Annotated in this window: 48 protein-coding genes (1 of these 48 running past the window's edge); 25 read left to right on the plus strand and 23 right to left on the minus strand. The window is 61.9% G+C overall.

Translation table 11 applies throughout. From position 1 onward, the window contains the following. Together ACED88_RS02120 and ACED88_RS02125 are read right to left on the minus strand one after the other, a co-directional pair. Positions 1-485 (minus strand): hypothetical protein (locus ACED88_RS02120; RefSeq protein ID WP_449108566.1); only part of this gene is annotated, 485 nt, incomplete at its 3' end. 329 nt (positions 486-814) lie between these two features. After that, positions 815-1,231 (minus strand): DUF805 domain-containing protein, encoded by a 417-nt coding sequence (locus ACED88_RS02125; RefSeq protein WP_449108567.1) that lies wholly within the window; start codon positions 1,229-1,231, stop codon positions 815-817. 35 nt (positions 1,232-1,266) lie between these two features. Between ACED88_RS02125 and ACED88_RS02130 the strand changes: the two genes are divergently transcribed. Next, positions 1,267-1,944 carry a pyroglutamyl-peptidase I family protein gene (locus ACED88_RS02130; RefSeq protein WP_449108568.1) on the plus strand — a complete coding sequence of 226 codons (678 nt, stop codon included), beginning with the start codon at positions 1,267-1,269 and terminating at the stop codon, positions 1,942-1,944. Between the two features lie 176 nt (positions 1,945-2,120). Here the strand turns inward: ACED88_RS02130 and pgi are convergent, their stop codons facing one another. Then, on the minus strand, positions 2,121-3,800 hold the full coding sequence (gene pgi / locus ACED88_RS02135) for a glucose-6-phosphate isomerase (protein WP_449108569.1): 1,680 nt from the start codon (positions 3,798-3,800) through the stop codon (positions 2,121-2,123). A gap of 300 nt (positions 3,801-4,100) precedes the next feature. Here pgi and ACED88_RS02140 point away from each other — a divergent pair, with 300 nt between their 5' ends. Next, positions 4,101-6,047, plus strand: a complete 1,947-nt coding sequence (locus tag ACED88_RS02140; protein ID WP_449108570.1) for a BCCT family transporter — start codon at positions 4,101-4,103, stop codon at positions 6,045-6,047. A gap of 306 nt (positions 6,048-6,353) precedes the next feature. Next, positions 6,354-8,267: a translational GTPase TypA gene (gene typA, locus ACED88_RS02145; RefSeq protein WP_449108571.1), complete on the plus strand. Its 1,914-nt coding sequence runs from the start codon at positions 6,354-6,356 to the stop codon at positions 8,265-8,267. A 131-nt stretch (positions 8,268-8,398) separates the two neighbouring features. Here the strand turns inward: typA and ACED88_RS02150 are convergent, their stop codons facing one another. Beyond that, entirely contained in the window at positions 8,399-9,976 is a 1,578-nt protein-coding gene (locus ACED88_RS02150; protein ID WP_449108572.1) for a GH25 family lysozyme, read from the minus strand. Between the two features lie 168 nt (positions 9,977-10,144). Between ACED88_RS02150 and ACED88_RS02155 the strand changes: the two genes are divergently transcribed. The 4 genes from ACED88_RS02155 to ACED88_RS02170 all read left to right on the plus strand — a co-directional run bounded on the left by ACED88_RS02155 (position 10,145) and on the right by ACED88_RS02170 (position 14,774). Beyond that, positions 10,145-11,443, plus strand: a complete 1,299-nt coding sequence (locus tag ACED88_RS02155; RefSeq protein WP_449108573.1) for a PIG-L family deacetylase — start codon at positions 10,145-10,147, stop codon at positions 11,441-11,443. A gap of 121 nt (positions 11,444-11,564) precedes the next feature. Next, complete coding sequence (fdxA, locus tag ACED88_RS02160) at positions 11,565-11,888, plus strand: ferredoxin (protein WP_135013646.1); 324 nt, start codon at positions 11,565-11,567, stop codon at positions 11,886-11,888. Positions 11,889-12,136: 248 nt separating this feature from the next. Beyond that, positions 12,137-13,267, plus strand: coding sequence for a succinyldiaminopimelate transaminase (gene dapC, locus ACED88_RS02165; RefSeq protein WP_449108574.1), 1,131 nt, complete (start codon positions 12,137-12,139; stop codon positions 13,265-13,267). Between the two features lie 226 nt (positions 13,268-13,493). Further along, positions 13,494-14,774: a citrate synthase gene (locus ACED88_RS02170; protein WP_237223411.1), complete on the plus strand. Its 1,281-nt coding sequence runs from the start codon at positions 13,494-13,496 to the stop codon at positions 14,772-14,774. 85 nt (positions 14,775-14,859) lie between these two features. Here ACED88_RS02170 and galE read toward each other — a convergent pair whose 3' ends face one another. The 3 genes from galE to dapD all read right to left on the minus strand — a co-directional run bounded on the left by galE (position 14,860) and on the right by dapD (position 19,222). After that, positions 14,860-15,873: a UDP-glucose 4-epimerase GalE gene (gene galE, locus ACED88_RS02175; protein WP_237223413.1), complete on the minus strand. Its 1,014-nt coding sequence runs from the start codon at positions 15,871-15,873 to the stop codon at positions 14,860-14,862. Positions 15,874-15,995: 122 nt separating this feature from the next. Continuing rightward, positions 15,996-18,107, minus strand: a complete 2,112-nt coding sequence (locus tag ACED88_RS02180) for a 5'-nucleotidase C-terminal domain-containing protein (protein WP_449108575.1) — start codon at positions 18,105-18,107, stop codon at positions 15,996-15,998. A 149-nt stretch (positions 18,108-18,256) separates the two neighbouring features. Continuing rightward, positions 18,257-19,222, minus strand: coding sequence for a 2,3,4,5-tetrahydropyridine-2,6-dicarboxylate N-succinyltransferase (gene dapD / locus ACED88_RS02185; RefSeq protein WP_449108645.1), 966 nt, complete (start codon positions 19,220-19,222; stop codon positions 18,257-18,259). A 50-nt stretch (positions 19,223-19,272) separates the two neighbouring features. Here dapD and dapE point away from each other — a divergent pair, with 50 nt between their 5' ends. Next, the gene (dapE, locus tag ACED88_RS02190; RefSeq protein ID WP_449108576.1) at positions 19,273-20,421 is read left to right on the plus strand and encodes a succinyl-diaminopimelate desuccinylase; all 1,149 of its coding nucleotides are present in this window, start codon (positions 19,273-19,275) and stop codon (positions 20,419-20,421) included. A gap of 152 nt (positions 20,422-20,573) precedes the next feature. On the opposite strand, the gene ACED88_RS02195 is transcribed toward dapE, so the two are convergent. The 4 genes from ACED88_RS02195 to ACED88_RS02210 are packed head-to-tail and all read right to left on the minus strand — an operon-like array spanning position 20,574 to position 23,838. After that, complete coding sequence (locus ACED88_RS02195) at positions 20,574-21,494, minus strand: amino acid ABC transporter permease (protein ID WP_449108577.1); 921 nt, start codon at positions 21,492-21,494, stop codon at positions 20,574-20,576. Next, positions 21,491-22,174, minus strand: coding sequence for an amino acid ABC transporter permease (locus ACED88_RS02200; RefSeq protein ID WP_135013730.1), 684 nt, complete (start codon positions 22,172-22,174; stop codon positions 21,491-21,493). Before ACED88_RS02200 ends, ACED88_RS02195 begins: the two co-directional genes overlap by 4 nt. A 59-nt stretch (positions 22,175-22,233) precedes the next feature. Further along, positions 22,234-23,082 carry a glutamate ABC transporter substrate-binding protein gene (locus ACED88_RS02205; protein WP_449108578.1) on the minus strand — a complete coding sequence of 283 codons (849 nt, stop codon included), beginning with the start codon at positions 23,080-23,082 and terminating at the stop codon, positions 22,234-22,236. A 12-nt stretch (positions 23,083-23,094) separates the two neighbouring features. Then, on the minus strand, positions 23,095-23,838 hold the full coding sequence (locus tag ACED88_RS02210; protein ID WP_449108579.1) for an amino acid ABC transporter ATP-binding protein: 744 nt from the start codon (positions 23,836-23,838) through the stop codon (positions 23,095-23,097). 205 nt (positions 23,839-24,043) lie between these two features. On the opposite strand from ACED88_RS02210, the gene ACED88_RS02215 reads away from it, so the two are divergent. The 3 genes from ACED88_RS02215 to ACED88_RS02225 all read left to right on the plus strand — a co-directional run bounded on the left by ACED88_RS02215 (position 24,044) and on the right by ACED88_RS02225 (position 26,007). Then, positions 24,044-24,400 (plus strand): DivIVA domain-containing protein, encoded by a 357-nt coding sequence (locus tag ACED88_RS02215; RefSeq protein WP_431463442.1) that lies wholly within the window; start codon positions 24,044-24,046, stop codon positions 24,398-24,400. Positions 24,401-24,404: 4 nt separating this feature from the next. After that, positions 24,405-25,724 (plus strand): hypothetical protein, encoded by a 1,320-nt coding sequence (locus tag ACED88_RS02220; RefSeq protein ID WP_449108580.1) that lies wholly within the window; start codon positions 24,405-24,407, stop codon positions 25,722-25,724. 121 nt (positions 25,725-25,845) lie between these two features. Further along, entirely contained in the window at positions 25,846-26,007 is a 162-nt protein-coding gene (locus tag ACED88_RS02225) for a DUF3117 domain-containing protein (protein WP_135013726.1), read from the plus strand. A gap of 56 nt (positions 26,008-26,063) precedes the next feature. On the opposite strand, the gene ACED88_RS02230 is transcribed toward ACED88_RS02225, so the two are convergent. Beyond that, positions 26,064-26,705, minus strand: a complete 642-nt coding sequence (locus ACED88_RS02230; RefSeq protein ID WP_449108581.1) for an O-methyltransferase — start codon at positions 26,703-26,705, stop codon at positions 26,064-26,066. A gap of 110 nt (positions 26,706-26,815) precedes the next feature. On the opposite strand from ACED88_RS02230, the gene ACED88_RS02235 reads away from it, so the two are divergent. Further along, entirely contained in the window at positions 26,816-27,181 is a 366-nt protein-coding gene (locus tag ACED88_RS02235; protein ID WP_135013724.1) for a Sec-independent protein translocase TatB, read from the plus strand. A 91-nt stretch (positions 27,182-27,272) separates the two neighbouring features. Here the strand turns inward: ACED88_RS02235 and ACED88_RS02240 are convergent, their stop codons facing one another. Genes ACED88_RS02240 through ACED88_RS02250 form a run of 3 tightly spaced genes read right to left on the minus strand, consistent with a single transcriptional unit; the run spans position 27,273 to position 30,417 of the window. Next, positions 27,273-28,406 carry a P-loop NTPase gene (locus tag ACED88_RS02240; RefSeq protein ID WP_237204597.1) on the minus strand — a complete coding sequence of 378 codons (1,134 nt, stop codon included), beginning with the start codon at positions 28,404-28,406 and terminating at the stop codon, positions 27,273-27,275. Between the two features lie 12 nt (positions 28,407-28,418). Next, positions 28,419-29,117, minus strand: a complete 699-nt coding sequence (locus tag ACED88_RS02245; RefSeq protein ID WP_449108582.1) for a DUF1003 domain-containing protein — start codon at positions 29,115-29,117, stop codon at positions 28,419-28,421. After that, positions 29,110-30,417 carry a magnesium transporter MgtE N-terminal domain-containing protein gene (locus ACED88_RS02250; protein ID WP_237194479.1) on the minus strand — a complete coding sequence of 436 codons (1,308 nt, stop codon included), beginning with the start codon at positions 30,415-30,417 and terminating at the stop codon, positions 29,110-29,112. The genes ACED88_RS02245 and ACED88_RS02250 overlap by 8 nt, the downstream gene beginning before the upstream one ends. 138 nt (positions 30,418-30,555) lie before the next feature. On the opposite strand from ACED88_RS02250, the gene ACED88_RS02255 reads away from it, so the two are divergent. Next, positions 30,556-31,641, plus strand: a complete 1,086-nt coding sequence (locus ACED88_RS02255) for a general stress protein (RefSeq protein WP_449108583.1) — start codon at positions 30,556-30,558, stop codon at positions 31,639-31,641. Next, the gene (locus tag ACED88_RS02260) at positions 31,638-32,003 is read left to right on the plus strand and encodes a hypothetical protein (protein WP_449108584.1); all 366 of its coding nucleotides are present in this window, start codon (positions 31,638-31,640) and stop codon (positions 32,001-32,003) included. The genes ACED88_RS02255 and ACED88_RS02260 overlap by 4 nt, the downstream gene beginning before the upstream one ends. Before the next feature lie 80 nt (positions 32,004-32,083). Here ACED88_RS02260 and ACED88_RS02265 read toward each other — a convergent pair whose 3' ends face one another. Continuing rightward, on the minus strand, positions 32,084-33,634 hold the full coding sequence (locus ACED88_RS02265; protein ID WP_449108585.1) for an aminopeptidase P family protein: 1,551 nt from the start codon (positions 33,632-33,634) through the stop codon (positions 32,084-32,086). A gap of 120 nt (positions 33,635-33,754) precedes the next feature. On the opposite strand from ACED88_RS02265, the gene ACED88_RS02270 reads away from it, so the two are divergent. Further along, the gene (locus tag ACED88_RS02270; RefSeq protein WP_449108586.1) at positions 33,755-34,576 is read left to right on the plus strand and encodes a PHP domain-containing protein; all 822 of its coding nucleotides are present in this window, start codon (positions 33,755-33,757) and stop codon (positions 34,574-34,576) included. Positions 34,577-34,710: 134 nt separating this feature from the next. On the opposite strand, the gene ACED88_RS02275 is transcribed toward ACED88_RS02270, so the two are convergent. After that, complete coding sequence (locus ACED88_RS02275) at positions 34,711-36,396, minus strand: glycoside hydrolase family 13 protein (protein WP_449108587.1); 1,686 nt, start codon at positions 36,394-36,396, stop codon at positions 34,711-34,713. Between the two features lie 280 nt (positions 36,397-36,676). Here ACED88_RS02275 and ACED88_RS02280 point away from each other — a divergent pair, with 280 nt between their 5' ends. After that, positions 36,677-38,110 (plus strand): GuaB1 family IMP dehydrogenase-related protein, encoded by a 1,434-nt coding sequence (locus ACED88_RS02280; protein WP_449108588.1) that lies wholly within the window; start codon positions 36,677-36,679, stop codon positions 38,108-38,110. A 224-nt stretch (positions 38,111-38,334) separates the two neighbouring features. Here the strand turns inward: ACED88_RS02280 and ACED88_RS02285 are convergent, their stop codons facing one another. The 4 genes from ACED88_RS02285 to ACED88_RS02300 form a co-directional block, all read right to left on the minus strand. Further along, positions 38,335-39,954, minus strand: a complete 1,620-nt coding sequence (locus ACED88_RS02285; protein ID WP_449108589.1) for a DEAD/DEAH box helicase — start codon at positions 39,952-39,954, stop codon at positions 38,335-38,337. A gap of 270 nt (positions 39,955-40,224) precedes the next feature. Further along, positions 40,225-40,452, minus strand: coding sequence for a DUF3107 domain-containing protein (locus ACED88_RS02290; protein ID WP_237185793.1), 228 nt, complete (start codon positions 40,450-40,452; stop codon positions 40,225-40,227). 138 nt (positions 40,453-40,590) lie between these two features. After that, positions 40,591-41,247, minus strand: a complete 657-nt coding sequence (locus ACED88_RS02295) for a TetR/AcrR family transcriptional regulator (RefSeq protein ID WP_449108590.1) — start codon at positions 41,245-41,247, stop codon at positions 40,591-40,593. A gap of 63 nt (positions 41,248-41,310) precedes the next feature. Then, on the minus strand, positions 41,311-42,603 hold the full coding sequence (locus ACED88_RS02300; protein WP_449108591.1) for a glutamyl-tRNA reductase: 1,293 nt from the start codon (positions 42,601-42,603) through the stop codon (positions 41,311-41,313). A gap of 88 nt (positions 42,604-42,691) precedes the next feature. Between ACED88_RS02300 and hemE the strand changes: the two genes are divergently transcribed. The 8 genes from hemE to hemL all read left to right on the plus strand — a co-directional run bounded on the left by hemE (position 42,692) and on the right by hemL (position 52,137). Next, on the plus strand, positions 42,692-43,819 hold the full coding sequence (gene hemE, locus ACED88_RS02305; RefSeq protein ID WP_449108592.1) for a uroporphyrinogen decarboxylase: 1,128 nt from the start codon (positions 42,692-42,694) through the stop codon (positions 43,817-43,819). Between the two features lie 13 nt (positions 43,820-43,832). After that, entirely contained in the window at positions 43,833-45,296 is a 1,464-nt protein-coding gene (gene hemG, locus ACED88_RS02310; protein ID WP_449108593.1) for a protoporphyrinogen oxidase, read from the plus strand. Positions 45,297-45,341: 45 nt separating this feature from the next. Further along, positions 45,342-46,187 (plus strand): hydrogen peroxide-dependent heme synthase, encoded by an 846-nt coding sequence (gene hemQ / locus ACED88_RS02315; RefSeq protein WP_449108594.1) that lies wholly within the window; start codon positions 45,342-45,344, stop codon positions 46,185-46,187. Next, positions 46,187-47,488, plus strand: coding sequence for a ferrochelatase (locus ACED88_RS02320; RefSeq protein ID WP_449108595.1), 1,302 nt, complete (start codon positions 46,187-46,189; stop codon positions 47,486-47,488). Before hemQ ends, ACED88_RS02320 begins: the two co-directional genes overlap by 1 nt. A gap of 444 nt (positions 47,489-47,932) precedes the next feature. Then, on the plus strand, positions 47,933-48,940 hold the full coding sequence (hemC, locus tag ACED88_RS02325; RefSeq protein WP_449108596.1) for a hydroxymethylbilane synthase: 1,008 nt from the start codon (positions 47,933-47,935) through the stop codon (positions 48,938-48,940). Between the two features lie 4 nt (positions 48,941-48,944). Continuing rightward, positions 48,945-49,766, plus strand: a complete 822-nt coding sequence (locus ACED88_RS02330) for a uroporphyrinogen-III synthase (RefSeq protein WP_449108597.1) — start codon at positions 48,945-48,947, stop codon at positions 49,764-49,766. Positions 49,767-49,798: 32 nt separating this feature from the next. Further along, positions 49,799-50,806: a porphobilinogen synthase gene (gene hemB, locus ACED88_RS02335; protein WP_449108598.1), complete on the plus strand. Its 1,008-nt coding sequence runs from the start codon at positions 49,799-49,801 to the stop codon at positions 50,804-50,806. 5 nt (positions 50,807-50,811) lie between these two features. Beyond that, entirely contained in the window at positions 50,812-52,137 is a 1,326-nt protein-coding gene (hemL, locus tag ACED88_RS02340; RefSeq protein ID WP_449108599.1) for a glutamate-1-semialdehyde 2,1-aminomutase, read from the plus strand. Positions 52,138-52,392: 255 nt separating this feature from the next. On the opposite strand, the gene ACED88_RS02345 is transcribed toward hemL, so the two are convergent. Together ACED88_RS02345 and ACED88_RS02350 are read right to left on the minus strand one after the other, a co-directional pair. Beyond that, complete coding sequence (locus ACED88_RS02345; protein ID WP_449108600.1) at positions 52,393-53,730, minus strand: threonine/serine ThrE exporter family protein; 1,338 nt, start codon at positions 53,728-53,730, stop codon at positions 52,393-52,395. Positions 53,731-53,873: 143 nt separating this feature from the next. Beyond that, positions 53,874-54,560, minus strand: a complete 687-nt coding sequence (locus tag ACED88_RS02350; RefSeq protein WP_185174396.1) for a 3'-5' exonuclease — start codon at positions 54,558-54,560, stop codon at positions 53,874-53,876. 140 nt (positions 54,561-54,700) lie between these two features. On the opposite strand from ACED88_RS02350, the gene ACED88_RS02355 reads away from it, so the two are divergent. Beyond that, a protein-coding gene (locus ACED88_RS02355) for a PD-(D/E)XK nuclease family protein (protein WP_449108601.1) crosses the window boundary here: on the plus strand, positions 54,701-57,671 show its 5' portion. The gene runs 506 nt beyond the window's last position; 2,971 of the gene's 3,477 nt are visible here — the first part of the coding sequence; its start codon is at positions 54,701-54,703; its stop codon lies beyond the right edge, outside the window.

The raw sequence follows: 57,671 nt of genomic DNA on the forward strand, positions 1-57,671 counted from the left end.
TCGTGGGTGGTGCCGGGACCGTTGATGCCGATCTCGCCTTCAGGCAGTTCGTGGGTGGTGCCGGGGCCGTTGATGCCGATGTGGCCTTCAGGCAGTTCGTGGGTGGTGCCGGGGCCCTTGTCGGTGACCAGGGGAGCTTCTTCAGTGACAACGGGGTTGAGGTTTTCGTTGACCCATTCTGAGCCGTTGTCGATGGTGCCGTCTTCGTTAACCCAAGCGGAACCGCTCTCTTCACCTGCGAAGTCAACCCACTCAGAAGTGGTGGAGGCCTCACCGGAGTTCACGGTGTCAGTGGTGAATGCTGAACCGTCAACATTGCCATTCTCTGATACCCAGGCAGAACCTTCATTGGTCACGGTAGGAAGATCAACCCACTCGGAGGTCTCGGCAGCAAAAGCAGGTGATCCCAGGAAAGAAGCCATACCGAGTGAAAGTACGGCGGCAGTACCGGTGGCCTTCTTTGAGGGCTTGTGGAAGGAAGTCATTTGTTAAACCTCTCTAGGTGCTCTAGATGTGTGGTTGCCCGGTGCTACGGGCAGGTATTACGAGGAAGCGTCAGGGGAATCCTCTTGGGGTTGACCGGCGGATTGCTGATAAACCCCTGTAATGTGACTAACCTTAGCTTAATGGAGAGGTGTGACTCCACTGATATGGGGACAAAATCTTCTGACTAGGGACTATGACTAAAGATTTCATAAAAATTTCATTTTTGAAGCTAAATTTAAGCAAATGTGGTTTTGTCTTTGACAAAATGGGTTAGTTGTTGTGGTGAGGTGTAGTAGGCGCACAAGGAGCTGAATCGATTTTGAACCGGTTAAAGTGCGTGGTGCCTGCGTTTTATGAGGGATAAAGTTGGGCCGATATTGACAACAACCCATAGCGGGTTTGTTATAACAAGCAACATAAATAAAGTGCGCAAAAGAGATGAGGCATTTTCGCTCAGGGTGAGGTAATTAAGCCAAATGGTAACCCCAAAATAGATAACAGTGCCCACCAATAGATAGGCCAATGCCCACCAGAATTCACTGGCTGATGCCTGGCCTTTGCTGTTCCAGTAGTGACGGTAAAAAAGGCGTACTGCCCCTGTAAATCCCACCTGTTGGGCAACGGCAGGGGCGCGATGCTCGTCCGGGTGCTCTTCATCGTCGAAACCGTCTAGGTTGAGGGCCTCGGGGGTATCTTCTAGGGGTTCTTCGCGATGGATATAGCGGGTAGGCTTGTGCTCAGACATACTCTCAAGAATACCTATAATCGCAGGAGTCGACGATGACTACCCTTCTGCTGACCTATTTCGGCCCCTTTGAGGGGGTTCCCGTTAACCCCAGTCAGGCCGTGGCCATGGGCACCCAAGAAGCCCTAGCTGTTTCGGCCCCGGACCTCACCGTAGAGGTAGAAGAGTTGCCGGTGGAGTTTGCTGCATCTAGTCGTGTACTGGGCGAGCTGCTTGAGCGCTTCACACCTCAGCTGGCTATCAGCCTGGGTGTTGCTGCTGGCCGCGATAAGGTCAGCCTGGAACGAGTTGCCATCAATCTCGACTCTGCTCGTATTCCAGATAATGCGGGGGACCAGCTGATAGACCAGCCCATTCGCAGTGATGGCCCCGATGCCTATTTTTCTACCCTGCCCATCCGAGCAATTTTTGAGCAGTTAACCGCCCAGCAGCTGCCCGTAGAGCTGTCATACACCGCTGGCACCTTTGTCTGTAACCATGTTTTTTACGAGCTCATGCACGCCACAGCGGGAGCAATACCGGCTGGCTTTATTCATATTCCCCTCACCCGCGCAGAAGCTGGGGAGGGCGCGGACGCCGCGGCCGGGCGTCCGCAGGTCACAGCCAGTGCGGACGCCGGGGGAGTGGAAGGCGGAAACCTACCTACCCTGCCTGAGGCCCAGGTCATCGAAATGATCGAGCAGGCCGTACTCACCACGCTCGCCCAGCTTTAACGCAGGACCCCGGTAACTCACGAAGTTACCGGGGTCCTGTGCTACTTGGCATGTTTACCTGGGCGAAGGCTGGACGCACCTGCAGCCGACTGGCTGGGGCTGGCATGAATTGGGCGAGCCCTCCAGGGCGAGACCAAGAAGGTTAGTCGGCCAAGGTGCGTCCAGCTGAAGCGATACTAGTTACGATTTTCCAGGTAGTAGCCAATCAAGCCCTGGGTGGAGGAATCCTGCTGGGCAAGAACCTCGCGGTCACCGCCTACAGCGGGAGCCAGCTGCAGGGCCAGCTGCTTGCCGAGTTCAACACCCCACTGGTCAAAGGAATCGATGCCCCAGACAATGCCCTGAACAAAGGTGATGTGTTCGTAGAGGGCAATGAGCTGGCCCAGGACGGAGGGGGTCAGCTGGGAGGCCATGATGGAGGTGGTGGGGCGGTTGCCTGAGAAGACGCGGGCAGGAACGATTTCTTCGGCGGTGCCTTCAGCGCGAACCTCGTCGGCGGTCTTGCCGAAGGCCAGGGCCTTGGTCTGGGCGAAGAAATTGGCCAGGAAGAGCTCGTGGACGTCCTGCTCGCCGTCGCGGGTTGCGTGAACCGGGTTGGCGAAGGCGATGAAGTCGGCGGGAATCAGGCGGGTGCCCTGGTGGATCAGCTGGTAGAAGGCGTGCTGGCCGTTGGTGCCGGGCTCACCCCAGAAGACTTCACCGGTGGCGGTGGTGACGGGCTTGCCGTCCGCGCGTACGGACTTGCCGTTGGATTCCATGGTCAGCTGCTGCAGGTAGGCGGGGAAACGGTGCAGGTACTGGTCGTAGGGGAGGACGGCGTGGGTCTCGGCGCCAAGGAAGTTGACGTTCCAGATATTCAGCAGACCCATAAGGGCGGGTACGTTGTGGGCCAGGGGAGCGGTGCGGAAGTGCTCGTCCATGGCGTGGAAGCCTGCCAGGAACTGCTCAAAGACGTCGGGGCCGAGCACAATGGCCAGGGGGGTGCCGATGGCAGAATCGACGGAGTAGCGTCCGCCTACCCAATTCCAGAAGCCAAAAGCGTTCTCGGGGTCGATGCCGAATGCTTCGACCTTATCCAGGGCAGTGGAGACAGCGACGAAGTGGGCGGCGACGGCGTCCTTTTCCTCCTTGCCGTCCAGGGCACCGGCCTCGCGCAAAGAAGTCAGCAGCCAGTCGCGGCAGACCCGGGCGTTGGTGAGGGTTTCTAGGGTGCCAAAGGTCTTGGAGGCGACGATGAAAAGGGTGGTCTCGGGATCCAGGTCCTTGACAGTCTCGGCAGCGTCGGTGGGGTCAATGTTGGAGATGAAGCGGGCAGTCAAGCCGGGCTGGGCGTAGGGCTTCAGAGCTTCATAGACCATGACGGGGCCCAGGTCGGAGCCGCCAATGCCGATGTTAACAACGGTTTCGATACGCTTGCCGGTGATCCCTACCCACTCGCCGGAGCGGACGCGGTCGGCAAAGTCGTAGATCTTAGCGAGGACCTCGTGGACGTCGGCGTCCACGTCCTGGCCATCCACCACGAGCTTGGGTTCTAGGCCTGCGGGGCGGCGCAGGGCGGTATGCAGGACAGCGCGGTCTTCGGTGACGTTAATACGTTCGCCGGCGAACATAGCGTCGCGGCGCTCTTCGAGGTTAACCTCTTCGGCCAGCTGGGTCAGCAGGGCCAGGGTCTCTTCGGTAATGAGGTTCTTAGAGAGGTCAACGTAGAGGTCAGCTGCGGTGAAGCTGAGCTTGTCAGCGCGGGCGGGGTCGGCATCGAACCAGGCGCGTAGGTCGGCGGTGGTTTTCTGCTGGTGGTCGGTGAGGGCTGCCCAGGCTTTGGTCTGGACGGGGTCGGTGATGGCGGGGAGAGACATGCGAGCTCTGCTTTCCTATCGTTAGGGGTGTTCTTGCCTCTATTTTATGTTGGTTTGGTAGTTTTTGACCCCGCTGTAGGGTGTGGCTTTTTGTGGTTTTATAGGCAATTAAGCAGACCAAGAGGATGCCTACTTATTATCAGTGGTGTTATTATTGAAGTGGAACAGGCATCTCTGGCCCCTTCCTGAACCACGCTGTGCGAGCTCCTGGCTCTTTTAGGTGTGGGTGCGGACGCGGCATACGGGGTGCTTTTGTATGTCAACTAGGTCGAAACGTAAGAAGATATAAAGGACACTCACATGGCTACCACCCAGCAAACTCCGCCCGGCTCGGGCCCCGATCTGCGGAAGGGGGACATTGACGCGGCCGCCAAGGAAAACATGCGGGAAGGTTCCCTGGCCCCCAAGGTCTTTATCCCCGCAGCCGTCATCATGGCCGCCTTCATCGGCATCACCCTGGCCTTCCCCCAGCGCACCAAAGAAATCTTCGACGCCCTCCAGGCAGATGTCATCAACTACTTTGGTTGGTACTACGTCGCTATCGTTGCTTTCTTCGTTATCTTTGCCCTCTACCTGGGCTTCTCCCGTATGGGCGACGTTAAGCTGGGCAATGACGACGACGAACCAGCCTACCCTTTCACTACCTGGTTCGCCTTCCTCTTTGCTGCCGGTATGGGCATCGGCCTGGTCTTCTACGGGGCAACCGAACCCCTCATGCACTACGTTGACCCCCGCCCCGGCGTGGGTGACGGCACCAAGGAAGAAATTGCTCAGGCTGCGATGAGCCAGTCCTTCCTACACTGGGGCCTGCACCCCTGGGCTATCTACGTCATCGTGGGCCTAGCGATTGCCTACGCAACCCACCGCCTCAAGCTTCCCCTCTCCATCCGCTACTCCCTCAAGCCCCTGCTGGGTGACCGCGTAAAAGGTGGCGCAGGTGACGTCATCGACGTTGTCGCACTGGTTGGCACCCTCTTCGGTGTAGCGACCTCTCTTGGTCTCGGCGTTATGCAGATTGCTGCGGGCCTGGGCTACATGAACATCCCGGCCGAGGGTAACGGCTGGCTGGTGGGCATCATCGTGGTGCTCATGGGTATCACCCTCTTCTCCGTGGTCACCGGCCTGGAAAAGGGTATGAAGTGGCTCTCCAACGGCAACCTCATGCTGGCTGCTATCGTCTGCCTCTTCGTGCTGGTGGTTGGCCCCACCCTCTTCCTTTTCCGTAACTTCATCGGGTCCATCGGTAACTACCTGCAAAACGTGGTTGCCATGACCTTCGAGACCCTGGCACTCTACGGCGTTGACGGTGAACAGTTCCAGGCTGCCTGGACCACCTTCTACTGGGGCTGGTGGATTTCCTGGTCGCCCTTCGTTGGTATGTTCATCGCCCGCGTTTCCAAGGGCCGTTCCGTGCGCGAATTCGTCATCGGCGTTCTGCTGGTACCTGCGCTGACCTCCTTCTTCTGGTTCTCCGTACTCGGTGGCACCGCCCTGCATCAGGAACTCTTCGGAACCGGCACTAGCTTGGTCGGTGAAGACGGTAGCGTCTCTGCAGAAAATGCTCTCTTCCAGATGTTCCACAATCTGCCCGGCGGCGTCATTCTGACTGCCGGTGCGGTACTGCTGATTACCGTCTTCTTCGTGACCTCGGCAGACTCCGGCGCTCTGGTACTGGGCATGCTCTCCACTAACGGGTCACCTGAACCCAAAACCTGGATCCGCGTTTTCTGGGTACTGGTTGCAGGTGCAACCGCGATTTCCCTGGTTGTCATCGGCGGTAGTGAATCACTGTCGGCAATCCAAACCGTCGCAATTCTGACTGCCCTGCCTTTCTCAATAGTGATCGTGCTGATGTGTATCTCCCTCTACAAGGCCCTGAGCGTTGAGCACCGTCTCTTCGTCCGCGCCCAGCGTCGTAACGCTCGCCATGAGATTGAAGCCTCACTGGCTGAGCAGATTGACGACCGCGTCAACGAGCTGGTTGCCGAAGGCGTCGAAGAGCGCGTCACCGCAGCTGTGGGGGAGCACCTCGACGAACACCTGGACGGCCAGCTCGAAGCTGCCCTGGAAGAAGCCGTGGACAAGGCGGTTGAAGCTAAGGTCGAAGAGGCCGTAGAAAAGGCTGTTGACGAAGTAGCTCTCCAGGTCGACGCAAATACCGCCGCAATCGAACAGATTCGTGCGGTGACCGGATCTATTCCGGTAGTCAAACCCCAGGATGTAAAGCAGACACCCTGGAATAAATAGGAGATAGATAGGGGCTTATTCAAAAGAGCGGTGTAGCAGGCTCGCAGCGAAGCTGCTGGCTCGGCGGCTGGCGTGAATCGCATCGTGAGCGAAGCGAACCATGCGAGAGGGTCGGCAGCGAGCGCGAGCCTGCGGAACCGTTCTGAATAAGCCCCTTATTTTCTAATGTGTTCCAGAAGATAGCGGCTAGTTTAGGTGCCGCCGGTATAATCAAAGCGAAAGCCCTCTGCGCTGGTGCCGAATATTCGGCAGATAAGCCGCGCACCGGCGTCCTTATCCCCAACATGTAAGCGAGATACTTTCCGCATGTCTGAAACTCAGAACACCGCTTCACGGAGCGACCTTCGCAACGTGGCAATCGTGGCTCACGTTGACCACGGCAAGACCACCATCGTTGATGCGATGCTCAAGCAGACCAACGCCTTCTCCTCCCACGCCGACGTGGAAGACCGCGTCATGGACTCCGGTGACCTTGAAAAGGAAAAGGGCATCACCATTCTGGCTAAGAACACCACCGTGTTCTACTCTGGCCCCGCAGCCAAGGGCGAAGAAATCACCATCAACGTCATCGACACCCCCGGCCACGCCGACTTCGGTGGCGAGGTTGAGCGCGGCCTGTCCATGGTTGATGGTGTTGTGCTGCTGGTGGACGCTTCAGAGGGCCCTCTGCCCCAGACCCGTTTTGTGCTGCGTAAGGCCCTAGCTGCTAAGCTGCCCGTTATTCTGGTTGTTAATAAGGTTGACCGCCCCGACGCCCGTATCGACGAAGTTGTCGGCGAATCCATGGACCTGCTCCTGGGTCTGGCCAGCGACCTGGCCGATGAGGTTCCCGACCTCGATATTGATGCTCTGCTGAACGTCCCCGTCGTGTACGCATCAGGTAAGGCAGGCGCTGCTTCACTGAACCAGCCTGCCGACGGCGCTCTACCCGATAACGATGACCTTGAACCCCTCTTCGAGACCATCCTGGAACACGTTCCTGCCCCCACCTACGACCCCAACGAGGTACTGCAGGCTCACGTGACCAACCTCGACTCCTCACCCTTCCTGGGCCGCCTGGCTCTGCTGCGTATCTTCAACGGCACCCTCAAGAAGGGCCAGACCGTTGCCTGGGTACGTCAAGATGGCGAAACCAAGAACGTCCGTATCTCCGAACTGCTGGCCACCAAGGCCCTGGAACGCGTTCCCGCTGAGTCTGCTGGCCCCGGCGAAATCGTCGCGGTTGCAGGTATCGAAGACATCACCATCGGTGAAACCCTCACCGACCCCGAAAACCCCAAGCCCCTGCCCCTGATTAAGGTCGACGACCCCGCAATCTCCGTTACCATCGGTATCAACACCTCACCGCTGGCCGGTAAGGTCAAGGGCGCCAAGGTCACCGCCCGCCAGGTTAAGGACCGCCTCGATAAGGAACTGATCGGTAACGTCTCCCTCAAGGTTCTGCCCACCGAGCGTCCGGACGCCTGGGAGGTCCAGGGCCGTGGCGAACTTGCTCTGGCGATTCTCGTTGAGCAGATGCGCCGTGAAGGCTTTGAGCTGACCGTGGGCAAGCCCCAGGTTGTTACTAAGACCATCGACGGCAAGGTTCACGAGCCCATGGAGCACATGATTATCGACGTGCCCGAAGAATTCCTGGGTGCCGTCACCCAGCTCATGGCAGCTCGTAAGGGCCGCATGGAAAACATGGCCAACAATGGCACCGGCTGGGTCCGCATGGAATTCGCCGTACCCGCCCGCGGTCTGATTGGCTTCCGCACCAAGTTCCTCACCGAGACCCGCGGTGCCGGTATTTCATCGTCCTACTCCACCGGCTACGAGCCCTGGGCAGGCGAGATCGACTACCGCTCCAACGGCTCTATGATTTCTGACCGCGCCGGCGTCGTTACCCCCTACGCCATCATCGGTCTGCAGGAACGTGGCACCATCTTCGTCGAACCCACCTCAGAGGTCTACGAGGGCATGATTATCGGCGAGAACTCCCGCGCCGACGACATGGAAGTTAACATCACCCGCGAAAAGAAGCTGACCAACATGCGCTCAGCCTCTGCAGATAACTTCGAAAACATGACTCCCCCCAAGAAGCTCACCCTCGAAGAGTCCCTGGAATGGGCCCGCGAGGACGAGTGCGTGGAAGTCACCCCCGAAGCGATTCGTATTCGCAAGGTTATCCTTGACTCCAATGAGCGTGTGCGCGAAGCACGCCGTCGCGCCCGCGCCTAAGGTTACAAAGGGATAGACGCTCTCAGGGCCGTGGTCCGTTCTCCTGAACAGGGGAGCGGGCCACGGCCCTTTAGCATAGGTGCTACCAGGCAGCGCGCGGACGCGGGAGCCCGTCTGGGTGCATGGGGCGGTTAGCGGAGGCGGCGGGTGCCTTCGCGCTCGCTCCATGTGAAGTGAGCGCCGGAGCTCAGACGCAGGTGCATGCGCCCATCGGCCTCCCGCCGTTCGTCGTGGGTGGGGAACCCAAGTGCCTGGTGGTAACCGGCTGCCTTCCAGGCATCATGCAGGGCACCGTACCGGACCACCTGCTGGGTGCCAAATTCAGGGGTCCAGTAGAGGCTCATATTCTTTTCGAAATGGACTACAGCTCCCCGACCCAGACCTGTTTCGTCGGAGACAGGGAAACCATAAACCTGGGTATTCTGGCCCCAGCGCCAGTGAATGGCCCCGCGTCCGTTGATGGCGTACGTGCCGGTTCTGGGGGACCAATATACAGCGGTGGTGTAGCCGCTGGGAGTGCGGAACCACTGATGGGCACCGTAGCTAAACCTGGCTTCTTCGCTGCTGGGGAAGCCCCACCCGCGTTCAAAACCTGTGGCGGCAAACCTGGAACCGATGGCTCCGGCCCAGTAGATACTGTGAGCCCCAGTGCTGGGATGCCAGTAGACGTGCCGGTGGTTCTCAAAGCCCTGGGCTACCCCGCCGAGGAGTACCGGGTATTCATTGGTGCGTGGGGCCCACAGGCTGCGGTAGTTGCTCTGGTAGTAGCCGCCAATTGCCCCGTAGAGCTGGTAGAGACCTGCCGGGCGTGAAGTGCCCTGGGGTAGGTAGCGGGGGCTGAGGGCTAGGAAGCTGAGCTGGCTTTCCGTGCCGTTAAAGAGGTTTGAATCCCCGTCAAAGGGGCCCTTATCGCTGTACTGCCAGATATCATAGCCGCTATAGCCGGTGGGCATGGGGCCGACCGTGGCGGTATAGCGGGCGAGGTGCAGGGGCATGTAGGAGAGTTCAGAGATATTGCCCAGGCACTGGTTGACCCAGGAGGTCGCCGTGTACAAGATCGGGTAACGACCGGTCAGCTGCCGGTAGGTGGTCGCAAAATCGTGGGCCCAGGCTCGTAGCTGGGCCGGGGTCATGTCGTAGCAGGTGTTGCCAAATTGCGGGTAGGGGTTGAACTCAAGGTCAAGAATGCCAGGCAGGGTGCCGCCGTCCTGAACCCAGGGCTGGCTATTGGCCACGAAATAGCGGGCCTGCTCGGCCCCTGAACTGTCGGAGGGAATCGCGAAATGGTAGGACCCCCGCAGCATGCCTGCCGCGCGGGCACCGGCATACTGCTCCTGGTAGCGGGGTGAAACATACCAGTTACTCTCGGTTGCCTTTACAAAGGCAAAACGCGCCCCCAGCTGATAGTTGCGGGCCCAATCGACAGACGGCTGCCAGCTGGAAACGTCCATGCCCGGCACCCCGGATAAGGACGCCAGGGCTGGGACGGGCTGCTCGGCAGCTGGTGCGGCGCCCTGCTGGAAGGAGGCACCTGCCTCATCCGAGACAAAACCTGCGCCCATGCGGGCCTGACCGGGCTCCACCTGGCCTACCTGACTGCCTGCTGTGGCAGCTGGGGTGACTTCCTGGGCGGACGCCACCGCCCCCGTTAGCCCCAGAGCCAGAGCGGACGCCAGCACGCCCGTCCGCAACCATCGCTTTGTCCTCATAAAGGCCTCCTCGCCTCTCATCTCACTGGCATAGTTTTGCCGTACTTGTCCCCATAAATGTGAGCCAACGCTCACCATCATAAAACAGAAGACCAAACCCAGCTAGAGCCCAGTAACTAAAGCTAAAATTGCTAGGAACCAAACAGCACCCAGCAGAAAACCGCCACCATGGAAATCGATGCCCAGCCCCACTACCCGGTCGCCGGTGAAGTCATCACCGACAGCGCCACCTTCAGCCTGATACCCGACGGCCTCAAACCCAAAGACGCCACCGTCCTCTTCGTCCACGCCCACCCCGACGACGAAGCCTCATCCACCGGCGCCACCATCGGCGCCCTCACCGCCGCCGGCGTCACCGTCCACCTGCTCACCATGACCCGCGGCGAAATGGGTGAAGTGATTGATCCCGCCCTGCGCCACCTCGAAGCAACCCACCCCGCGAACACCGACCGGGGCCATGCCCTGGGCGAGTACCGCACCGGGGAACTCAAGGCCTCCCTCAAAGCCCTCGGCATCCGCCACCACCTCTACCTGGGTGAAGGGGCCAGCTACCTGCCCGGCGAGCGCACCAGCTACCGTGATTCCGGTATGACCTGGGGGTCGGACGGGCGCGCCATCGCCAACCCCGCCGCAGCCGACGATTGCCTCACCCGCTTGCCCCTCAAGCCCCAGGCTGAGGCAATCGCCAGCGCTATCCGCGAAATCCGGCCGGACGTCGTTGTCACCTACGACGCGGACGGCGGCTACGGCCACCCCGACCACAAACGCACCTACGAAGCTACCTTGGCAGCCGTCCGTTCCCTGGACGGAACCCCCTCAGCCCCCATCGCCCTCTGGGGCATCGAGGGCGACCCCAACCCGCACGATACCCGCCAGCAAGCCGTCATCATGGGCAGCATCGACCACAAGCGTGAGGCCATGCGGGCCCACGCCACCCAAATCGTCATCACCAGCGATACCACCTTCGAATACTCAAACGGGGTATCCCAGCCCATCAACCCCACCGAAACCTACCGCCTACTCTGGGGTACTGCCCAAGCAGGAACCCCAGCGGACGCTGCCCCCGAAGAGAGCGTCGAAGCTCCCGGCCCTATCAACTCGGCCATTACCGCCGTCGCCCTCGGCCTAATCGCGGGTTTTGCCGGAACCATGTACCACGCCCATATCTGGTACCCCACCAGCACCCTCTGGGTACCCTGGGGTGCTGCCCTCGGCCTGCTCACGGTCTACTTCGCGGCGACCTGGGCAGCAATCCACACCGAAAAGAACTGGGCCGCGGCCGTCGTCGGAGCCACCGCCTTTATACTCATTGGTATCTTCGCCTTCGCCAAAGGCACCTCAATGCTGGTCTACATCAACCCCATCAACCCCGTGGGAACCGCCGGAACCATCTGGGCACTAGGCTCCCTGGCCGCCGCAACCTTCGGCATGATAAGCGCTACCAGGTACCGCCGCAACAAAACTTAACCCGGCTCAACAAGCTATCTCATCCATCACAAAAATCTGCCCCCACACCGGTGACCAGATACACTAGAGCACAGTTAACCAACACACCACGCACCGGTGCGTCACCACCAGAAAGGCACCCATGACCTACATCATCGCCCAGCCCTGCGTCGACGTAAAAGACCGCGCCTGCGTCGAAGAATGCCCCGTCGACTGCATCTACGAAGGCGAACGCTCCCTCTACATCCACCCCGACGAATGCGTCGACTGCGGTGCCTGCGAGCCCGTCTGCCCCGTAGAAGCTATCTACTACGAAGACGACGTACCCGAAGAATGGGAAGACTACACCGCCGCTAACGCCGACTTCTTCGACGACCTCGGCTCACCCGGTGGCGCAGCCCGTCTCGGCGTCATCGCCAAGGACGCCCCCATGATTGCGGCCCTGCCCCCGCAGAACCAGGACTAAACAAACACCAGTCAGCACAAGCAAGTTTGAGACGCTTGTGCTGACTTTTTTATGAGCACCTACACTAGAAATAAACGTGGTGCTTCAAGCAACTACCTAGGGGTGGGGCAGCGGCGCGCCTTGGCCAGCAGCCCTCTCGCTGCGAGCGCTGGGGCGCTCGGAGCGATTCACGCCAGCCCCGAGCCAGCTGGCTTACGGCGCGCCGCGCCCCCACCGCACCTGAATATATTCATAAGAGAAAGCAGACCATGCGCGAATTTGGCCTCGACCTGCCCGACTACCCCTGGGACACCATGGCCCCCTACCGGGCTACCGCTGAAGCCCACCCCGAGGGGCTCATTAACCTTTCTATTGGTACCCCGGTTGACCCTACCCCCTCAGTTATCCGTGATGCCCTGGCCGGTGCCACCGACGCCCACGGCTACCCCACGACCCACGGTACTCTCACCCTGCGCCAGGCTATCGTTGACTGGTTCGACCGCCGCCGCGGCGTGCCCGGCCTAACCACCGACCAAGTCATGCCCACCATCGGCTCAAAGGAGCTTGTTGCCTGGCTGCCCTTCCTACTGGGCCTGGGAGAGGGGGACGTGGTCGTCCGCCCCACCGTTGCCTACCCCACCTACGACATCGGTGCCCAGCTCGCCGGCGCAACCCCCGTGGCAGCTGACTCCCTAGATGAGCTCGATGAGGCGACCCGTGCCCGCGTCCGCCTGGTATGGATCAACTCGCCGGCCAACCCCACCGGCATCGTGCGCGATGTGGAAGAGCTGAAAAAGATAGTGGAGGACGCCCGTGCCCTGGGTGCCGTGGTTGCCTCCGACGAGTGCTACGCAGAACTGGGCTGGGGAGAATGGGACGCTGCCCGCGGTGGGAAGCCGGTTCCCTCCGTCCTGGACCCCCGCGTCTGCGGCGAGAACCAGGACCTGGTGCTGGCAGCCTACTCTCTTTCTAAGCAGTCCAACTTTGCTGGCTACCGCGGCGCTTTTATCGCGGGAGACGCCGCGATCATGGCCAACCTGGTCAACTCCCGTAAGCACGCCGGTATGATTGTGCCCGCTCCCGTGCAGGTCGCCATGACAGCAGCGCTTTCCGATGACGCTCACGTTGAGGCCCAGAAAGACCTCTACCGAGCCCGCCGCGAAACCCTACTGCCGGCCCTGGAACGCTTTGGTCTGACCGTCGAGCACTCCGAGGCTGGTCTCTACCTGTGGGCTACAGCAGGTGAAGATACCTGGGCTACCGTCCAGCGCTTTGCAGACAAGGGTATCGTGATTGGCCCCGGCGTTTTCTACGGAACCGCAGGTGAGGGGTACGTGCGTATCGCTCTGACCGGTTCAGATAACGACATTTCCCGTGCCGCTGCCCGACTGTCAGAGTAAAGCAAAACTGTTAATGTCAAATAAGCTTAGCTAAAGAACGTAATGTAGCTTCTGAACTCACACCAATGTGACCCTGCGCATCATTCTGCTGTAATGTAGACCATAGATGACGTGCGTACGTGCACGGTGCGGCCTTCCACCACCCCGCGAAAGCCGCACCGTCCTTTTTTCGAATCCCACTTCATCACACAGCACGTACGTTGCCTCGTATGACAGGAGGAACACAATGACTGAGAACAAAGCGCTGCTGAGCTATGACGGCAAAGAACTGCCTCTGCCCGCAGTAGAAGCAACCGAAGGTAACGGTGCCTTCGAAGTTGCAGGCATGCTCAAAGAAACCGGCAAGGTAGCCTACGACCCGGGCTTCATGAACACCGCAAACGCCAAGTCAGCTATCACCTACATCGACGGTGATGCCGGCATCCTGCGCTACCGCGGCTACCCCATCGAAGAGCTAGCAGAAAAATCCAGCTTCATCGAAACCGCCTACCTGCTCATCTACGGAGAACTGCCCACCCCCGCCCAGCTCGAAGACTTCGACCAGATGATTCGCCGCCACACCATGGTGCACGAAGACTTCAAATTCTTCTTCCGCGGTTTCCCCCGCGACGCCCACCCCATGGCCGTCCTCGCATCCAGCGTTTCAGCCATGTCAACCTTCTACTCTGACTCCCTCGACCCCTTCGACCCCCGTCAGGTAGAGATCTCAACCTACCGCCTGCTCTCCAAGGTACCCACCCTGGCAGCCTACGCCTACAAGAAGTCCAAGGGCGAGCCCTCCATCTACCCCAAGAACGAGCTCAACTACACCGAGAACTTCCTGCGCATGTGCTTCGGTTTCCCCACCGAAGAGTACGAGGTCAACCCCCTGCACGCTAAGGCTCTCGATCTGCTGCTGCTCCTGCACGCAGACCACGAGCAGAACTGCTCCACCTCCACCGTGCGCCTGGTCGGCTCCTCAAACGCCAACATGTTCGCCTCCGTCTCAGCCGGCATCAACGCCCTCTACGGCCCCCTGCACGGCGGCGCTAACGAGGCAGTGCTCAAGATGCTCAACCAGATCCAGAAGGACGGCATCAGCCCCGAAGACTTCATGGAGAAGGTCAAGAACAAGGAAGACGGCGTCCGCCTCATGGGCTTCGGCCACCGCGTCTACAAGAACTACGACCCCCGCGCTCGTATCGTCAAGAAGACCGCAGACGAAATCCTCGAATCCATCGGCGGCAACAACGAACTGCTCGATATCGCCAAGCGCCTCGAAGAGAAGGCCCTCAACGACGACTACTTCATCGAACGTAAGCTCTACCCCAACGTAGACTTCTACACCGGCCTCATCTACAAGGCTATGGGCTTCCCCGAGCACATGTTCACCGTCCTCTTCGCCCTGGGCCGCCTCCCCGGCTGGATCGCCCAGTGGACCGAAGGCATCCAGGACCCCGACCGCAAGATCGGTCGCCCCCGCCAGGTCTACATCGGCGAAGCTGAACGCCACTACCCCGAACGATAAGCTGCCAGGCAGCGCATCACTAAGCCCCGGCGTCCTTACCTCGTTGGAGATAAGGACGCCGGGGCTTGGCTTTAGGGGCTACCCGTTATGCTTCGTAGCCCTGGGGGTTATTTTTCTGCCAGTTCCAGTGGTCGCGCACCATAGTGTCGATATCGCGAGTAGCAGACCACCCCAGATCCGCTAGGGCAGCAGCGGGATCTGCGTAGGAAACAGCCACATCGCCGGGGCGGCGGTCCACAATCTTGTAGGGTAGCTCTTTACCAGCAGCCTTCTCAAAAGCGTGCAGAACCTCAAGCACCGAGTAGCCGTTACCGGTACCCAGGTTCCAGGTGTGCAGACCACCGTGGGCGGTGATGTAGTCAAGGGCCTTGAGGTGGCCGTCTGCCAGGTCAACGACGTGAATGTAGTCGCGCACGCCGGTGCCGTCGACGGTGGGGTAGTCGTTGCCGAAAACATTGAGGTATTCGCGGCGACCCACAGCGACCTGGGCGATGAAGGGTACCAGGTTGTTGGGGATGCCGGCCGGGTCTTCACCGATGCGGCCGGACTCGTGGGCACCTACCGGGTTGAAGTAGCGCAGCAGGGCGATGTTCCACTTAGAATCTGAGGCCGCCAGGTCAATGAGCATATCCTCGATGTGTTCCTTGGTGCGGCCGTAGCAGGACTGGGCGTCCATGTTTAGCTTCTCGGTCAGGGGCATCGACTCGGGTTCGCCGTAGACGGTTGCAGACGATGAGAAGACGATGGAGTGGCAGCCTGCGTCTTCCATGGCATAGAGCAGGTTGAGGGTTCCAGCTACGTTGGTCTGGTAGTACCAGAGGGGCTTTTCGGCGGACTCGCCCACAGCCTTAAGACCGGCAAAATGAATCACAGCGTCAGGCTTGACCAGGTTGAACAGCTGCTTCATCTCGGGGAGATCCAGTAGGTCAACCTTACGGAACTCCACGGTCTTACCGGTGAGTTCTTCAACGCGGGCCAGGGACTCCATAGAGGAGTTTGAGAGGTTGTCCATAACGGTTACCTCGTGGCCTGCCTGGAGCAGTTCGAGTACGGTGTGGGAGCCGATGTAGCCGGCGCCGCCGGTAACGAGAATCTTCACGTTTTCCCCTAGTAGACGATTGGTGTTTTTTCTAGCTTACCTGCACTCAGCCCCGCCAGCCGGTAGAAGCGGTGGCGGGGCTGAGCATATATAAGGTGGGCGTTAGGCTTGGACGCTTACTCCTAGCTGTTCTTGCGGCGGGCGGCGAAGAAAGCGGTAGCGCCTAGACCCAGTAGGAGGGCAGCACCTGCGAGGAGGGGCAGAGCAGTAGCACCGGTGTGGGCTAGTATGCCGCTCTTTCCAGTTTCACGGGCTCCTGCCACAGAGCTCTGGCTGGTGTTAGCGGAGGCCGATGACGCCGGGCTATCGCTGGGAGCCGGGGCGGGGGCGTCCGCACTGGGGCTTGCAGTCGGCTCTTCGGTGGGGGCTACCGTGGGCTCAGCCGAAGGAGCAGCGGTGGGGCTGTCACTGGGAGCCGGGGCCGGGGTCTCTTCGGGTGCCTGCTCGGTGGGCAGGGAGCTGGTGCCAACCGTCCAGTTCTTGACGAAGAAGGTGGTCGGGTCGATGGTCTTGTTGGTGATAGCCCAGTCAATCATGAGGTCGCGCACGGCCTTCTGCTCCTCGTAGACGATAGGAGCTGCGGTAACGTGCGGGTAGCCTGAGCCGCCTGACCAGCGGTAGTTGTTCAGAGCCAGGATGACCTTCTGATCATCGGCGAGGGGAGTACCGTCTGGCAGGGTTAGGCCCTCGATGCGCTCGCCGACAGGCTTGGAGATGTTGATGTGGTAGTTCACACCTGAGAGTACGTCGTAGGAGTAGTCGGGAATACCGCGGGTTGCCCCCTCGTAGAGGGCGTTAGTAACGGTGGACCAGTCGATGATCTCAGCGCCGGGCTCCTGCTGCTTGTAGTAGCGGGCTGACCATTCAAGGTAGTCCTTGAGCTGGGAGCCGGTGAGCTCAACAGCGTAGAGGGTGTTGTCGTAGATGTAGAGGCTTGCCATATCGGCGATGGTGACATCGCCCTGCTTGAAAACAGCGGTGCGGGAGAAGGGGGAGGCCTCAGCAAGGACGGGCAGACCTTCGTACTGGGTTCCGGCTAGGGCCCGGGTGACTTCTTCGGTCTGTACCATGTTGATGAAGTCCAGAACAGCGGTGTCTTCCCAGGCGCTGGTAGCGGCGGGCATGTCAGCGGTTGCCTGAGCCACGACGGTCTGCACCCACTCGGTGGTCTTTGAATGGTAGGGCTCGATAGCGGCGAGGACGGACGCGTCGGCGGCGTAGTCACCGGCGTTGAGAGCAACGGCGGTGGGCTTTTCGGCCTCGGTCCACTTGACCTCGATATCACCGTCCGCTTCCTTGACCAGGGGCAGGGTGACTTCGGAGAGGAAACGGGCCCAGTAGCCGGGCTGGGTGTAGAGCACCGGCTCACCGTTCTTGTTGGTGAAGTATTCCTGAACCTTGTTGGTGACGTGGGAGTGACCGCCCACGACCACATCAACGTCTGTGGACTGCTCGGCAACAGACTTAGCGACGTTTTCGGTCAGGTCGGCGGGGTTGTAGGTGTAGCCCTCGGCGTCCAGGCCGGTGTGGGCGAGGACGACGACCACATCGGCTCCTGCCGCCTTGACCTTGGGTGCCCATTCGGCGACGGTAGCGGCAGCGTCCTTAAATTCCAGCTTGCCCTCAACGGTAGCCTTATCCCACACGCGAACCCCGGGGGTCACCACGCCGATCACGGCTATCTGGATCTTCTCGCCGCCCACGGTCTTTTCAATCATGGTGTAGGGCTCGTAGGCGGGAGCGCCGGTTGCGGTGTCGATGACGTTAGCCCCGAGCAGGGGCATAGTCAGATTCTGGGTGTACTGGGCAGCGGCATCGGGGCCGTAGTTGAACTCGTGGTTGCCCACTACACCGGCGTCATAGCCCAATAGGTTGAAGACCGAGGCTATGGGGTCAACGCTGGTAGCAGTGCGGTTGTTCTGGTAGTAGGTCTGCAGGGGGTTGCCTTGGTTGGCGTCACCGTTATCGAGCACCAGGGTGGACTCTGCACCCTTTGCCGCCCGGGTCTGGGTGATGGCGGTTGCCAGGTGCTCCATACCCAGAGCCTTAGCACCTTCGCCATAGGGAGCGCCGGTGAAGTAGTCGTAGTTAAGGGCGCGGCCGTGAACATCGGTTGAGGCCAGCACGGTCAAATCGCCCAGGTCAGTAGTACCATCTGCTGCAAAAGCTGCAGGAACGAGAACGCTGGAAGAAACCAGGCCAAGACCTGCCAGCAGAGAAAGAGAACGCTTCATGAATAGCTTTCTGATGTGTTGTGAGTGTGTTCTCCCATTGTAAAGACCCGCCCTACCGGTCAGCCGGTAGGGCGGGTCTTGAGTATATGAAACTTCAGTAAATATCGGCAGCGAGCATAAGCCCGTCTCGCGAAATGATTACTTACTTTTTAGTTAGCGTGCAGCTCTGAGTTCAGTTCCACGGTGTTGTTGGCGCGGGGCAGAACTTCGATAGCGCCGGTGACGGAGTTGCGGCGGAAGAGCAGGTTGTTGACGCCGGAGAGCTCCAGGGCCTTGACGACCTTGGGCTCAGCGCCGGGGTTAAGGACGGTCACGCGGGAGCCAGCGGTGACGTACAGGCCAGCTTCAACCACGCAGTCATCGCCCAGGGCAATGCCGATACCGGCTTCAGCGCCGAGCAGGGAGCGCTCGCCGATAGAGACACGCTGGGTACCGCCGCCGGAGAGGGTGCCCATAGTTGAGGCGCCGCCGCCGATATCGGTGCCGTTGCCAATGACAACGCCCTGGGAGATGCGGCCTTCGACCATGGATTCGCCGATGGTGCCGGCGTTGAAGTTGACGAAGCCTTCGTGCATGACGGTGGTGCCTGCGGCCAGGTGGGCACCCAGGCGGACGCGGTCGGCGTCGCCGATACGAACACCGGCGGGCACGACGTAGTCGATCATACGGGGGAACTTATCGACGTGGGTGACGACCAGGGCGCCGCGGCGGCGCAGCTTCAGTGAGACGGTGTTGAATTCGCTGGCCAGGACGGGGCCGAAATTGGTCCAGGCGACGTTGGCGAGAGCACCAAAGAGGCCGTCGAGGTTGATGGTGTTGGGGGCAACCAGGGTGTGGGAGAGCAGGTGCAGGCGCAGGTAGGCGTCCGCTGCGTTGGCGGGGGCCTCATCGAGGTTGATGGTGACGTTGACCAGCTCACGCACAACGTTACGGTCCTCGTCTGCTTCGACCAGGGCTTCGAGGTCGGCTGCTACGGAGTCGTCGGGGGTTTCGGTGAGGGCGGGGGCGGGGTACCAGACATCGAGTACGGTGCCTTCGTTCTCGCCGGAGGCGACGACGGTGGCCAGACCCAGGCCGGATGCTACACGAGAGTTATTTTCAGTCATGCCTACCAGTCTACGGAATCAAACCGGTCTGCTGCCCTATCTGCTTGTATGGTGGAACCATGACCAAGCACCCTACCCTCACCCAGGCCGCTGAGTTCGCTCAGGTGGGCCCCGGCGTCCTGAACCTAACCCAGCCCGTTGAGGATCTCACTGCTGACCTGCTCAATATTTATTCTGTTTCTGGCGCCGAGGTGCGTCTGGCGGACGCCGTGCAGGCGGCTCTAGAAGGAATCGGCAGCTTAGAAATCACCCGCGACGGCGACGCTATCATCGCCCGCACCAACCTGGGGCGAGATACCCGTGTTGTACTGGCCGGGCACTTAGATACCGTTCCCTTACCCCGCACCGAAGGTTCTTTAGGTACCGTGCCTGCTACCTGGGCGGACGAGTCGGGGGAGCGGGTGCTCTACGGCCGGGGTGCTGTGGATATGAAAGGTGGGGTGGCTGTCCAGCTGGCTTTGGCGGCCAGCTTGAAGGAGCCCCGCTACGACATTACCTATGTCTTCTACGACAACGAAGAGGTCGCCTCCGAGCTCTCAGGGCTTGCTCGCCTGATGCGCAACCACCGGGAGAAGCTGACCGACGCGGCCTTTGCCGTGCTCCTGGAACCCACCGACGGCACCATTGAGGGCGGCTGCAACGGCACCATCCGCTTCTGGATTCGCACCTCGGGTGTCGCTGCCCATTCGGGTCGCGCCTGGAAGGGCGTCAACGCTATCCACAAGATGGCGGACGTGCTGGGGCGTCTTGCCGCTTATCAGCCTGCCACCTATGAGGTTGAGGGTCTGGCCTACCGCGAGGGGCTCAACGCCGTGCAGATTTCAGGCGGGGTCGCGGGGAACGTAATTCCCGATGACGCGGGCGTCCACATCAACTACCGTTTTGCCCCCAATAAGACCCTGGATGAAGCCGTCGCACACCTGCACGAGGTTTTTGAGGGCTACGAGCTGGATTTCGTGGACCTTTCATCAGCTGCCCGCCCGGGCCTGGACGCGCCCATGTCGCGCTCGCTGATTGAGTCGGTGGGCCAAGCCCCCAAGCCCAAGTACGGGTGGACGGACGTCGCCCGCTTCAGTGAGATCGGCATCCCCGCCGTGAACTTCGGCCCCGGCGATGCCCTGCTGGCTCACACCGATAACGAGCATGTAAAAGCCTCCGAGGTGCGCGCCTGCTACACGGCTCTGGAAAGCTGGCTGACGGCGTCCTAAACCCAGCCAGCATGTGCAGACTTCTTGGGCTGTGTGCAGAGAAAAACCTGCTCACAGCCTAAGAACCCTGCACAGCCCCATCGAGAAAAACGCCAAGGGCCCCATCGTGCGATGGGGCCCTTGGTCTGTAACCGGAGCGTAAAGCGCGGACGCTAGTGCTTGGGGATCTTGAACATCAGCTCGGTCTTGGGGCGGGCTTCGTCCACTTCACCGGGCACACCATCGGCGTGCTTGATCTCTACGTCGGAGCGGGAGCGCATGTACTTAGCGAGCCACTCGGCAAAAAGGGTCAGGGCGAAGTTGATGACCACGAAGATGAGGGCTGCCAGCAGGAGCATCTGCAAGATATTGCCCTCGCCAGAGCCGAAGCGGCGGGCAGCTGCCAGCAGCTCGGGGTAGGAGATGATGTAGCCCAGAGCGGTATCCTTGAGAATGACCACGAACTGCGAGAGCAGCGAGGGCATCATGGCGGTTAGGGCCTGGGGTACCAGAATCAGGGTCAGAACCTTCCAAGGAGTCAGGCCGATAGCCAGACCGGCTTCACCCTGGCCCTTGGGTAGCTGCTGCACACCGGAGCGCAGAAGCTCAGCGATGACCGAGCCGTTGTAGAGGGTCAGGCCCAGAACCACGGCTATAAAGGGTAGCTGTGAGGGGGCAAAGAGGTTGAGCTTTCCCAAAAAGAGCCAGAAGAAGATCATCATGATCAGCACGGGAACGGCGCGGAAGAACTCCACGACCACGGTGCCGAAGGCTCGCACGGCCTTATTGGGTGACAGGCGGGCCAGACCGAAGAAGAGACCGAAAGCCACCGAGGTAACCACAGAAATCAGGGCAGCTGAGAGGGTCTTCCAGAGGGCGGGCAGGATGTAGTTGGCCCAGAGGTTACCCGAGAAGAGGGAAGTCCACTTATCGGCTTCCAGCTGGCCCTGGCGGTTCATCACCATCATGACGTAGGCAAAGCCTGCTGCCAGGAGCACAAGAGCCACGATGTTGAAGATGCGGGTTCGGGCGCGGGCCTTGGGGCCGGGTACGTCAAAGAGTACCGAGGTTGAGGTCATACGCTTCTTGCTCATCGCTTCACCGCCAGTTTACGAGAGGCCCAGGTGGTTAGCAGGCCGATGGGGACAACAATAATCACAAAGCCCATGGCGAAGACGAAGAAGATCATGAAGATGAGGTCTGAGTTGAACTCAATCATGGACTTCATCATGCCTGAGGCCTCAGCGACTGAGGCTACGGTGGCTACGGTGGTGTTCTTGGCTAGCGCAATCAGGGTGTTGCCCAGCGGGGTGATGGAGCCGCGCAGAGCCTGCGGGAAAATCACGTAACGAGCGGTGGGCAGGAAGCCCAGACCGATGGCGCGGGCCGCTTCAGCCTGGCCAACGGGCACGGTATTGACGCCGGAGCGGATGGCCTCACAGACGAAGGCCGCGTGGTAGATGGCAAGGACGATGACGGCGTAGATAAAGAAGTTCCACTCAAAGCTGGTTGCTAGTGAGAGCTGGAACTGGGTCCACACGCCCAGGATTGCCAGGGTCATCAGAATGGTCAGCGGGGTGTTGCGGACCAGATGCACGTAGGCGGTGCCCGCCCAGCGTAAGGAGGGCACAGGCGAGATACGCATAAGTGCCAGCAGGGAGCCGAGGACGAATGATCCGATGGCTGCCCAGAAGGTCAGCTGGATATTGGTCCAGAAGGCGCCGATGACGTCGTAGGTGGCAAAGAGCGTGGAGAGCTGTTCAGAGAACGACATGAAAGCCTCCGATGGTTGAAAGATTGTGGTGTGGTGAAGATGCGCTGGGCGTTGCGGCCTTATTTGGCGTCAACGGTGGCACAGGCGTCGGTGAGGACGGGCGGGTTCAGCTCGGCGTTGTAGGTGTAGTTAGCGGCACCTACGTTCTTTTTGATTGCTTCTTCCCAGGCGCCGGTTTCAACCATCTTGTTGATGGCTGCGTTAATGGCGGCGCACTTGTCGGAGCCCTTGGGCAGACCGACACCGTAGTTTTCGGTAGAGAAGGTGTTGCCAACGAGCTTGAGCTCGCCCTGATTGGCCTTGGTAGAGGCTAGACCCGCCAGGATGATGTCGTCGGTGGTCACAGCATCGACCATGCCGGCGTTGAGGGCGACGACGCAGTCAGAGTAGGAGTTCTGCTGAACCAGCTGGACCTCTGATGAGTACTTGTCCTGGATTTTCTTTGCACTGGTTGAGCCGGTGACGGAGCACAGGTTCTTCCCGGCGAGAGATTCGGGGCCGGTGATGTCGGTGTTCTCTGCCTGGACCAGCAGGTCCTGGCCAGCGACGAAGTAGGGGCCAGCGAAGTCGACGGTCTTGAGTCGCTTTTCGGTGATGGAGTAGGTCGCAAAAATCATGTCTACCTGGTTGTTGGTGAGCATGTTTTCGCGGTTAGCACTGGGGGCTTCGACCCATTCAATCTGGGCTTCGGAGTAGCCGAGTTCAGCGGCAACGTAGCGGGCTACGTCGGTGTCGAAGCCGGTGTAGTCGCGTCCGTCCTGGTAGCCCAGGCCGGGCTGGTCGTACTTGATGCCGATGCGGATGGTATCTTCGCTGCTGGTGGCGGAGCAACCGGAGAGCGCGAGGACGCCGGTGACGAGCAGGGCGGCGCAGGCTGCGGCCTTTGCTTTGGCGCGGGAGAGATTCATGGCTGGCCGTCCTTAGTGACCCAGGATCTTACCCAGGAAGTCCTTGGCGCGGTCTGACTGGGGGTTGGTGAAGAACTGGTCGGGGGTGGCTTCTTCGACGATTTCGCCGTCGGCCAGGAAGACGATACGGTCTGCTGCCTTGCGGGCGAAGCCCATTTCGTGGGTTACCACGATCATAGTCATGCCTTCGCGGGCGAGGGAGACCATGGTGTCGAGTACTTCGTTGACCATTTCGGGGTCAAGGGCGCTGGTGGGCTCGTCGAAGAGCATGACCTTGGGCTTCATGGCGAGGGCACGGGCGATAGCGACGCGCTGCTGCTGGCCGCCGGAGAGCTGGGCGGGCATCTTGGAAGCCTGGTTATCGACGCCAACCTTCTTGAGCAGGCTCATGGCCAGCTCGTCAGATTCGGCCTTGCCCATACCGCGTACCTTGCGGGGGCCTAGAGTGACGTTTTCGAGGATGGTCTTGTGGGCGAAGAGGTTGAAGGACTGGAAGACCATGCCGACTTCTGCGCGCAGGTTGGCGAGTTCCTTACCTTCTTCGGGCAGTTTTTTTCCGTCGATGGTGATGGTGCCGTCGGTGATGGTTTCAAGACGGTTGATGGTGCGGCAGAGGGTTGACTTGCCGGAGCCCGAAGGGCCGAGGAGGACGACAACCTCGCCCTTGCCGATGGAAAGGTTGATGTCCTTGAGGACGTGGTTCTCACCGTAGTGCTTGTTGACGTGGGTGAGCTGAACCAGTGCGTCAGTAGTCACTGGGCTTCCTCTCTTGTGGTGGATTCAGTGCGTGCGCCGGTAGCATTGAGGTGCTGTGGCACAAACCAAATGGTGTATGTGCCTTACCTTACCCCCTGTAAGGTAAACAACTTGTTACACGGGGTGTCGTGTTTTTGCAGTCATATTTGTTGGGTTTTGTTGAGTGGTGCTGGGCGAGAGGGCTTGGCTCCTGCGGGAGGACGGTATGAATTATCTACTGGTTGCGGTGACCTTTGTGGTGCTGGCGGCGGTGATGGCCGGGTGCGCGGTGTTGGGCACGGACCGCTTGATTCCGGGGCGGAAGGTTATCGATGCGGCAAGCAAGGACGGCCTAGCGCTGGTTCCTGCCGCTGAGCCGCCCCTGATTCTTTCGGACCGCCCGGGCACGGACGAGCTGGAGCAGGTTCGTTTTGCTACCTCGGCCCTGGGCTATAACCGCGATGAGGTTGATGGGGTGCTCGCTAAGGTGGTAGCCGAGAACAGTCGCCTGCGCGCAGAGCTTGAGGCCCTGCGCGGTGCTCGGGGTCAGGACGCTGCTACCGACCTTCGCGGGGAGGGGTAGGGAAGTGGGGCGTCCGTCCGCACCACAGCGCAGCGGGGTGCTTGACCGCACTGCTGCGACCCTGAGCGTGAGCGCCAGTTGGGGCCTGCTGTTCTTCACGAGCCTGCCCATCGGCCTGCGAGTGGCCCTGGTCTATGCCGCAAGCCGGCTCTGGGGCTGGTTTATTTTCTCAACCGTGGGCCTGCACCAGACCTTTAGCCCCTGGAAAAATACCTCGATGGGCTACCTGGAGTTTGTCACTATTTGGGACGCCGACTGGTACGCCAAGATAGCCGCTGGCGGCTACCCTGCGGTTCTCCCCGTGGACGCCAACGGTCACGTTGCCCAAAACGAATGGGCTTTCTACCCCCTCTACCCCCTGATTAGCGGTGCCATGGCGAGTGCGACCGGGCTGAGCTATCAGGCGGTTGCCCCTACTATCTCCCTGCTGTTTGGTTTTGGGGCAGCCTGGTTTATCTACCGGCTCTTTGAAACCAGCCTACAGGTGCGCGGGGCAGCTACCGGGGGCGCTCCTGCCCACCGGGGCACTGAGCTAGAGACAACCGCCCTGTGGGCAACCGCTGCCGTCAGCTTCTGCGCCGTTGCACCGATTCTGCAAACCGGCTATGCCGAGGCAACCGGCCTCTTTTTCCTGGCCTGGGCCCTCTACTGGCTGGTGCAGCAACGCTATGTACTTCTGCTTCTTCCGGCCCTTGGGGCGGCCCTGTCCCGCCCTGTGGGCGTGCCCCTGGGAGCCGTGGTTGGAATTTGGTGGTTCGTCTGCTGGGTTCAGCAGGCCCGTGCTGAGAACCTGCTGAGCGCCTTGAAAGCAACCGCCCCGCAGCTGGCCTCTGCCCTCACCGTGTGTGCTTTTGCCTTTATCCACCCGGCCATTGCCTGGGCGTCCACCGGGCGTATCGACGCCTACACCGCTACCGAGGCCGCGTGGAGAGCTGGCGGGGAGCATGTGCTGCCCTTCGTGCCCTGGTACACCCAGAGCCAGCTGTATCTTGGGCAGGGGAGAGGCCCCCTCGTCCTTATCCTGCTACTGGGCGCCTACCTGCTGGCCCTGCTGGCTCCCGTGACCCGGCGGGTGCTTCACCCGGCGCTCATCACCTGGTGTGCTGCCTACGCGGTGTATATGCTGGCCTTCTTCAACCCGCAGTCCTCCACCTTCCGCCTGCTGCTGCCCCTCTTCCCGCTCCTGCTGCCCCTCGTGGCCCTGTCCGCTTCGCGGGCCTACCGCTGGCTGCTGATTCTCAGCGGAGCAACCCTGCAATTTGGCTGGGTCGGCTGGCTCTGGCACTGGAAGCAGCTACCCGGCGGCGGGGACTACCCGCCCTAAACCTGTAAGTTTCCACCCAAAAACGCCAGAAGTGAGCCACTAAGCACTATGATTAAAAGAAGGTGAGACCGGCAACAGAAGCCGAGAAACCGCAGACCAACCTCGTTGAAGGAGAACCAAGATGGCAGCTCAGAAACCACGCACCGGCGACGGCCCCCTCGAAATCGTGCGCGAAGGGCGCAGCATCGTCATGCGCATTCCCGTTGAAGGTGGCGGCCGCCTGGTTCTTGATATCACCGAAGAAGAAGTCGAGGCAATCCGCAAGTGCGTTGAAAACGTCTAGGCTTCGGCTCTGAGCCCGGCCCCTGCTCCGAACCACACAGGTTTGGGGCGGGGGCTTTAGCGTTTGTAGACCAGGTAGAGCCCCTCACCCGCGTGCACGAGCGAGACAAAAACATCGGCGGTACAGGCCGCCACCTCGTGTAAGACAGAGCGTACCGAAACGGTCACGGCATCGCGGGCTGTAGGGTTCGCAACAGCGCCGCCCACCAGCGGGTCATGCAGAATCAGGAGCCCGCCAGGTTCTAGGAGGGCCAGCGTATCGTAGACCAGCTGTTCAGCTAGCTGGCTACCGGCGTCTATAAAGGCCAGATCGTAGGAGGCCGCTGAGAGGCGGGGGAGCACCTCGGCAGCATCGCCGGTGATGACGCGCACCCGGTGGCTCTTATCAAGACCGGCAGCTGCCAGCAGCGTGCGGGTTGCCTGGCAACGGGTGGCATCGATATCGATGGCGGTGAGCGCCGCACCGGGGGCCAGACCCGTGAGCAGGGCAGCCGTAGCAACGCCGGCCCCGCAACCGATTTCTACAGCGTGTTGGGCCCTGGTCGCGGCCGCGAGCACCGTAAGCAGGGAAGCTACCGACGGGGCGACGGGGGCGGCGTCCAACCGCTCGGCCCCAGCCCGGGCAGAAGCCACCGCCGGAGCCTCCAACGGGAACTCTTCAGCATAAACCCAGCTTCGAGCCTGTTCCTGAGTATTCACCTAGTACTTCACCTTCACATGAGTGCGCGCGGGAATGATTCTGGAAACATCTTAATCAACCCCGCTCGTTTTATGGGCGAACACTCGGGCTGAGCTGGTAATCTCTTTGTGTGTTTGGAATTAGCGGCCTCGAATTTATCGTTCTAGCGATCCTGGTGTTTGTTGTCATCGGGCCAGAACGCATGCCCGAATATGCCCAGCAGCTCAAAGACTTTATCAAGTGGGTTCGCCGTATGGCCTTTGACGCTAAGGACGACCTCAAAGAAACTCTCGGCCCCGACCTGGGCGATATTAACTGGCGCCAGTACGACCCCCGCCAGTACGACCCCCGCGTCATTGTACGTGAGGCTTTTGCTGAGGACGACGAAGAGCGCCGCAAGGAACTTGAAGAAAAGGCGGCAGCTGCACCGGCTCCCTCTGTGAGTGTGCGCCTGCCCCGCGGCGCCTGGGCTCCCTTCGATACCGAGGCCACCTAAACTCTTTCTCTCGCCAAGGGGACCTGATTTTCAAAAAAGGACCGCATAATATGCGGTCCTTTTGAAGTTTTGCGGTCCCCTTGAGCCGGGGCTAGACGGTAAAGGGCAGGGGAGCTCCCGCTAGCCCGCGCGGACGGTGGGTCAGGGCCCGGGCGGTTTTGACCAGCTCCTGGGCCGCAGCGGTCTCGGGCGCGCCCCAGACCACCGGGGTGCCGGCGTCCCCGCCCTCGCGCAGGGCAACCTCGAGCGGTACCGACCCTAGCAGGGGCACCTCGTAGCCCAGAGCCCTGCCCAGGGACTCGGTGAGGACGGCCCCGCCCCCTTCTCCGAAGAGGGGCAGGGTGGTACCATCCGGCAGCTGCATGGCGGCCATATTTTCTAGCACCCCGATCACCTTCTGCTCGGTCTGCAGGCTGAGGGTACCGGCCCGCTGGGCCACGTCCACAGCAGCCAGCTGCGGGGTTGAAACCAGAAGAATCTCGGCGTGGGGCAGCAGCTGGGCCATTGAAATCGCGATATCGCCGGTGCCCGGGGGCAGATCGAGGAAGAGCACATCCAGGTGACCAAAGTGCACGTCGGTGAGGAACTGCTCTAGAGCCCGGTGCAGCATAGGGCCGCGCCAGGCGACCGGCTGGTCAGGCTTCACGAACATACCGATAGAAATTACCTTGATGACACCGCCACCCGAAGGGGCCTCAACCACCGGCGGAATAATCATGTCGTCCATGCGGGTAGGGCCAGCGGTGATACCCAGCAACCCGGGAATCGAAAACCCGTGCACATCGGCGTCAATAATGCCAACGCTCAAACCCATGGAGGCGCAAGCCGCTGCCAGGTTAGCGGTCGCAGAGGACTTGCCAACCCCGCCCTTACCCGAAGCTACCGCAAAGATACGGGTCAGCGAGCCGGGGGCAGTAAAAGGGTTCTGCTTGGTATGGCCAAGACGCTGGCGCAGGGTAGCGCGCTGATCCGGGCTCATATAACCAATCTCAAGCTGCACCTCGCTCACCTGCTCCAGGGCAGAGACCGCAGCGCGGACGTCCGCCTCAATCGTCGAACGCAGGGGGCAGCCCTCAATAGTCAGGAGCACCCTGATATCGGCGACCGACCCGGTCAGCTCAGCCCGGTCGACCATACCCAACTCGGTGATGGGCTGGCGCAGCTCAGGGTCAATAACGGTTGCGAGAGCTGCAAGCAGCTCCTCATTCAGATGTGATGTCTGCATGGGGTAAATCGCCTACTCAAACGAGCGGTCGATGTCCTTTACCTTCTTCTTCTTACGCATTTTCGGGTGGTCATCGCTCAGCACATCAAAAGCACTGGTCACCGGCTGGGCAGCATTGGGATCGAAGGGCTTAGTCTCTTCGGGGGTCTCAAGCTCACTCGCCTTAGCCGCCAGGGCCTCAGCACGGGCAAAGAGCTCCTCCTGGCGACGCTGCACCTCAGCGAGCTCTTCCATAATGTCGCGCATCTCGCCGCGCACAAAGTCACGGGTGGCAACCTCACGCAGGGTAATACGCAAGGACGCAATCTCACGAGTCAGATACTCGGTTTCTTCGAGGTTACGCTGGTCGCGCTGCCTGTCCTGGCGGGCAACCACGCGGTCGCGGTCGTCCTGCCGATTCTGCGCCAGCAGCAGCAGGGGAGCCGCATACGAAGCCTGCAAAGAGAGCATCAGCGTGAGCAGAGTAAAGTTCAGCGCACGGGGGTCAAACTGAAGCTCCTCAGGCGCCAACGTATTCCAACCCAACCAGAGGGCACAGAAAATCGTCATCCACAGCAAAAACTGCGGAGTACCCATAAAACGCGCAATTTTTTCGGTCATTTGACCGAAAGCATCGGGGTCAGGGCTCAGCTGAAAGAGCGGCCGCCGCTTCTTCTGCTGCGGGGTCCCGAGGGTCTGCGCTGAATCGTTGCGCTCGCGTGCATCACTCAAAGCGGCGGCCTACCTTTCGAATTGGGGTTCCATCGTCATAGGTGCGCCAGTCATCGGGCAGCATCTCATCGAGCACGTCATCCACGGTGACCGCCCCAACCAGGCGGTCGTGGTCGTTGACCACCGGGATGATGGTCAGGTCGTAGGTTGCCAGTACGCGGGTTACTTCTTCGATGCTGGCAGCGTCGGTAACCGGCTCAATGGAGGTATCGATAATGTTGCCCACCTGCTCGCTGGGGGAGTGGCGCAGCAGCCGCTGCATGTGCACAATGCCCAGGTACTTACCGGTAGGGGTTTCAAGGGGCGGACGCGTAACCACAACCGCCGCTGCCATGGCAGGGGAGATCTCTTCCTGGCGGATATGGGCCAGCGCCTCAGCTACGGTCGCTTCGGGCGAAAGAATGATCGGCACCGGGTTCATGAGCGAACCAGCGGTACCCTCCTCGTATTCGAGCAGGCGGCGCACGTCGTCCGAATCTTCGGGGTCCATCAGTGTCAGCAGCTCTTCACGCTGGGTGTCTGAGAGCTCACCCAGAAGGTCGGCAGCGTCGTCCGGCTCCATCTCTTCTAGAACGTTGACCGCTCGTTCCACCTCAAGGTGGGACAGAATCTGCACCTGGTCTTCTTCGGGGAGCTCCTGCAGCACGTCCGCTAGGCGTTCGTCCTGGAGCTCCTGGGCCACCTCAACCATGCGCTTATCGGGCATCTCGTGAATAGCGTCTGCCAGGTCAGCGGGGTTGGAGTCTTCGTGGCTTGCCACAAACGCGGTTGCAGCCTGCGGCTCAAAATCTGTGGAGAGAATGACCTCGTCCCAGTCCACAATCAGGGTTTCCTTGCGGCGGCGCATCAGGCTGGTGTGGCCGCGCGAAATAAAGAGCTCAGAAATAAACCAGTCGCCGTTACGGCGCTGCTCCATCGCAACGTCCTCAATCTGAGCCCTACCCGACCCGTCACGTAGCTGCACCTTGCGGTCAAAGAGCTCACCGACCACCAGAGCCTCAGAACCGCGCTGCTCAAAGCGGCGCAGGTTCACCAGACCGGTCAGAATCACCTGGGTGGAGTCGATACTGGTCACACGAGTCATGGGCACGAAGATACGCTTCTTACCCAGAATCTCAATGACGATACCCACCACAACGGGCTCCTTGAGTTTGGCCAAAGACCCCACCGCGTTGAACTGGGTGAAACCGCTTTTCAGCACCACCACATCGCGCAGACGGCCCAGGCGGTCGCCGTGGGGGTCAAAAACATCAAGGCCCAGAAGGCGGGCGATAAAAATCTTGTTCGGTACGCTACTCACAGTTATCAAGGGTACTCGCCCCAGCCCAGAGCTGCCACCGGTCAACAGCACAATGAGAATCACCCTACTTAGTTCACCTGTGGCGATACACCGGCGTGCTCCCAGCAAACTCCCTGCACTTTGCGAAAAAATAGGGGCATGGATCAACTCAAAGCACCTCCCGCACTGGCCATGGCAGACGGCACCCACCTACCTCCCGGCGAGCTGGTAGCTACCTTTACCGACCGTAAAGAGGTCAACAAGGCTATCGAATTTCTTGCCAGCCAGAAGTTCCCCGTGCACTCCCTCTACGTAGTGGGTCGGGACGTGCAGCAGGTTGATTACATTACCGGTCAGGCCACCTACCCGCGGGCGGCCCTCAGCGGCGTCTTCCAGGGCCTGAGCCTCGGTGCCCTGGTCGCCCTCTTCAACGCCGTGATTACCCAGACCTCGATTCTGGCCAACTTCCTGAGCATCGTGCCCCTGGCTATTGCTTTCTGCATAATTTACGCAATTATCGTTGCCTCCCGTACTAAGGGTCGCGGTATCCGTACCCGCACCCAGATGCTACCCCAGCGCTTTGACCTGATGGCTATTCCTGCCACCGCCCAGGCAGCCCGCCATCTGCTGCGCGTAACCGTCCAGCCCGGTGGCACCCACAGCGGAGTACACGGACCCGGCACCCACCCCTTTGCCCAGAATGGGCAGACCTCAAGCCCCTACGTACACCCCGGCATGAGCCAGGCTAACCCCCAGGGCTACTCGGCCCAGCAGCCCCAGGGCGCCCCGAGCGGTCAGCAGGTACAGAACGGCCAAGGGGCCCAGAACGGTCAGCAGGCCCCCCAATGGTTTGACCCCTCAGCCCCCTCTCCCAAGCAAGAGCAGGCTCCCGAACCCTTCCTGCCTGGATTTAACCCGGCCGACCAGAAGCAGGACCAGGCACCGGCAGCCGAGCAGCGTCCGTCCGCCCCAGTCTTCACCCCTCCCGCTGAAACCAACCGAGACGGCTCCAAGGCCGCCGGTAAGTTTGGTCTGCGCGTGGAGTCCCCCGAAGAATTTGAGCAGATGATCCGTAAGGCCCCCGAGCCCCCCGCCACCAACGAGCGTATCGAAGCGATCCGCGCAGAAAAGGGGGAGCAGCGCTACGGCCTGCGCGTGGAGTCCCCCGAAGAATTTGAGGCAACCATCCGCAAGGCCCCCGAAACAGCAGAAGCCGAGCAGACACCGCAGAAGGACGGCCAATGACACCCGACCAGAAACTCGCCACCCGCTTTGAAGAACTCATCGGCTACATCGGTGAGAACAACCAGCACCTCATTATCGAATTCCTCACCGGCGACTTTCAGCTCACCCTACCCAACGGCGCGGTAAAAGCCGCCCAGGAGTGGATTGACGATCTCGACGAAGACCTCTTCGACCTCGACGAGGCAATCATTGAAGACATCGCCACCACCGCCGGGGAAGAAACCGGATTGGCTACCGCCCAGGTACAGCTGGTAGGAACTGCCTACGAACAGGACGTCACCGGCCCCCACCGCTTCGAGGCTACCTTCATCTGGACCTTCTCAGACTGGTTCATCAAGTCCCTAAAAATCACCCGCCTCTAAACGGCAAAACCTAACGAAAACCCCGCCCGCTCTGGAAGAGAGCAGGCGGGGTTTCGTTATGCAGGAAATGAAGCCCTTACTTAGCGGGAGTTCTCCGCCATCCAGGCTTCGATACCCTCAACGGTGCGGGGTAGGGCGGCAGAAAGGTTTTCGTTGCCGTCCTCGGTGACCAGCACGTCGTCCTCGATACGGATACCGATGCCGCGCAGCTCCTCGGGGATAGCGAGGTCTTCTTCCTTGAAGTAGAGACCGGGCTCAATGGTGAAGACCATGCCGGGCTCGATGATGCCCTCCATGTAGAGCTCGTTCTTGGCCTGGGCGCAGTCGTGCACATCGAGGCCCAGGTGGTGGCTGGTGCCGTGGGGCATCCAGCGGCGGTGCTGGCCGCCCTCAGCCGACAGGGAAACCTCAGCAGAGACAGGCAGTAGGCCCCACTCGTGCAGGCGGGTAGCCAGAACCTGCATGGCAGCGTCGTGAACCTCGTGGAACTTCTTACCCGGTACCGCAACCTTAAAGGCAGCGTCGGCAGCTTCGAGCACGATGTTGTAGGCCTTGGCCTGAACCTCGGAGAACTTGCCGTTGACCGGGAAGGTGCGGGTGACGTCCGCGGTGTAGAGGGTGTCGTCCTCAACGCCGGCATCGAGCAGCAGCAGCTTACCCTCATCGACGGTGCCGTTATTGCGGATCCAGTGCAGGATAGTGGCGTTGTTACCGCAGGCTGCGATGGTGTCGTAGCCCAGGTCGTTACCCTCAACACGGGCCTTAGCGAAGAAGGCGGTCTCGACCACGCGCTCGCCGCGGCGGTGGGCAACAGCTGCAGGCAGAGCCTTGACGACCTCAGCAAAACCGTCGATGGTCAGGTCAACCGAGCGGCGCAGGTTCTCCACCTCGAGGGCGTCCTTGACCAGACGGGCCTCAGACAGAGCCTCGGTCAGGGCAGCGTCGAGCTTATCTGACTCTTCTAGATCAACAGAGGTGTTGTAGCGGGAGGTATCGACCAGGGCATCGACATTCAGGTCAACGTTGCGCACCAGACGGATGCGTACGCCGCCCAGGGCCTCGGGGCCGGCGTTCTTGGTGATAGCTACTTCAAGTTCACCTAAGTCCTTGGTGCGAAGACCGTACTCGGCACCCAGTGATTCGAGGGTGGGGCGGGGGCCAATCCAGAACTCACCGTAGCGGGGGTCGCGGTAGAACATCTCGGTATCGCGGCCTGCCAGGGGGCGGAAGTAGAGGGTGACCTCGTGGTTTGATCCGTTATCGCCCTGGCCCTCTTCAACGGGCTCAAACACGAGCACGGCGTCCGGCTCATGGTCCAGACCCAGGCCGGTCTGGTGGGCAAAAGCTGAGTGGGGGCGGAAACGGTAATCGGTGTCATTTGATCGCACCTTGAGGGGGCCAGCAGGCAGAACCAGGCGCTCGCCGGGGAAAAGCGCAGAAATCTTGGCGCGGCGTTCTGCGGCAAAGTCGGCGACGCGGGCACGGGCAGGGAGCTGGTCGGACGCCGGTGCCCAGTTAGCTGCCATAAAGTCGGTAAAAGCGGTGGATTTGGGGGCTGCGGAGCGGTTGGTGACGCGCTCTTCGATGGGCTGATCGTCACCGGGAGTTGAGGTATTGTCGCTAGTAGTCATGCCTACCAGTCTAGTGAGCCGGGTAACGGCGCGTCTAGCTGAAGATAGTGCCCTTGATACTTAAGGGTGGCTAATGGTTGCTATCTGTTACGGACGGGCCGCCGCAGGTAGTCTGGTGCTATGTACGACCTGCACACCCACTCCCGTATTTCTGATGGCACCCAGCCGGTAGCCGAGCTGGTCGCCGACGTAGCCGCCGCCGGGCTTACCGGCTTCGCCCTGACCGACCACGACACCACCGCCGGCTGGGCCGAGGCCCAAGAGACAGCCGGACGCCTGGGGCTAGACTTCCTGCCCGGCATGGAAATCTCGTGTTCGGCCCAGGGGGTGAGCATCCACCTGCTCTCCTACCTACACGACCCGGCCAACGAAGCCCTCTTAGCTGAAATTAATCGCGCCCGCGACTCCCGGGTAGGCCGCGCCCAGCGCATGGTTGAAAGACTCGCCGAAGACTACCCAATCACCTGGGAGACCGTTCAAGAACAGATGCACGAGGACGCTACCGTAGGCCGCCCCCACATCGCAGATGCCCTGGTAGCCTTAGGCGCGGTAGCCAACCGGTCAGAAGCCTTCGAAACTATCTTGACCACCCGCTCAAAATACTACATACCCCACTACGCCGTGGACCCGGTGAAAGCTGTTGAACTGGTGCGCGCCGCAGGGGGCGTACCGGTCATGGCCCACCCCAAGGCGTCCGCCCGCGGAAAACTCGCCAGCAACGACACCATCTACGCCATGATTGAGGCAGGGCTGGCAGGCTTTGAGGTCTACCACCGCGACAACCCCGAAGAAGGCCGCGCCTGGCTGCTTGACACCGCAGCCAAACACGAGCTTCTCGTCACCGGATCATCCGACTACCACGGTGCAGGCAAACCCAACCCTCTGGGCGAGAACACCACGCCCGGCGAGACAGTCGAACGGATCCGTGAGTTGGCTAGGTAGCCGGGTTATTGGGCAGGGCAGGTACATCGCTCGGCGGCTGGCGCGGGGCTGGCGTGAATCATAGCGAGCGCCCCGGCGCGAGCTATGAGAGGGTCGCCGCCGGGGATGTATCTGCCCTGCCCCTAGTTCTTCGGCTACTTCTTGAGCCAGAGCGTAGCTGACCCGGGTACGGCACCTGCGGCGAAGGCGTCCGCAGCACCGGGGGTAGAGCCCAGCACGAACTCAGCGTCAGCCAGATCAGCTGGCAGGGGAGCGGGCTTGGTGCTGAAGTTGGTCAGATTGACCCAGCCGCCGGGGCGCTCAAAAGCCAGCAGGTCAGCTGAATCCGTGGCGAGCCAGGTCAGTTCCTCGGCGCCCTGGAGCTGACGGCGGGCGGCCAGAGCTGCCCGGTAGAGGTTGAGTGTGGAGTCTTCCTGCTGGTCCTCTACGGTTACAGCGTAGTCGGCGAACCAGGCCGGCTGGGGCAGGTGCGGTGCTGCTGGGCCAAAACCGAAGGAGGGGCCGTCCGCCTCCCAGGGCAGGGGTACACGGCAGCCGTCGCGCCCGACGTTGACACCGGGGGAGTTGAAGAAGGTGGGGTCCTGGCGGTCTGCGTCGGGAATCTCGGCGACCTCGTGCAGGCCCAGCTCTTCACCCTGGTAGAGGTAGGCTGACCCGGGCAGGGCTAGCTCGAAGAGGGTAGCGGCGCGGGCGCGGGCAGAACCCAGTTCCCGGTCAAGTTCCTCGGCCGGGCCACCTGCGAGCAGCCACTCGTGGCCTACCTTCTCGTTGGTCTTACCCTCCACGAAGGGCAGGCCGTAGCGGGTGGGGTGGCGCACCACATCGTGGTTCGACAGCACCCAGGTGCTCGACGAGCCGGATTCGGCTGAGAGTTCCAGGTTCTCAGCCACAATCTTTCGGAACTCGCCTGCCTCGAAGCGGGCGGTGAGCAGGTCAAAGTTAAAGGCCTGGCCCAGGCCCTGGGCGGACGCGTAGGCGGGGCGGCGGTCGCGCTCCACCCAGGCCTCAGCCACGGCGGTGCGGGGCGGGGTGTATTCGTTGAAAACGGCCCGCCATTCCTTATAAATCTCGTGCACATCGTCGCGGTCCCACATGGGGTGGGTGCCGTCCTTGGGCAGAGCGTCGAGTTCTGCCTGGCTCGGTAGAACCTCGGGTAGGTCCTTGGCGATACCGTGGGCCACGTCAATGCGGAAGCCATCGACACCGCGATCTGCCCAGAATCGGAAAGTTTCTTTGAAGTCTTCATGGACCTCGGGGTTATGCCAGTTGAGGTCGGGCTGCTCCACCGCGAAGTTGTGCAGATACCACTGGCCGTCGCCCACCGGCTCCCAGGCCGGGCCACCGAAGATGGAGGTCCAGTCAGCCGGGGGCAGCTCGCCCTTCTCGCCCAAGCCGTTACGGAAGATATAGCGGTCACGGGCTACCGACCCCGGGGTGGACGCCAGGGCCTCCTGGAACCAGACATGCAGGTTGGAGGTATGGTTGGGCACCACATCAACAATGAGCTTCAGGCCCGCTGCGTGCAGGGCGCTTGCCATCTCATCGAAGTCAGCCAGGGTTCCAATTTTTGGGTCGACATCGCGGAAGTCATCGACATCGTAGCCGCCGTCGGCCAGGGCTGAGGGGTAGAAGGGGGAGAGCCAGACGGCATCGACCCCCAGCTGCTTGAGGTAGGGAACCTTAGCCGTGATGCCCCTGAGATCGCCGATCCCGTTGCCGTCGGCGTCCGCAAAGGACCGGGGGTAAATCTGGTAGACCACGGCCTGACGCCACCAGGTGGGGTCGTCTGCTGCCGGGACCAAGAGGTTTGAATCGCTCATCGTTGAACCTTTCACGGAAGAAACTGTAGGGCAGGGCACCTACCCCTGCCCACCAGCCTACGCCCCGGCGTCCGCGCACAGGGATGAGAAGAAGCTAGACGGAAAAATTGCCCAAAGCTGGCGCGACAAGACTAAGAAAACAGGTGTAGAGGGTTGCGCCGAATAAAAAATCGGGGTAGGGTAGACCTAATAACTTTTTAAAATAGGCTAAGACTGTGCAAAAATCAGCTCTTGGCGAAATGTTGTGCCCAGAAGCCGCTCATCTTTTAGAGTGGGAAGCATGCGCTTTCTTAACGATATGACTCCCACCACCGACCTGACCTACAACGACGTGTTCATGGTTCCTTCCCGCTCCGCGGTAGGTTCCCGCATGGGCGTAGACCTCTCCACCGCCGACGGAACCGGCACCACCATCCCCCTGGTTGTCGCTAATATGACCGCTGTTTCTGGACGTCGTATGGCCGAAACCGTTGCCCGCCGCGGTGGCATCGCCATCATTCCCCAGGACGTTCCCACCGATATCGTCGCCGAAACCATCAAGCGGGTCAAAAACTCCCACCTGATTTTCGACACCCCCATCACCGTCAAGCCCCACCACACCGCAGGCTACGTGCGCCACCTGCTGCCCAAGCGCGCCCACGGGGCCGCTATCGTTGTGGACGGCGAAGCCCCCATCGGCGTCATTACCCCCAAGGATCTGCGCGGGGCAGACAACTTTGACCAGGTACAAGACCTGATGAGCACCGAACTGCTCACCCTGCCCGACACCGTCACCCCGCGTGAAGCCTTCGACATTCTGCACGAGAAGTCCCGCAAGGTTGCCCCCGTTGTGGATGCTGACGGCAAGCTGGTCGGCGTGCTGACTCGCTCGGCCGCCCTGCGCGCCAGCCTCTACGAACCGGCCACCGACGCCAACGGCAAGCTCCGCATCGGCGTTGCGATTGGCATCAACGGCGACGTAGCAGGTCGTGCCGCCACCCTCATCGAGGCTGGTGCCGACGTGCTCGTGGTCGACACCGCCCACGGCCACCAAGAAACCATGATCGAGGCCCTCAAGAAAGTCAAGGCCCTCAACCCCTCCATCCCCGTAGCCGCCGGCAACGTGGTCACCGCCGCGGGCGTCCGCGACCTAGCAGAAGCAGGCGCCGACATCATCAAGGTCGGCGTTGGCCCCGGCGCCATGTGCACCACCCGCATGCAGACCGGCGTGGGCCGACCCCAGTTCTCCGCCGTGCTGGAATGCGCCGCTGAAGCCAAGAAACTGGGCGTACACGTCTGGGCGGACGGCGGTATCAAGGACCCCCGCGACGTCGCCCTGGCTCTGGCTGCCGGTGCCGCCAATGTCATGGTCGGTTCCTGGTTTGCGGGCACCTACGAATCACCCGGCGACGTACTGCAGGACGCCGACGGTCGCCTCTACAAGGAATCCTTCGGCATGGCTTCCCGCCGCGCGGTCATCAACCGCAACTCCAAGACCGAAGCCTTTGAAAAGGCCCGCCGTGAAATGTTCGAAGAGGGCATCTCATCAGCCCGAATCTACCTGCCTGAGGGCCGCGGCGGCGTAGAAGACCAGATCGACTCGATTATCTCGGGCGTCCGCTCATCCTTCACCTACGCCGGTGCTGCCTCTATCGAGGAGTTCGCCGAGCGAGCCGTGGTCGGTATTCAGTCGGCCGCTGGCTACGCAGAGGGCCAGGCCCGCGCTACCCGCTAGGGTAGGGTGACTTGTTCACTGGCGGTTCCGCATGCTCACGCTCGCTGCCGACCCTCTCGCATGGTTCGCTTCGCTCACAATGCGATTCACGCCAGCCGCCGAGCCAGCAGCTTCGCTGTGAGCATGCTTCACCTTCATAAACGAATAAGCTCTTGTGAGTACCATTTAAATCAGAAATGACCAGCTAGTTGCTGGTCATTTCTGATTTAAATGGTACCTAGGGGTTAGCTGTCGCCGCCCTCTACCCGGCGGGTGCGGCGGCGACGGCGGCGCTGGCCCTCACCCTGCTGGCCGCCTTCAGCCGCTTCAGCAGGCTTCTGCTGACGCTGGCGGCGGGCCGGACGCTCCTGCCCGGCTTCACCCTCAACCCGGCGGGTACGGCGACGGCGCGGCTTAGACTCAGCCTCCCCGCCCTGACCGCCACGCTGCTCATCGCGCTTCTGCCCCCGGCCCTCACCGCCAGAGCGTGAGCCCTCGCGGCGCGGAGAACGGGAGCCCGAACGTCCGCGATGATCCCCGCGGCCACCGCGCCCCTGGCGCTTCTCACGAGCCGGGGCACCACCAAAGTCCTCAGCCTCTTCAGCCTGCAGACCCGCTGCGGTGCGCTCCTCCTTAGGCAGACGGCCCTTGGTCCCCTTGGCAATACCCAGGTCAGTGAAGAGGTGGGGGGACGAAGAGTAGGTTTCAACCGGCTCATCTACGCCCAGCTCCAGGGCCTTGTTGATCAGCTTCCAGCGGGGCACGTCCTCCCAATCCACCAGAGTAACGGCGGTGCCTTCCTTCTCCGCGCGGCCGGTGCGGCCCACACGGTGCAGGTAGGTCTTCTCGTCCTCGGGGCACTGGTAGTTGATGACGTGGGTGACGTCCTCAACGTCAATACCGCGGGCTGCCACATCGGTTGCGACCAGAATGTCAATCTTGCCGTTGCGGAAGGCCCGCAGGGCCTGCTCACGCGCACCCTGGTTGAGGTCGCCGTGGATAGCGCCGGCCGCAAAACCTCGGGCGGTCAGCTCATCAGAGAGCTTGGCAGCGGAGCGCTTGGTCTTGGTGAAAATGACGGTGCGGCCCCGGCCCTCGGCGCGCAGAATACGGCCGACCAGCTCGTCCTTATCGAGGGGGTGGGCTCGGTAAATAACCTGGCGAATCGAGGCCTTGGTCATGGTCTCTTCTTCGCCGGATTCGGCGCGGATGTGCATGGGGCGGCTCATGTAGCGGCGGGCCATGGTCAGGACGGGCCCGGGCATGGTTGCCGAGAAGAGCATGGTCTGGCGCACCTCGGGGACGGCTGAGAGAATACGCTCCACATCGGGCAGGAAGCCCAGGTCAAGCATTTCGTCGGCCTCATCGAGCACCACAATCTTGATCTGGGTGAGGTTGAGGTACTTCTGGCGGTGCAGGTCAATCAGGCGACCCGGGGTGCCCACGATCAGCTCAACGCCCTTTTCCAGTTCTTTGACCTGGGTGTCGTAGGGGCGGCCGCCGTAGAGGGTCGCTACTCGCACGCCGGTCTTTGAGGCAGCAACAGAGAGGTCATCGCCCACCTGGATAGCCAGTTCACGGGTGGGGACGATAATCAGGGCCTGGGGCGCGCCCGGGGCGGGAAGCTGGTTGAAAGCGTCCGAACCCGGGACAGCAACGCTCTGCAAGGCGGGCAGACCAAAGCCCAGGGTCTTACCGGTACCGGTCTTAGCCTGACCGATGATGTCCTGGCCAGATAGGGCCACCGGCAGGGTCAGAGCCTGAATGGGGAAGGGGGAGACGATGCCCTTCTCGGCTAGGGCATCTGCAATGTCTTGGCGCACGCCGTAGTCGGCGAAAGTTTTAGTGGTATCAGGGTTAGTCACGAATCGTGTTCCTTATAGAGTGAGGCCCCGGCCCGGGGCAAACGAGGAAGCCGATCGTGGGTTTTCATGCAACAAAGAAGCTCTATCAACCGCCGGGCGGACGCTTGCAGAGCGTTGGGCGGGAGAGCTAAAGGCAGGTGAGTCTATACGGATGGTACGACCGGGCAACCAAATAACTTCTTTATTCTACCGCCAAGTGCCGTAAATGTAAGAGGGGCCCGGGAGTTTTGCGTCAAACTCCCGGGCCCCTCTGGCTGAGTAAGCCCGGTGTTACTGGCCGATACCGAAGCCGATACGGTGCTTGGTTTCAGCGCCCAGCTCGACATAGCCGATGTTAGCGGCCGGAACCAGGGTGGTGGAGCCCTTAGAATCGGTCAGTTCCAGGATGCCGCCCTGTTCAAGAGCCGCAGCGACCTTGGCGCGGACGTCTGAGGCGGTTTCGTCGGTGTCGATGACGACCTGGCTGGGCACGTTGATAACGCCAATCTTGATTTCCATGAGGTTTCCTTTCGATGGTTCCCTACCTGACTGCAGGGGGTCTCTGCCCACCAGTTTACGTGAGTAGGGGCAGGAAAGGTGCGGGGTTTCGGTCTGAGCTGACAGGGGAGAAAAGGCTGCAACGGCGGGGGGAGAGAGTTACTCCCAATCTTCATCGATGATCGAGATACCGCCCCAGGCCAGCCGGAAGACCGCACGCTCAGCCATTGCAAGCTGCTGGGGTGAGGCGTCGGTGCCGATAACCATGTGGGCCGCTGACTGCACCATGCCGGTGAGCATGCGGGCTGTCATCAGCGCCTCTTCAAAGGGCATGCCGGCGTTGGGCGCTAGCACCTCTGCGATTTGCTTGGCGATGGTGATGTGCATGGTTTCGGTGCGTTCTTGCACCGCGTAGTCGTTCTGAATGTCGGATTCGAAAATGACGCGGTAGCCTGCCACATTGTTGCGGGCAAAATTGAAGAAAGCACCGATGACGCCCTGTACTCGTTCACGGTTGACTTTGGTGGCGTGGAGGGGTTGCACCAGCTGGGTCATGAGGTTGTTGATTTGCTCATCGAGCACGGCTAGATAGAGGTCGCGTTTGCCGGTGAAGTGCTGGTAGAGCACGGGCTTGGTCACGTTTGAGGCGGCAGCGATGTGGTCCATGGTGGTGGCGTGGTAGCCCTGGGAGGCAAAAACTCGCACGGCGTTACCGATGAGCTGCTGGCGGCGTAGGTCTTTAGGAAGGCGAGAAGCTCCGGACGGGTCGATGGGGTCGCCGGGGTCGGAGTCAGCTGAAAATATGGAGGTGGACATCGTTGCGGCCGAACCTTTGGGGTGGTGGGCGGACGGGGTCGCGGCTGGTGGGGTGCCTGCCTGCTAGGAGGCGTCGGTTTGGGGCTCGGCCTCTTCGGGGGTTTCTTGCACTTCGATTCCGTAGAGGACTTCGAGGGCCGCTACATAGTCGTCTACCCGGCCTTCGCGTGCCATGTCTCGGGCGCGGACGGTCGGGGTGTGCAGGAGGGACTTGACCATGCGGCGCATTGCGAGTTCAAGCTGTTCAGTTGCTGCGGTGCACCCGTACTGGTTGTGCACCTTAGCGAGCTCGGCATCGAGCACACTCATGGTGTGTTGTCTGAGAGCAACAATAGCAGCGTCGACGCTGCGCGCTTTCTCCTTAATGGAGAATTCTGCGGCGGCTTCGTCCACAATTGTGCGGGCAGTGTGCACGGACTCTACGGTCTCTTCGGGGGCAGCCAGACGCACAGATTCGAGGGTAATGAGTTCTACCTCGGGCAGGTCTGCTACCTCGGGGGCGAAGTCACGGGAGAGTGCTAAATCAAGGATGACGCGCTTGCCAGCGGGGATTTCGATGGGAAGCATAGGGGAGGCGCCACCCGAGCAACCGATGATGATATCGGCCGCTGCCATCTGCTCGTGTAGTTCCCCGTGGGGCACTGCCTGTACCCCGCGTTTGTCGGCAAAAGTGGCTGCACGATCTGAGCGGGAGTATATCCAGATATCGGTCGTCCCCCGAGAGTGCAGGGCAGCTACGGTAGCCCCGGCGTAGGCGCCGGTACCAAAGACCAGAACCCGGCGATTCTCCCAGGTTTTGTCGGCGATGTCATCGGCCATATCCAGGGCAACCGACACGATGGAGCGGCCCCGGGAACCCAGCATGGTTTGCTGGCCGACCCGGCGGGCGGTTTGGGCACCGTGTTCAAAGAGGCGCACCAGGTTGCCGGTGGCCCGTCCTTGCTCCTGGGAGAGAGACAGAGCGCGGCGCACCTGGCCGGTGATTTCGCGCTCACCCACAACGGCCGACTCCAGGCCTGATGCCACAGTGAAGAGGTGGTGGGCCGCATCGGCATTCACCAGCACATCAAAGCTGTTTTCTACCAGGTCGTAGGAAAGCCCTGACCGCTGGGAGATCAGGTCAAAAATGTGCTCTGAGGCGGTAGCAACATCGTTGGCGATGTTCTGGTCGGTGGCCCCCGGCTTACTGGGAATCTCTGCGTAGAGCTCTAAGCGGTTGCAGGTAGACAAAATCACCTCACCACGAATGCCGGTGCGTTCAAGATCCCGGTGGATTTTCTCAACGCCTTCGCTGAGGTAAGCCACAGTGGTGAGGTCGACGGAGCGATGCGATGCTACAAGGCTGAAAATAGTCACGACGACTCTATTATAGACATCTCCCTGTTGGGGGTCTGGTGACAGGTTGTCTCTAAAGTTGTGCTTTAAACTTGGCAGAATGGTGTATATGAGTCAGACCGTGTCATCAGCGCTGCGTCAGCGCCCCCTGCTCACCGACGAGCAGCTTGCCCACCTGCCCGCTACCCACCCCTTGAAGACCGCCGGTACCGGCGAGTCAGCCATGATTCGTACCCTGACCGGGCGCGAAGCCGAGCACGCCCCGGTCTGGTTTATGCGCCAGGCAGGACGCTCCCTGCCCGAGTACCGCGAAATTCGCGAGGGAATCCCTATGCTGGATTCCTGCCTCAACCCTGAGCTGGCCGCAGAAATTACGGTTCAGCCGGTGCGCCGCCACAAGGTCGATGCCGGTATCTTCTTCTCGGATATCGTCATCCCCATGAAGCTAGCTGGTGTGGGGGTCGATATCGTTCCCGGGCGCGGCCCCGTGCTCGATGCCCCCGTCCGCACCCTCGACGATATTAAGAACCTGCCCGAACTCGAAGACTCCGCCCTCGACCCCATTCGAGAAGCTGTCGCTCTAACCGTTGAAAAGCTGGGCTCCACCCCGCTCATCGGCTTTGCCGGTGCCCCCTTCACCGTGGCCGCCTACATGGTAGAGGGCGGGCCCTCCCGTGACCACCTGCGTCCGCGCACCATGATGCACGCCGACCCCGAAGCCTGGGAAGCCCTGGGTGCCTGGGCCGCCCGCACCTCAGCCCAGTTCCTGGCTGCCCAGATTGAGGCGGGTGCCTCAGCCGTGCAGCTCTTCGACTCCTGGGCAGGCTCCCTGGGCGAGGCCGACTACCGTCGCTTCGTCATGCCCCACTCCGCAGCCACCCTCGCTGCCGTTGAACACTACGGGGTGCCCCGCATCCACTTTGGTACCGGCACCGCCGAGCTGCTGCCCGCCATGCTTGAAGCCGGCGCTGACGTCATCGGTGTTGACTACCGCCTGCCCCTCTCCGAAGCCCAGCGCCGTTTGGGCGGCGGCATCGTGCTACAGGGCAACATTGACCCGGCCCTGCTCGCCTCGGGCTGGGAGGCCCTTGCCGCCCACACCGATGCGGTTCTTGAAGAAGGACGCTGCGCCCCGGCCCACGTGGTCAACCTGGGGCACGGGGTGCCCCCAACCACCGACCCCACCGTCCTGACCCGCCTGGTCGACTACATCCACACCTCAACCCGCAAAGGCTAGGAAAAAGAACCCCATGGCACAGCACCAGCACCTGCACAACACCGCCCTGGTGATTGGCGGCGGCATCTCGGGCCTGCTCGCAGCCCGCGAACTAGCCCGCGCCGGTAAGAAAGTCACCCTGGTTGAACGAGAAAGCCACCTGGGAGGTGCCGTAGGCGCCCACCAGCTAGCTGGCCTGGTGCTGGATTCCGGTGCTGAGTCCTTTGCAACCCGTACCGACGCCGTCCGCAACCTGCTGACCGACCTAGGGCTGGCTGACCGCATAGTAACGCCCGAGCCTCTAGGCTCCTGGCTCTACCTGCCCACCGGGCCCTACCCCTCACCGTCCACCGGTGTTCTGGGCATTCCCGGTAGCCTCGATGACCCGGCCCTCAAAAAAATTCTGGGCCGGGCAGGCTACCGCCGCGCCAAGCTCGATGCCGTGCTGCCGCGCTCAGCCGGGTCTAACGCCAAAACCCTGGGGGAGCTGGTGCGGGTGCGTCTGGGCCAGCAGGTACTCGACCAGCTGGTAGCCCCGGTGGTATCCGGTGTACACTCGGTACACCCCGACCAGCTAGAAATCGCCACCATAGCCCCCGGTCTGCTGACCGGCCTCCGCGAGCTGGGCTCCCTCACCGCAGCCAGTGCCCGCCTGCGGGCCGCCTCACCGGCAGGCTCCCAGGTTGCCGGTATCGAAGGCGGCATGAACCAGCTCTCCGAAGCCCTGGTAGACGACCTGCTCCGTCAGCGCGTGCGCATCGTCAGCGGCTTCGACACCATCGCCGTTGACCGCGACCCCGTCACCGGCGGGTGGACGGCCATCCAACGCCAGCCCGAATACGGCGAAAAATCAGCCATTATCCGCGGCGAACTGCTAGTGGTAGCCACCGACGCCCAGACCTCCATCCGTCTACTCGGGCCCCACCTACCGGCATCCGCCCTGCCCGCCGTTGCCCCCGGCCCCGAAGTTGCCCTGGTCTCCCTAATCCTTGACCAGCCAGCCCTCGATACCGCCCCGCGCGGCACCGGGCTGCTGGTCAGCGAAGCTGCCACCGGCGTCCGCGCCAAGGCCCTCACCCACGCCACCGCTAAGTGGGGTTGGGTCGCAGAACGGGCAGGGGAGGGGCGCCACGTGGTGCGCCTGTCCTACGGGCGCGGCAAGGACCACGACACCTCACCGCTGTCAGAACTGGCCCTGCACGATGACCAACTGGTCACCCTGGGCCTCCACGACGCCGGCCACCTGCTGGGCGTGCCCATCACCAAGAGCCACCTGGTCGCAGCGGACGTCGTGCGCTGGCGCAGCGCCCTGCCCTCCACCACGCCGGGGCACAGGGACCGTGTCACCGCCTTCCGCTCGGCCCTCGCCGACCTGCCAGGTGCCACCGCCGTCGGCGCCTGGATTGCCGGAACCGGCCTGGCAGCCGTCACCGCAGACACCCAGGAGCACCTGGGGCGCTTCATCCAGAAAAACACCGACTCATCAGCTACTGACTAAGTAGCGGCTACTCGCCTTCAACGTCCCACATCGAAAGGTAACCCCATGTCACACCACGGTAACCCTGCAGAACACCCCCACAGCGCCAGCTCATACGGCAGCGCAGGCCACGGCGCTTACAGCCACGGCGGTAGCGGCCACGGCGGCCGTCCGCCCATGCCCACCGCCAAGGACGCGGCCGGCAAAATTCAGGGCCAGCGCCCCGGCGAAGTCGCCGAAGGCGACAGCCAGTTCCACTACGCCCTCTACACCGTTTTTGCCCGCGAAGGTGCAGCCGACCCCGCCGCTACCGGCGCTGAGGCAACCGCCGAACTCGAAGCCCTGGTTGCTGAGCTCGAAGCCAAGGGCGTGATTACCCGCGGCTTCTACGACGTCTCAGCCATGCGCAACGACGCTGACGTGATGGTCTGGGTTCACGGTGCTGTGCCCGAAGACCTGCAGGCAGCAATCCGCAGCTTCCGCCGCACCGCAGCTTTCTCGGGCACCAAGATTGTCTGGTCAACCATGGGCGTACACCGCGACGCCGAATTCTCAGCCGGTCACACCCCCACCTTCGCCAAGGGCATCGCCCCCGAACGCTGGGTCTGCGTCTACCCCTTTGTGCGCTCCTACGACTGGTACACCATCAACCCCGAAAAGCGCCGCGAGGTCATGAAAAACCACGGTATGAAGGGCATTGACTTCCCCGAGGTGCTGCCCAACACCATCGCCACCTTCGGCCTGAATGACTACGAGTGGCTCATCGCCCTTGAGTCCCCCGAACTGGTGCTTATCGTTGACCTTATGCGCTCCTTCCGCAACACCGAAGCCCGCCACTTCGTGCGCGAAGAAGTTCCCTTCTACACCGGCCGCCGCATCGAAGCTGCCGAGATTGCCCAGGTGATTGCCTAATGACCGCCCAGCTTCCTGCCGATACCATCCCCAACCAGACGGATCCGGCCAACACCGCCTCTAACGGCCCGGCTGTGCTCGATGAGGGCACCATCGCCGATTACACCCCCGAGTCCACCCTCAGCCGCCCCCGCGCGTCCGCCCCCCAGGACTATGACCTGGTGATTCTTTCTTCTTTCGGTGGCCCCGAAGGGCAGGACGACGTCATCCCCTTCCTGCGCAACGTCACCGCCGGTCGCGGAATCCCTGACGAGCGCCTAGAAGAAGTTGCCACCCACTACCGGGCCAACGGCGGTGTCTCGCCCATCAACGAGCAGAACCGGGCCCTGCTGGCAGCCTTGCGTGATGCCCTGGCTGAGAAGGGCCCGGCCATCGATATCACCTGGGCCAACCGCAACTGGGAGCCCTACGTCAACGACGTGGTCCAGCAGGCCTACGACGAGGGTAAACGCAAGATCCTGGTGCTGGCCACCAGTGCCTACCCCGGCTACTCCTCCTGCCGCCAGTACCGCGAAGACTACGGAATCGCCCTCGAAAAGCTGGGCCTGGACGGCAAACTGCAGATCGATAAGGTCCGCCAGTTCTGGGACACCCCCGGCTTCATTACCCCCTTTGTCGAGGGGCTGGTGGAAGGAATCAAGGACGTCCGCGCCCAGCTTGCTGCCGCCCAGCAGGCTGCCGCGGGTAACGGAAAAATCCGCATCATGTTCTGCACCCACTCCGTACCCACCAGCGCCGCCAACGAGGCAGGCCCCCGCGGCGTCGACTACGAAGGCGGCTCCGCCTACGTCGAAAAGCACCTGGAAGCTGCCCGCGCCGTCCTCGCCGGCGTCCAGGCCGTTGACCCCGCCCTCCTCGATGAAGTCGACTGGGAACTGGTCTACCAGTCCCGCTCCGGCCCGCCCTCCATGCCCTGGCTCGAACCCGACGTCAACGACGCCCTCGAAGCCCTCGACGGTAAGGTCGACGGCATCGTGCTCGTGCCCCTCGGATTCGTCTCAGACCACATGGAAGTTAAGTGGGACCTCGACACCGAAGCCCTCGACACCTGCAAGCGCCTCGGCTTCGCAGCAACCCGCACCCCCACCCCCGGCACCCACCCCGCCTACGTTGAAGGCCTGCGCCAGCTGATTGCTGAACGCGTCGCCTCCACCGCCCCCGCCCAGGACGCCGACGGCGTACAGGCAGCCCGCCAGTCCGTTTGCGGCGGAAACGGCTGGTTCGACGCCTGCAACCCCGACTGCTGCAAGTCCCAGCGCCCCGGCTCCGACAAGCCCGTGATTGCTGATTACCAGGGGTAACACCTAGGGCGGGTCAAAGCGATGGTTAGGGCTGGTGGCGCGGGGGCTGCTGCCACGCTCGCAACCATTCTCGCCCCGCCTCTGGAGCTTGCTCGCAAGCTCGCATTGTAGCTCCAGACGCTGGGGCGATTCATTGCCAGGCCCAATCCACGCTCGCTTTCGGCAGCAGCCCCCGCGCCTTACGGCGCGAACCTTGGTTGCCCCAGCCAGTTGGCTTCATGAATGCCTCGCCGCCCGGTTGTCGCATGGGTCAGGAAAGCGGGCGGAGGGGAACACGCAGCAAGCTCGCGTGGATCGGGGCTGACGGTGAATCGCGACGAGCCCCCAGGCGAGGAGCGAGAGCGGTTGCGAGCGCTGCGTGTTTCCCCGGAGTACGCGACCCACGCCCCTCTGCAACACGGCGGCTTAAACATTTCAGATAAAGATTGCACGAAAGGACGCTCATTGGCAGCTCGAACATTTACCGTAGGTACGCGTGGGTCGGCTCTTGCGACCACCCAGACTGGCTGGGCTGTTCAGCGTATGCGGGAGGCGACCAGTATTGAGCTAGAGACCGTCACCGTCAAAACTGAGGGCGACGTGCTCACCGGCCCCCTGTCTCAACTGGGTGGTACCGGTGTTTTTGCTGCGACCCTGCGCTCCCGTCTGCTCGATGGGGGAGTGGATGTGGCCGTCCATTCCCTGAAAGATCTGCCCAGTGCGCCCTGCCCGGGGCTGACCGTCGCTGCCACCCCGGAGCGGGAGGACCCCCGCGACGCCCTGTGTGCCCGGGACGGTCTGACCCTCGATACCTTGCCTGTTGGTGCCCGGGTGGGTACGGGGTCGCCGCGTCGGGCCGCCCAGCTGCTGGCTATCCGTCCTGACCTCACCATTGTTGATATTCGCGGTAATGTGGGTACCCGCCTGGCCCGTGTGGCTGGCAATGAGCACTACGGGGTGGGCGCCCACGGCCTGCACGGTGAGAAGAAGCTTGGCGCTATCACCGGTGACTGCGATGCGGTAGTGCTGGCTGCTGCCGGTCTGCACCGTCTGGGCCTTGCTGAGACCATCACCGAGTACCTGGGTGTTGATAGGGTTGTGCCCGCTCCCGGCCAGGGAGCTCTCGCTATCGAAATTCGTACCGAGGACGCCGGCGGGCAAACAGAGCTGGGCCAGGCTGTAGCTGCTGTCAATCACACCGAGACCCAGCTGGCTGTGACCGCTGAGCGTGCCCTGCTCCGCCGTCTTGAAGCGGGCTGTGCCGCCCCCATTGGGGCTTACGCCCTGGTGGACGCTGGCCAGCTCGTCCTTAACATCGCTGTGGCTAATACCGACGGCACCGAGCTGCTGCGGCACACCGTGCAGACAGAGACCCTGTCGGTAGAAGCTGCCGCTTTTCTTGGCACCCAGGCTGCCGATGACCTGCTGGGCATGGGCGCTGCAGCCCTCGCCGGTCTTGAAGGCGGTGCTTAGAGCCGTGACCACTTATCTCATCACTCGAACCCCGGCTAAGGCCGCCGCGCTGACCAGCGCTCTATTGGAGCAGGACGCCGAAGCGCAGCTGCTCTACGCCCCCATTCTTGACCCTGTAGGCACCGAACCAGAAGACTGGGAAGAAGTCGCTTTCGCCCTGATCCGCGGGGAGTTCTCCTGGGTTACCTTCACCTCGGTCAACGGGGTACTGGGCCTAGACGCCCTGGCACAGGGGCTGGGCCAAAGCCTGGTCGAGCTGTTAGGAGCTGCCCAGATCGCAGCCGTCGGTCGGACTACCGAGGCAGCCCTGGTTGAGCGGGGCCTGCTGGTCGACTTCGTACCCGAAACCCAGTCAGCAGCCGGAATGGTCGACGAATGGCTCATCGACGAAGAATGGGACAACCCCATGGACGAAACCATCTTGGCCGTCCAGGGAACCACAGCTTCACCGACCCTCGAAGAAGGGCTCACCGACTACGGCTACACCGTAGCCACCCTACCGGTCTACGACATGCTGCCCTACCCAGCAGAGAACCCCCTGACCGGGCAGAACCCCGCTGACCTTGACGCTCCGTCAGGTTCCGCGCTCACCCTGGGCGAGGCCGTCACCGCGCTCGCGACCACCGACGTCCTGATTGCAACCTCGCCCCTGCTCCTGCAAACCCTAGCGGACGCCGCCGGCAGCACCCTGCCCCCCACCATTGCCATCGGGGCCAGCACCGAAGCCGCCGCCCGCAACCTACCCGAGCAGCAGCGTCCTGCCACCATCACCGTGGCGGCAAGCCCCGCCGCCGCAGACCTGGCAGCAGCCGCCCTCGCCCTCTAAGCTAAAAAGACACCTACCCGTCAAGGAAGACCATGTTTGAATCCTCAGCCCTCCCGGTGCGCCCCCGCCGCCTGCGTACCACCGGCCCCATGCGGGCCCTGACCGCCGAAACCGCCCTGACCCCGGCTAACCTGGTGCAGGTGCTCTTCGTGCGCGACGGAATTGAGGAGCCCGTTGCCATCGAATCCATGCCCGGCCAGTACCAGCACACCCTGGAAACCGTCATCGGGGAAGTCCAGAAAGCAGTAGATGCCGGCGTGCGCTGCATCGACCTTTTCGGTGTGCCCCGTGATGAAGATAAGGACGCGGCCGGTTCAGCAGCCTGGGCTGAGGACGGCATTCTCAACCGGGCTATCCGCGCTGTGCGCCAGCACTTCGGCGACTCGGTGGTCGTCATGGCAGATACCTGCCTCGACGAATTCACCGACCACGGCCACTGCGGCCCCCTGGTCGAAGATGCCTTCGGTAACACCGTCGTTGATAATGACGCCGCCGTGGAGTCCTACTGCAAGATGGCGGTTTCCCAGGCGCGCGCCGGTGCCCACACCGTCAGCCCCTCCGGCATGATGGACGGCCAAATCGCCGCCATGCGCACCGCCCTCGATGATGCCGGCTTCACCGACGTTTCTATCCTGGCCTACTCCGCCAAATACGCCTCGGCCTTCTTCGGCCCCTTCCGCGATGCGGTGGGCTCCACCTTCACCGGCGACCGCAAAACCTACCAGCAGGACCCCGCTAACCGCCGGGAATCCCTTTACGAAGTCCAGCTCGATATCGAGCAGGGCGCCGATATGGTCATGGTTAAGCCCGCCACCGCCTACCTGGACATCGTGCGCGAAGTCGCCGACTTCTCACCCGTCCCCGTTGCCGCCTACCATGTCTCCGGCGAATACGCCATGATTGAAGCCGCTGCCGCCGCCGGCTGGATCGACCGCAAGGCCGTAGCCCTCGAAGCCCTCATGGGCATCCGCCGAGCAGGCGCCTCCATCATCCTGACCTACTACGCCACCGAAGCCGCCACCTGGCTCAACGAAAGGTAAACCCCTTGACCGTCTCAGAAGACCTCTTTGCCCGCTCCGCCCGCGTCATTCCCGGCGGCGTCAACTCACCCGTACGCGCCTTCAACTCTGTGGGTGGCACCCCCGCCTTCATGGTAGAGGCATCTGGCCCCTACCTGACCGATGCGGACGGCCACAACTATGTGGACCTGGTCTGCTCCTGGGGCCCGGCCCTACTTGGTCACAAGCATACCGGCGTGATTGAAGCTGTGCACGCAGCTGTAGAGCACGGCCTCTCCTTCGGCGCCTCAACCGCCGCCGAAACAGAGCTGGCAGAACTCGTAGTTGACCGCATCAACGCCGTAGCCCCCGGAACCATCGACCAGATCCGCATGGTCTCCACCGGCACCGAAGCAACCATGACCGCCATCCGCCTGGCCCGCGGCTACACCGGCCGCGACAAGATCATTAAGTTCGCCGGTTGCTACCACGGCCACGTCGATGCCCTGCTCTCAGAAGCCGGCTCCGGCGTCGCCACCCTGGCCCTGCCCGGCTCAGCAGGCGTCACCGCCGCTACCGCCGCCGAAACTATCGTCCTTCCCTACAACGACGAGGACGCCGTCCGCGCAGCTTTTGCCGCCAACCCCGGCGAAATTGCCGCCATCATCACCGAAGCAGCCCCCTGCAACATGGGCGTTGTAACCCCTGCCGAGGGCTTCAACGCCTTCCTGCGCGAGATCACCCGCGAACAGGGCGCCCTCATGATTTTCGACGAGGTGCTGACCGGCTTCCGCGTCTCATCCGCAGGCTACTGGGGCTACTCCGCCCCCTCAGAAGGTAACTGGGCCCCCGACATCTTCACCTTCGGCAAGGTAATCGGCGGCGGTATGCCCATGGCAGCCCTGGGCGGTAAGCGCGAAATCATGGAATACCTGGCTCCGCTGGGCCCCGTCTACCAGGCAGGTACCCTCTCCGGTAACCCCATCGCCATGGCCGCCGGTCTGGCTACCCTCAAGGCCGCTGACGCCACCGTCTACGAAACCATTGACGCCCGCTCAGCCCAGCTGCAGGCCGCCCTGGTCGAAGCCTTCAACACCGCCGGGGTCAACCACTCCATCCAGACCGCAGGCAACCTCTTCTCCGTCGCCTTTGGTACTGCTGATACGGGCGTGCATAACTACGAAGACATCAAGGCGTCAGAAACCTACCGCTACAATGCCTTCTTCCACTCCATGCTGAACTCCGGCATCTACCTGCCGCCCAGCGCCTTCGAGGCCTGGTTCCTTTCAGCAGCCCACGATGACGCCGCCATGGACCGCATCATCGCGGCCCTGCCCGACGCCGCCCGAGCAGCGGCGGAGGCGACAGCCTAGAGAGGACCAAATTAAATCAGTTCGGAACGTTAGATAGTGAGGTGAAGAAGGCTCGCGCTGGATGGAGCCCAGCAGATTCCGAGCGCGCGAGGAAAATAATCTGCGGGCGGAATAGGCGTAAGCCTGACCCTCACGCCCCGCCTAACGGCGGATTTCGTTCGCTCTTGTGTGCTCGCGCGCTCGCACTCGCTCACTTCATCCGAGCCAGCAGCTTCGCTGCGAGCCTTCTTCACCTACTTCTGCGTGTAAGTTTCCTTATCTCATGTGCCCCTGCGGCAGGGTGGCCAGGTTCTGGGTGTCGCGGTCGTAGAGCCAGTTCTTGTCCATGAGCAGGCGGGACAGGGCCAGACCCATTCCTAGAGCAGCGAAGATGAGCAGGACCTGCACGAAGCTGGCTAGGGCCTCATTGACATCGCCGTTAGAGAAGTGGGCCATGGACATGTAAAACATGACACCGGGAACCATGGTGACGGTAGCCGGCACCGCCAGGGAGATGCGGGAAACCCGGCGGGCGTGGAGGGGAGCGACGATTTCTGAGAGTACCCCGGCGGTAAATACGGCCAGGGCGATGGCGAGGTGGGGCGCCCACCCGGCCTCTACCAGCCAGATACGACCCGGGTTTACGATTGCGGCGATTGCCCCTGCCCAGGTGCAGGAGAGGGGAGTGGCTGAGAAGAGCATGGCGAAGCCGAAGGCGGCGGTGAAGGAAGCCAGCATCTGGAGAATCAGGAGCAGCCAGAAGGCAAGGTGCGGGGCTGGGGCCTGCTCTAGGGGCAGGCTAAAGACCAGGGAGATGAGCCAGACCGAAAAGGACGCACTACCCAGGAGCAGGGCAACATAGGTGAGGCGGGAGATGCCGGAGGAGAAGTCCATGCGGGCTATTTCTAGCATGCCGGTGACCAGGGGGAAGCCCGGTACCAGGTAGAGAATTGAGGATATAAAGCCCACCAGGTGGTTATCCGCGATGAGACCGGGGGCGATAAGCGCCGACATGACCCCCACATAGATACCGGCTGAGAGCAGGCCGCAGAGCATCCAGACCGCCATATGGTTGAGACCCCGGTGGGCTAGTGTGGAGCGTAGGAGCTGGCCGGCGAAGGCCGCGATGAGAACGACTGAGCATTCAATGACCCCGCCCCGGTTGAGGAAGGCGAAGGCTGCACAGGCTAGGGCTGCAGCGAGAGCTAGGAGCCAGGGGGTGTAGAGAGGTTTTTCTTTCTCAATGCGGGTGAGTGTTGCGTCGGCTAGAGCTGGGTCGATGCGTTCGGGCAGGGATGAGACGAAGTCGCTGAGCAGGTCGATTTTGTAGGCGGAGATTCCCTTGACGCGGGTTTCTGCAATTTCGGTGCGGAAGTTGCCGCCAGAGTAGGCGGTGGTGGAGAGTTCGGTGAAGTGGACCTGGGCGTGGTGTTCTTCAAGTCCTACGGCTTTGGCCAGGCGGGACATGGAGGTTTTGACGCGGTAGGCGCTGGCTCCAGATTTCATGAGGAGTAGGCCTAGCTTGAGGACGACCGCTGATTGGGCTACCAGTTCTTTGTGCTGGTTGCGGGTGGAGCCGAGGTAGATGCTGTTGGTGGGCGCGGGCTCGTTCACGGTCATCCTTGCGGTTGTGGTGTATCTGCTTCTTTAAATCTAGTAGAGGGAGTGCAGAAAAGGACGCCGGTGGGCAAGTGACGGTGCTCAAGGCACCTACCTGCCTACCGGCGTCCTGACGGAGCGTTCACGCTACCTGAACTTTAGTCGGTGCGCACCGGCCAGGCGCCGCTGACGTCCGCCTGCTTGCCAATACGGTTGAAGTAGTCCTGCAGCTCGGCTGCCTGCTCAGCTGCCCAGGTAATCTGCTGCTCGTGCAGGGCTGTAGCAGGCTGTTCGATCTCTTCGTATTCAAAGCTCATAGCCGTCAGTAGGCGCTCAGCTGCCAGGGCGTCGTCCTTCGAGGTGTGGGCGTTTTCCAGCTCCACGCTGTATTCGCTGGCCAGCACTTCCAGGGTGCGCTTGCCCTTCTTGAACTTGTGCACGTGCTTATTGATGACCAGGGGGTCAAGCACGGGGTAGCAGGTCAGCGGCGGGTACCCGTAGCGGGCCAGCTCAAAATGCAGCACCGAGAAATCGTAGGCAGCGTTGAAGGCGATGACGGGAACACCGTCGGCAAAGAGACCGCCCAGAGCCATAGCCACCTCGTAGGCAACCTGCTGGGCAGGCTTGCCGTGCTCGCGGGCGTACTCGGTGGTGATGCCGTGAATAGCGGACGCCTGCTCAGGAATCTCAACCCCGGGGTCAGCTAGCCATTCCCCGGCGCGCAAAACCTCGCCGTCCGGAGAAACCAAGACCAAAGAAGCCGTGACGATGCGGGCAGTCTTAGGGTCGATGCCGGTTGTCTCAAGATCGAAAGTGGCGCGGGGAAGCTCGGTCCATGAAGTCATACCTTCGATAGTAGCGACAGAAGTAGCGCCACAAAAATATTTGGGGCAGGTGGCGCCCAGGCTCTTAAAATGTCAGCCACCTATGATGAACTTGGACTACAGTGAGAACCTCGACCACGAGAAAAGATGGGGAGTGCACGGTGACACACGAGCAGCTAGAGACTCAGGGCGCTACCTTGCTTCTGGGCGCGCCCGGCAGCGGCAAAACCCAGGCCCTGCTAGAAGCAGCTACCGCATTCATTGAGCAGGGTAAAGACCCTGCCCGTCTGCTGGTGCTCACCCCCTCACGCGTCAGCGCAACCAGGTTCCGAGAAGCGCTCTCAGCCCGCATCACCGCAACAGTCTCAACCGCCCCGGTACGAGCCTGGCAGGCTTACGCCTTTGACCTGCTGCGACGGGCCCATATCGAGGGTTACCTACCCCACCTGGACTTCACCCCCAAGCTCCTTTCAGGCCCGGAGCAGGACGTCCTGATTAAAGAACTTCTCGACGGCCACCGCAGCGGCGAAGGCTCTAGCATTATCTGGCCCGATGACCTCCGTGAAGCCCTTGAAACCCGCGGTTTCCGCCACGAGGTGCGAGACTTCTTCGACCGCATGGCCGAATACGACCTCACAGCCTCAGCAGTTGCAGACCTAGCACAGCGCTTCGACCGCCCCGAGTGGTGGACCCTGGCTAAGCTCTACACCGAATACCGCCAGGTGCGCGCCCTCCGCGCCCCGCATGCCTTCGACCCTGCAGCCCTTATCCACGAGGCCACCAAGACCCTGCTAGCCCACCCCGATGTGCTGAGTGCAGAACGCGCCCGCTTTGACCTGGTACTCATTGACGACGTGCAAGAACTCACTCCCTCTATCTACCGGCTGCTGGCTGTTCTGACCGGCAGGTCAGCAGAGTACCTACGTGCCACAGCCAGTAACTCGCTGGCCTCTGTCACAGAAGCCGAATCATCAGACCTGGACGGCCTTCTTGCCTCGGGCCCGGTAGTGGTCATGACCTGCTGCACCGATACGGTCGTGCAGGGCTTCCGCGGAGCCAGCCCCCAGCTGGCAGCCGACCTCCCCGATATCTTCCCCTCTCTCGTTACAGAAGAGCTCACCACGAGCTGGCGCATGGCACCAGTTATCGCCGAGCGCTGGGCAGAACTGGCCTCCCGCCTACCCGTTGTGCCCCGGGCAGCCCACCGGCGCGTCCTTACCCCCGCTCCGCAAGAGCCCAGCGAAGAGGCCCTCCTGCCGGTCGGGGACGACGGCGCCCTGCTAAACCCCGCAAAAGCAGCAGAACCAGACCCCGAGGTACTGGGCCTGGTTGTAGAAACCCCCCAGCAGGAAAACCAGCTGCTAGCCCAAATGATCCTCGAAGACCACCTCTACCGGGGCAGGGCCTACCAGCGTAGCGCTATTATCGTGCGAAACGGCTCAGACGTCACCCGGCTCAAACGAGCCCTCAATAACCTGGGTGTTCCCGTACAAACAGCAGCTTCTATCACCCCCGTGCGCGATGAACCTGCCGCCCGACCCTTCCTTGATGCCCTGGGGCTAATCCTGCACACCCGGCGCCTACGGGCTACGGAGCGGGCCACGAGCCCTCACGACGCAGAGACAGAGCTATCAGCTACCCAGCAAGCAAACACCTGGGGCCTGGGTGCTGATACCGCGGTTTCCCTGCTGACCTCCCGTCTGGGTGGGGCTTCGACCATGGACGTGCGTCGTTTACGCCAGCGTCTTCGCGCCGAAGAACTGCGCGCCGGGGGCACCCGCGACAGCGATGCCCTCCTGGTCGAAGCCCTCGTCAACCCCCAATTACTGCCCACCGGCGAAAGCAGCGCCGCTGCCCGCCGCCTGGGCCGGGTACTCACCGCAGGTGATAAAGCCCTCGACCAGCCCGGCGCTACCGCCGAAACCGTCCTCTGGGCACTCTGGGAGGCCTCGGAACTTGCCCCCCTCTGGAAAGCCCAGTCTCTCTCAGGCGGTGCAGGAGCCGACCGCGCCGGGCGAGACATCGACGCCATGATAGGCCTGTTCGAGGCAGCCGAACGCTACACCGACCAGATGCCGGGGGCCACCGCCGAGCAGTTCTTGGCCTACATCGATGCCCAAGACCTACCCATGGATACCCTGGCAGAGCGCACCAACCACCGCGACGCCGTAGAAATCATGACCCCCGCTCTCGCCGCAGGGCGCGAATGGGACACCGTCTACATCGCGGGCCTGCAAGACGGCACCTGGCCGAACACCACCGTCCGCGGCTCCCTACTGGGAACCCTCGACCTTGTGGACGCAGCTACCGGGCGCCTGGATACAAACAGGCATGATAACGGTGGGGGAGTAGCTCCCGGCTATTCACTCCTTGAACGCCTACGCTCCAACCGTTTCGACGAGTTCCGTATGTTCGCCACAGCAACCTCCCGAGCCCGCTCCCGGGTAGTCTGCACCGCTGTATCTTCTGCCGACCAGGCCCCCAGCGAGCTGCTCGATATCTTTGCCCCGGCCCCCGGCGGCGAGCGGCCCCTCACCGAGGTCCGCCGCCCCATGACCCTGCGCTCCCTGGTCGCCGAACTGCGTCAGTGGTCAGAAGCTCAGCACATTTCACCGACGAAAGCCGATGCCGCTGCCCGCCTGCTGGGCCGACTCGCTGACCCTGAGCAGACCTCCGGGCTGAACCTACCCGGTGCCCACCCCCGCTCCTGGTGGGGGCTGCTACCCCTGTCCTCACAGGCCCCGGCCTTTGACGGGGACGGGCCGGTTCCGGTATCGCCGTCTCAGATTGAAAAGATTCACCGCTCGCCCCTCGACTGGTTTGTAGCTGCCTCCCGTGCTGAAGCTGCCACCGACGCCTCGCGGTCGCTGGGCACTCTCATCCACGCCATTTGCGAAGATATGCCCGATGGGAACGGAACCGACCTGCGCGATGAGCTCCACCGCCGCCTACCCCAGCTAGGGCTGCCCGACACCTGGGAGAGCCAGAAAATGGTGGAGCGAGCCGAGGGCATGCTCCAGAAGTTTGCCGACTATGTGCGAGACCTCAAGGGCAAAGGACGCTCCCTGGTGGGTGTTGAGGGCTCCTTTAGCGTGCTGGTGCCCGGCCCCGCCAGGGACGCCCTGCTGTCGG

Source organism: Rothia sp. 11273D007AR (assembly GCF_053547255.1).

Coding starts and splice junctions, on each gene's coding strand:
- ACED88_RS02295 (WP_449108590.1), bottom strand. CDS start 41,247: ATGTCCACCTCCATATTTTCAGCTGACTCCGACCCCGGCGACCCCATC.
- ACED88_RS02215 (WP_431463442.1), top strand. CDS start 24,044: ATGAATTATCTACTGGTTGCGGTGACCTTTGTGGTGCTGGCGGCGGTG.
- typA (WP_449108571.1), top strand. CDS start 6,354: ATGTCTGAAACTCAGAACACCGCTTCACGGAGCGACCTTCGCAACGTG.
- ACED88_RS02275 (WP_449108587.1), bottom strand. CDS start 36,396: ATGAGCGATTCAAACCTCTTGGTCCCGGCAGCAGACGACCCCACCTGG.
- ACED88_RS02155 (WP_449108573.1), top strand. CDS start 10,145: ATGGAAATCGATGCCCAGCCCCACTACCCGGTCGCCGGTGAAGTCATC.
- ACED88_RS02130 (WP_449108568.1), top strand. CDS start 1,267: ATGACTACCCTTCTGCTGACCTATTTCGGCCCCTTTGAGGGGGTTCCC.
- ACED88_RS02150 (WP_449108572.1), bottom strand. CDS start 9,976: ATGAGGACAAAGCGATGGTTGCGGACGGGCGTGCTGGCGTCCGCTCTG.
- hemQ (WP_449108594.1), top strand. CDS start 45,342: ATGTCACACCACGGTAACCCTGCAGAACACCCCCACAGCGCCAGCTCA.
- ACED88_RS02350 (WP_185174396.1), bottom strand. CDS start 54,560: ATGACTTCATGGACCGAGCTTCCCCGCGCCACTTTCGATCTTGAGACA.
- ACED88_RS02140 (WP_449108570.1), top strand. CDS start 4,101: ATGGCTACCACCCAGCAAACTCCGCCCGGCTCGGGCCCCGATCTGCGG.
- ACED88_RS02225 (WP_135013726.1), top strand. CDS start 25,846: ATGGCAGCTCAGAAACCACGCACCGGCGACGGCCCCCTCGAAATCGTG.
- ACED88_RS02180 (WP_449108575.1), bottom strand. CDS start 18,107: ATGAAGCGTTCTCTTTCTCTGCTGGCAGGTCTTGGCCTGGTTTCTTCC.
- ACED88_RS02270 (WP_449108586.1), top strand. CDS start 33,755: ATGTACGACCTGCACACCCACTCCCGTATTTCTGATGGCACCCAGCCG.
- ACED88_RS02205 (WP_449108578.1), bottom strand. CDS start 23,082: ATGAATCTCTCCCGCGCCAAAGCAAAGGCCGCAGCCTGCGCCGCCCTG.
- ACED88_RS02260 (WP_449108584.1), top strand. CDS start 31,638: ATGACACCCGACCAGAAACTCGCCACCCGCTTTGAAGAACTCATCGGC.
- ACED88_RS02280 (WP_449108588.1), top strand. CDS start 36,677: ATGCGCTTTCTTAACGATATGACTCCCACCACCGACCTGACCTACAAC.
- ACED88_RS02255 (WP_449108583.1), top strand. CDS start 30,556: ATGGATCAACTCAAAGCACCTCCCGCACTGGCCATGGCAGACGGCACC.
- ACED88_RS02320 (WP_449108595.1), top strand. CDS start 46,187: ATGACCGCCCAGCTTCCTGCCGATACCATCCCCAACCAGACGGATCCG.
- ACED88_RS02195 (WP_449108577.1), bottom strand. CDS start 21,494: ATGAGCAAGAAGCGTATGACCTCAACCTCGGTACTCTTTGACGTACCC.
- pgi (WP_449108569.1), bottom strand. CDS start 3,800: ATGTCTCTCCCCGCCATCACCGACCCCGTCCAGACCAAAGCCTGGGCA.
- fdxA (WP_135013646.1), top strand. CDS start 11,565: ATGACCTACATCATCGCCCAGCCCTGCGTCGACGTAAAAGACCGCGCC.
- ACED88_RS02200 (WP_135013730.1), bottom strand. CDS start 22,174: ATGTCGTTCTCTGAACAGCTCTCCACGCTCTTTGCCACCTACGACGTC.
- hemB (WP_449108598.1), top strand. CDS start 49,799: ATGTTTGAATCCTCAGCCCTCCCGGTGCGCCCCCGCCGCCTGCGTACC.
- ACED88_RS02125 (WP_449108567.1), bottom strand. CDS start 1,231: ATGTCTGAGCACAAGCCTACCCGCTATATCCATCGCGAAGAACCCCTA.
- ACED88_RS02290 (WP_237185793.1), bottom strand. CDS start 40,452: ATGGAAATCAAGATTGGCGTTATCAACGTGCCCAGCCAGGTCGTCATC.
- dapE (WP_449108576.1), top strand. CDS start 19,273: ATGACCAAGCACCCTACCCTCACCCAGGCCGCTGAGTTCGCTCAGGTG.
- dapC (WP_449108574.1), top strand. CDS start 12,137: ATGCGCGAATTTGGCCTCGACCTGCCCGACTACCCCTGGGACACCATG.
- hemE (WP_449108592.1), top strand. CDS start 42,692: ATGAGTCAGACCGTGTCATCAGCGCTGCGTCAGCGCCCCCTGCTCACC.
- hemG (WP_449108593.1), top strand. CDS start 43,833: ATGGCACAGCACCAGCACCTGCACAACACCGCCCTGGTGATTGGCGGC.
- ACED88_RS02240 (WP_237204597.1), bottom strand. CDS start 28,406: ATGCAGACATCACATCTGAATGAGGAGCTGCTTGCAGCTCTCGCAACC.
- ACED88_RS02265 (WP_449108585.1), bottom strand. CDS start 33,634: ATGACTACTAGCGACAATACCTCAACTCCCGGTGACGATCAGCCCATC.
- ACED88_RS02170 (WP_237223411.1), top strand. CDS start 13,494: ATGACTGAGAACAAAGCGCTGCTGAGCTATGACGGCAAAGAACTGCCT.